50 protein-coding genes (2 of these 50 running past the window's edge) are annotated in these 56,559 nt (G+C 72.6%); 20 read left to right on the top strand and 30 right to left on the bottom strand.

Translation table 11 applies throughout. From position 1 onward, the window contains the following. On the bottom strand, positions 1–871 hold the 5' portion of the coding sequence (locus tag BA175_RS18460) for a helix-turn-helix domain-containing protein (protein ID WP_069172536.1). 11 nt of this gene lie to the left of the window's left edge; only the first 871 of its 882 coding nucleotides appear in the window; its start codon is at positions 869–871; its stop codon lies off the left edge, out of view. 164 nt (positions 872–1,035) lie between these two features. Between BA175_RS18460 and BA175_RS18455 the strand changes: the two genes are divergently transcribed. From BA175_RS18455 to BA175_RS18445, 3 genes are all read left to right on the top strand, one after another. Further along, positions 1,036–1,470, top strand: coding sequence for an ATP-binding protein (locus BA175_RS18455; RefSeq protein WP_069172535.1), 435 nt, complete (start codon positions 1,036–1,038; stop codon positions 1,468–1,470). A 425-nt stretch (positions 1,471–1,895) separates the two neighbouring features. Then, positions 1,896–2,855 (top strand): hypothetical protein, encoded by a 960-nt coding sequence (locus BA175_RS18450; protein WP_069172534.1) that lies wholly within the window; start codon positions 1,896–1,898, stop codon positions 2,853–2,855. 75 nt (positions 2,856–2,930) lie between these two features. Further along, positions 2,931–3,224, top strand: a complete 294-nt coding sequence (locus tag BA175_RS18445; protein ID WP_069173101.1) for a hypothetical protein — start codon at positions 2,931–2,933, stop codon at positions 3,222–3,224. A 3-nt stretch (positions 3,225–3,227) separates the two neighbouring features. On the opposite strand, the gene BA175_RS18440 is transcribed toward BA175_RS18445, so the two are convergent. Further along, positions 3,228–4,001 (bottom strand): alpha/beta fold hydrolase, encoded by a 774-nt coding sequence (locus BA175_RS18440; RefSeq protein WP_069173100.1) that lies wholly within the window; start codon positions 3,999–4,001, stop codon positions 3,228–3,230. A 174-nt stretch (positions 4,002–4,175) separates the two neighbouring features. Here BA175_RS18440 and BA175_RS18435 point away from each other — a divergent pair, with 174 nt between their 5' ends. The 4 genes from BA175_RS18435 (at position 4,176) to BA175_RS18420 (ending at position 13,166) form a co-directional block, all read left to right on the top strand. Then, on the top strand, positions 4,176–4,949 hold the full coding sequence (locus BA175_RS18435; RefSeq protein ID WP_069172533.1) for a hypothetical protein: 774 nt from the start codon (positions 4,176–4,178) through the stop codon (positions 4,947–4,949). A gap of 572 nt (positions 4,950–5,521) precedes the next feature. Next, entirely contained in the window at positions 5,522–7,243 is a 1,722-nt protein-coding gene (locus BA175_RS18430; protein ID WP_069172532.1) for a carbohydrate-binding module family 20 domain-containing protein, read from the top strand. A gap of 97 nt (positions 7,244–7,340) precedes the next feature. After that, positions 7,341–12,653, top strand: a complete 5,313-nt coding sequence (pulA, locus tag BA175_RS18425) for a pullulanase-type alpha-1,6-glucosidase (RefSeq protein ID WP_069172531.1) — start codon at positions 7,341–7,343, stop codon at positions 12,651–12,653. 162 nt (positions 12,654–12,815) lie between these two features. After that, positions 12,816–13,166: a 5-carboxymethyl-2-hydroxymuconate Delta-isomerase gene (locus BA175_RS18420; RefSeq protein WP_069172530.1), complete on the top strand. Its 351-nt coding sequence runs from the start codon at positions 12,816–12,818 to the stop codon at positions 13,164–13,166. 137 nt (positions 13,167–13,303) lie between these two features. Here BA175_RS18420 and BA175_RS18415 read toward each other — a convergent pair whose 3' ends face one another. The 6 genes from BA175_RS18415 to glnII form a co-directional block, all read right to left on the bottom strand. Then, positions 13,304–14,038: a TetR/AcrR family transcriptional regulator gene (locus BA175_RS18415; protein ID WP_069172529.1), complete on the bottom strand. Its 735-nt coding sequence runs from the start codon at positions 14,036–14,038 to the stop codon at positions 13,304–13,306. A 41-nt stretch (positions 14,039–14,079) separates the two neighbouring features. Beyond that, positions 14,080–16,152 (bottom strand): hypothetical protein, encoded by a 2,073-nt coding sequence (locus BA175_RS18410; protein WP_438947340.1) that lies wholly within the window; start codon positions 16,150–16,152, stop codon positions 14,080–14,082. Between the two features lie 128 nt (positions 16,153–16,280). Then, a complete protein-coding gene (locus BA175_RS18405; RefSeq protein ID WP_069172528.1) occupies positions 16,281–16,928 on the bottom strand; it encodes a LuxR C-terminal-related transcriptional regulator in 648 nt (215 codons plus the stop codon). Beyond that, entirely contained in the window at positions 16,913–18,190 is a 1,278-nt protein-coding gene (locus tag BA175_RS18400; RefSeq protein ID WP_069172527.1) for a sensor histidine kinase, read from the bottom strand. The genes BA175_RS18405 and BA175_RS18400 overlap by 16 nt, the downstream gene beginning before the upstream one ends. Before the next feature lie 229 nt (positions 18,191–18,419). Beyond that, entirely contained in the window at positions 18,420–19,016 is a 597-nt protein-coding gene (locus tag BA175_RS18395) for a winged helix-turn-helix domain-containing protein (protein WP_069172526.1), read from the bottom strand. Between the two features lie 342 nt (positions 19,017–19,358). After that, positions 19,359–20,393 carry a glutamine synthetase gene (glnII, locus tag BA175_RS18385; protein ID WP_069172524.1) on the bottom strand — a complete coding sequence of 345 codons (1,035 nt, stop codon included), beginning with the start codon at positions 20,391–20,393 and terminating at the stop codon, positions 19,359–19,361. Between the two features lie 245 nt (positions 20,394–20,638). Here glnII and BA175_RS18380 point away from each other — a divergent pair, with 245 nt between their 5' ends. Further along, complete coding sequence (locus tag BA175_RS18380) at positions 20,639–21,589, top strand: Gfo/Idh/MocA family protein (protein ID WP_438947339.1); 951 nt, start codon at positions 20,639–20,641, stop codon at positions 21,587–21,589. Between the two features lie 109 nt (positions 21,590–21,698). Here BA175_RS18380 and BA175_RS18375 read toward each other — a convergent pair whose 3' ends face one another. Then, a complete protein-coding gene (locus BA175_RS18375) occupies positions 21,699–22,175 on the bottom strand; it encodes a MarR family winged helix-turn-helix transcriptional regulator (protein ID WP_069172522.1) in 477 nt (158 codons plus the stop codon). A 50-nt stretch (positions 22,176–22,225) separates the two neighbouring features. Between BA175_RS18375 and BA175_RS18370 the strand changes: the two genes are divergently transcribed. Next, entirely contained in the window at positions 22,226–23,149 is a 924-nt protein-coding gene (locus BA175_RS18370; RefSeq protein ID WP_069172521.1) for an alpha/beta fold hydrolase, read from the top strand. Here BA175_RS18370 and BA175_RS18365 read toward each other — a convergent pair. Continuing rightward, complete coding sequence (locus BA175_RS18365) at positions 23,079–23,438, bottom strand: arsenate reductase family protein (RefSeq protein ID WP_069172520.1); 360 nt, start codon at positions 23,436–23,438, stop codon at positions 23,079–23,081. The genes BA175_RS18370 and BA175_RS18365 overlap by 71 nt on opposite strands. Before the next feature lie 119 nt (positions 23,439–23,557). Between BA175_RS18365 and BA175_RS18360 the strand changes: the two genes are divergently transcribed. Then, a complete protein-coding gene (locus BA175_RS18360) occupies positions 23,558–23,827 on the top strand; it encodes a hypothetical protein (RefSeq protein ID WP_069172519.1) in 270 nt (89 codons plus the stop codon). A gap of 317 nt (positions 23,828–24,144) precedes the next feature. After that, positions 24,145–24,579, top strand: coding sequence for a VOC family protein (locus BA175_RS18355; protein ID WP_069172518.1), 435 nt, complete (start codon positions 24,145–24,147; stop codon positions 24,577–24,579). 306 nt (positions 24,580–24,885) lie between these two features. On the opposite strand, the gene glnA is transcribed toward BA175_RS18355, so the two are convergent. Continuing rightward, on the bottom strand, positions 24,886–26,295 hold the full coding sequence (glnA, locus tag BA175_RS18350) for a type I glutamate--ammonia ligase (RefSeq protein WP_069172517.1): 1,410 nt from the start codon (positions 26,293–26,295) through the stop codon (positions 24,886–24,888). A gap of 219 nt (positions 26,296–26,514) precedes the next feature. On the opposite strand from glnA, the gene BA175_RS18345 reads away from it, so the two are divergent. Continuing rightward, on the top strand, positions 26,515–26,982 hold the full coding sequence (locus tag BA175_RS18345) for an RDD family protein (RefSeq protein ID WP_079159667.1): 468 nt from the start codon (positions 26,515–26,517) through the stop codon (positions 26,980–26,982). Between the two features lie 242 nt (positions 26,983–27,224). Here BA175_RS18345 and BA175_RS18340 read toward each other — a convergent pair whose 3' ends face one another. From BA175_RS18340 to lipB, 4 genes are all read right to left on the bottom strand, one after another. Next, on the bottom strand, positions 27,225–27,932 hold the full coding sequence (locus BA175_RS18340) for a DUF4191 domain-containing protein (RefSeq protein ID WP_069172515.1): 708 nt from the start codon (positions 27,930–27,932) through the stop codon (positions 27,225–27,227). 30 nt (positions 27,933–27,962) lie between these two features. Then, the gene (locus BA175_RS18335) at positions 27,963–28,163 is read right to left on the bottom strand and encodes an SCO2195 family GlnR-regulated protein (RefSeq protein ID WP_069172514.1); all 201 of its coding nucleotides are present in this window, start codon (positions 28,161–28,163) and stop codon (positions 27,963–27,965) included. Positions 28,164–28,432: 269 nt separating this feature from the next. Next, positions 28,433–29,422, bottom strand: coding sequence for a lipoyl synthase (lipA, locus tag BA175_RS18330; RefSeq protein WP_069172513.1), 990 nt, complete (start codon positions 29,420–29,422; stop codon positions 28,433–28,435). A 274-nt stretch (positions 29,423–29,696) separates the two neighbouring features. After that, entirely contained in the window at positions 29,697–30,518 is an 822-nt protein-coding gene (gene lipB, locus BA175_RS18325) for a lipoyl(octanoyl) transferase LipB (protein ID WP_069172512.1), read from the bottom strand. A gap of 379 nt (positions 30,519–30,897) precedes the next feature. Here lipB and BA175_RS18320 point away from each other — a divergent pair, with 379 nt between their 5' ends. Next, the gene (locus BA175_RS18320; RefSeq protein ID WP_069172511.1) at positions 30,898–32,550 is read left to right on the top strand and encodes a regulator; all 1,653 of its coding nucleotides are present in this window, start codon (positions 30,898–30,900) and stop codon (positions 32,548–32,550) included. Between the two features lie 16 nt (positions 32,551–32,566). Here BA175_RS18320 and BA175_RS18315 read toward each other — a convergent pair whose 3' ends face one another. Both BA175_RS18315 and BA175_RS18310 read right to left on the bottom strand, forming a co-directional pair. Further along, positions 32,567–33,880 carry an NAD(P)/FAD-dependent oxidoreductase gene (locus tag BA175_RS18315; protein ID WP_069172510.1) on the bottom strand — a complete coding sequence of 438 codons (1,314 nt, stop codon included), beginning with the start codon at positions 33,878–33,880 and terminating at the stop codon, positions 32,567–32,569. A 255-nt stretch (positions 33,881–34,135) separates the two neighbouring features. After that, positions 34,136–35,035 carry a TIGR01777 family oxidoreductase gene (locus tag BA175_RS18310; RefSeq protein ID WP_069172509.1) on the bottom strand — a complete coding sequence of 300 codons (900 nt, stop codon included), beginning with the start codon at positions 35,033–35,035 and terminating at the stop codon, positions 34,136–34,138. Positions 35,036–35,097: 62 nt separating this feature from the next. On the opposite strand from BA175_RS18310, the gene BA175_RS18305 reads away from it, so the two are divergent. Beyond that, the gene (locus BA175_RS18305) at positions 35,098–35,625 is read left to right on the top strand and encodes a GNAT family N-acetyltransferase (RefSeq protein ID WP_069173099.1); all 528 of its coding nucleotides are present in this window, start codon (positions 35,098–35,100) and stop codon (positions 35,623–35,625) included. Here the strand turns inward: BA175_RS18305 and BA175_RS18300 are convergent. The 7 genes from BA175_RS18300 to BA175_RS18270 form a co-directional block, all read right to left on the bottom strand. Beyond that, positions 35,611–36,159: a DUF4240 domain-containing protein gene (locus tag BA175_RS18300; RefSeq protein WP_069172508.1), complete on the bottom strand. Its 549-nt coding sequence runs from the start codon at positions 36,157–36,159 to the stop codon at positions 35,611–35,613. The two genes, BA175_RS18305 and BA175_RS18300, sit on opposite strands and share 15 nt — an antisense overlap. A gap of 61 nt (positions 36,160–36,220) precedes the next feature. Next, positions 36,221–37,189 (bottom strand): helix-turn-helix transcriptional regulator, encoded by a 969-nt coding sequence (locus BA175_RS18295; RefSeq protein WP_069172507.1) that lies wholly within the window; start codon positions 37,187–37,189, stop codon positions 36,221–36,223. Positions 37,190–37,264: 75 nt separating this feature from the next. Next, entirely contained in the window at positions 37,265–39,946 is a 2,682-nt protein-coding gene (gene aceE, locus BA175_RS18290) for a pyruvate dehydrogenase (acetyl-transferring), homodimeric type (RefSeq protein WP_069172506.1), read from the bottom strand. Between the two features lie 268 nt (positions 39,947–40,214). Next, positions 40,215–40,838 carry a GntR family transcriptional regulator gene (locus tag BA175_RS18285; protein WP_069172505.1) on the bottom strand — a complete coding sequence of 208 codons (624 nt, stop codon included), beginning with the start codon at positions 40,836–40,838 and terminating at the stop codon, positions 40,215–40,217. Positions 40,839–40,986: 148 nt separating this feature from the next. Next, positions 40,987–42,840, bottom strand: a complete 1,854-nt coding sequence (sucB, locus tag BA175_RS18280) for a 2-oxoglutarate dehydrogenase, E2 component, dihydrolipoamide succinyltransferase (RefSeq protein ID WP_069172504.1) — start codon at positions 42,838–42,840, stop codon at positions 40,987–40,989. Between the two features lie 58 nt (positions 42,841–42,898). Further along, entirely contained in the window at positions 42,899–44,287 is a 1,389-nt protein-coding gene (gene lpdA / locus BA175_RS18275) for a dihydrolipoyl dehydrogenase (RefSeq protein ID WP_069172503.1), read from the bottom strand. Between the two features lie 324 nt (positions 44,288–44,611). Further along, the gene (locus BA175_RS18270; protein WP_069172502.1) at positions 44,612–46,168 is read right to left on the bottom strand and encodes a leucyl aminopeptidase; all 1,557 of its coding nucleotides are present in this window, start codon (positions 46,166–46,168) and stop codon (positions 44,612–44,614) included. A gap of 235 nt (positions 46,169–46,403) precedes the next feature. Between BA175_RS18270 and BA175_RS18265 the strand changes: the two genes are divergently transcribed. Next, positions 46,404–47,243 (top strand): endo alpha-1,4 polygalactosaminidase, encoded by an 840-nt coding sequence (locus tag BA175_RS18265; RefSeq protein WP_069172501.1) that lies wholly within the window; start codon positions 46,404–46,406, stop codon positions 47,241–47,243. A 22-nt stretch (positions 47,244–47,265) separates the two neighbouring features. Here BA175_RS18265 and BA175_RS18260 read toward each other — a convergent pair whose 3' ends face one another. Further along, positions 47,266–48,045 carry an adenosylcobinamide-GDP ribazoletransferase gene (locus BA175_RS18260; protein ID WP_069172500.1) on the bottom strand — a complete coding sequence of 260 codons (780 nt, stop codon included), beginning with the start codon at positions 48,043–48,045 and terminating at the stop codon, positions 47,266–47,268. An 85-nt stretch (positions 48,046–48,130) separates the two neighbouring features. Between BA175_RS18260 and BA175_RS18255 the strand changes: the two genes are divergently transcribed. Beyond that, a complete protein-coding gene (locus BA175_RS18255) occupies positions 48,131–48,898 on the top strand; it encodes a hypothetical protein (RefSeq protein ID WP_069172499.1) in 768 nt (255 codons plus the stop codon). Positions 48,899–48,919: 21 nt separating this feature from the next. On the opposite strand, the gene cobT is transcribed toward BA175_RS18255, so the two are convergent. Further along, the gene (cobT, locus tag BA175_RS18250) at positions 48,920–50,071 is read right to left on the bottom strand and encodes a nicotinate-nucleotide--dimethylbenzimidazole phosphoribosyltransferase (protein WP_069172498.1); all 1,152 of its coding nucleotides are present in this window, start codon (positions 50,069–50,071) and stop codon (positions 48,920–48,922) included. 104 nt (positions 50,072–50,175) lie between these two features. Beyond that, on the bottom strand, positions 50,176–51,378 hold the full coding sequence (locus BA175_RS18245) for a bifunctional adenosylcobinamide kinase/adenosylcobinamide-phosphate guanylyltransferase (RefSeq protein ID WP_069172497.1): 1,203 nt from the start codon (positions 51,376–51,378) through the stop codon (positions 50,176–50,178). A gap of 85 nt (positions 51,379–51,463) precedes the next feature. Here BA175_RS18245 and BA175_RS18240 point away from each other — a divergent pair, with 85 nt between their 5' ends. Next, the gene (locus BA175_RS18240; RefSeq protein WP_069173098.1) at positions 51,464–51,667 is read left to right on the top strand and encodes a hypothetical protein; all 204 of its coding nucleotides are present in this window, start codon (positions 51,464–51,466) and stop codon (positions 51,665–51,667) included. Between the two features lie 76 nt (positions 51,668–51,743). Here the strand turns inward: BA175_RS18240 and BA175_RS18235 are convergent, their stop codons facing one another. From BA175_RS18235 to BA175_RS18225, 3 genes are all read right to left on the bottom strand, one after another. Beyond that, entirely contained in the window at positions 51,744–52,817 is a 1,074-nt protein-coding gene (locus BA175_RS18235) for a S1C family serine protease (RefSeq protein WP_069172496.1), read from the bottom strand. A gap of 67 nt (positions 52,818–52,884) precedes the next feature. Beyond that, positions 52,885–53,592 (bottom strand): class I SAM-dependent methyltransferase, encoded by a 708-nt coding sequence (locus BA175_RS18230; protein ID WP_069172495.1) that lies wholly within the window; start codon positions 53,590–53,592, stop codon positions 52,885–52,887. 86 nt (positions 53,593–53,678) lie between these two features. Further along, on the bottom strand, positions 53,679–54,278 hold the full coding sequence (locus BA175_RS18225) for a DUF3043 domain-containing protein (protein WP_069172494.1): 600 nt from the start codon (positions 54,276–54,278) through the stop codon (positions 53,679–53,681). Positions 54,279–54,574: 296 nt separating this feature from the next. On the opposite strand from BA175_RS18225, the gene BA175_RS18220 reads away from it, so the two are divergent. The 3 genes from BA175_RS18220 to BA175_RS18210 all read left to right on the top strand — a co-directional run. Then, entirely contained in the window at positions 54,575–55,357 is a 783-nt protein-coding gene (locus BA175_RS18220) for a PspA/IM30 family protein (RefSeq protein ID WP_069172493.1), read from the top strand. A 10-nt stretch (positions 55,358–55,367) separates the two neighbouring features. Continuing rightward, positions 55,368–55,646 (top strand): PspA-associated protein PspAA, encoded by a 279-nt coding sequence (pspAA, locus tag BA175_RS18215; RefSeq protein ID WP_069172492.1) that lies wholly within the window; start codon positions 55,368–55,370, stop codon positions 55,644–55,646. Positions 55,647–55,792: 146 nt separating this feature from the next. After that, positions 55,793–56,559: the 5' portion of a sensor histidine kinase gene (locus tag BA175_RS18210; RefSeq protein ID WP_069172491.1), read on the top strand. The gene runs 502 nt beyond the window's last position; 767 of the gene's 1,269 nt are visible here — the first part of the coding sequence; its start codon is at positions 55,793–55,795; its stop codon lies beyond the right edge, outside the window.

Below are 56,559 nucleotides of genomic sequence, written 5' to 3'. Positions count from 1 at the left end.
CCAGAAGGTGCTCGATGAAGGCCAGCGACTCCCGAGGGGGGAGCGCCTGCGCCCGGATCATGCCATACCGCAGCTCAAGGATTCGAAGCTGTTTCGGGTCGGATACCGCCCGGCCGGTGAACGCCCCTTCCGAGCGTCCGAGAGCCGTTCCGTCCTTGAACTTCAGCACCTGCGTCTCTCCCTGCATTCCAGCGTGTTCCTCGCGGGCGATCGGCATGACCTGGATGGAGACTTGCCGCAACTGTCCGATGGACAAGAGGCGTTCGAGCTGGCGGCGTAGAACCATTGTGCCCCCGAGCGGGCGCCTCAGGGTTGCTTCCTCCTGTACGAAACTGAGAGCGGGAGCCGGAGTGCGCTCGAAGATCGCCTGCCTGGCCATCCGCGCGGCGACTGCGTGCTCGATCGCATCGGGCTCGTATGCCGGCAGTCGCATCTCGAAGAGCGCTCGCGCGTACTCGGCGGTCTGCAACAGGCCGTGCAGGTTGTGGTCCCCGTAGGCCATGAGCTCGACGGCCCGAGCCTCCACCCTCGCCAGGTCCCGTACCTTCTTCGGGTACCGGACCTCCGCCAACTCCCGCTTCAGCAGAGCCAGCTTGCCGTCGGCCCCCAGCACCTCGTCCGCCCTGTCCAGGAACTCCGGGCGGGGGATGCGGCGCCCGCCCTCCACCTTGTAGACCAGGTCCTCCCCGTATCCGATCGCGGCCCCGAACTCCCCGGCACGCAGACCTGCCGCCTCCCGCCAGGCCTTGATCTGGCGACCCACCGTCGCGGCCATGGCGACGCCCGACTCGTCATCGGGATCGACCTCCCAGCCGGGCTCGTCGGCTCCGCCGTCGTCACCGCGTGCCGCGACGACCTCATCCACGCTCATCCGTACCCCACTTCCCACGCGCCTGCCGTTCCCGTACCAACCGCTGTCCTTGCCGGCCAGTCACCCCGGACAGCCGGGACAGCATCGGACAGGGGCGGGACAATCACCGTACGTAACCGCCCGATTGCTTCTCACGGTACGCAGGAGGGGTCACGCTGAGGGACGTGACCCAAGAAATCACCCGAACCGAACATTCCGCTCCCACCCGGCAGTTCACCGTTCTGCTCTCGCCCACCCGTCGGGGCGCCAGGCTCGCCCGCCTGCTCACCACGGCGCACCTGGGGGACTGGGGACTGCCCACGGAGCCCGCCGCGCACATCGTGGCCGAGCTTGCCGCGAACGCCGTCCTGCACGGCCGGGTGCCGGGGCGGGACTTCCGGCTGCGCCTCTCGGTCCACCGCGATGCCGTCCTCCGGATCGAGGTGACCGACGCCCGGGGCGAACGGTTGCCTCCGTCGCCCGGAACCGTCGTGGCGGCCGGTGACGGCGAGTCGGGACACGGTCTGCTGATCGTGGAGGCGCTCGCGGACCGCTGGGGGATCGACGTCGGGCCGGCCTCACGCAAGGCGGTCTGGGCCGAACTCGCCCTCGCACGGTGAGGGCCGCCACCTGGCCGCTGGGGCATCAGTCCTCCGCGCTCCACTCGCCGTCAGGCATATTTCGTCACTCATTCAGGTGACTTAGAGCAACTAAGCCGGATATCACATGGGTTGTCGGGCATATGATTGCCCCGACTTCCACGGAGACGAGACGCGCCGCCGGGGCGGACCTTCCGGCCGAGGGTCCCTGAGGGCGAGACACGCAGAGCCGCCGCCCTGAACGAGTGGGACGTGGCAGCTCGGCTGTGTCCCCGTTTCCCGCCCGGCACCCGGGATCACGCATCACCCGCCGCCCGTCCCGTCCGGTCGTCATTCCGCCCTCGACTGCGACCGCCGTCGCTACACCTTCCGCCCGCGGCATTGCGGCCACTGCCGTGACCGCCGCACCGACCTGTCCACAGCAGCCTGATTCCGATGGGAAACCCATGGTCAGCGCACCGCACGAAGCGATGCACCGCATCTTCCAGAAAGACCCGGGCCTGTTCTCCCGGCTTCCCGAAGTCCTCGGGCTCGAGATTCCGCCCCCGGTGTCGGCAGAGCCTCTGACGGTCGACCTCACCGAGAACGAGCCGCTCGAACGGCGTGTCGACACCCTCCTGCGGATCGAGACGCGGAACGACGGGCCCTACCTCCTCGTCGTCGAGGCCCAGGGCAAGAAGGACCCCGGAAAGACAGCCAGCTGGCCGTACTACGTCACGTATCTCAACAACAAGTACCGGCTGCCCGTCCTGCTCCTCGTGATCTGCCAGGACCACGCCACCGCCGCGTGGGCCGCCCGCCCCCTCACCATCGGCCTGCCGCAATGGCCGACCGTCACGACCCGCCCTCTGGTGGCGGGCCCCCACAACATGCCCGTCATCACCGACGTGGCCGAAGCGCGCAAGGACCTCGCGCTCGCCGCACTCTCGGCGATCACACACGCTGACAATCCGGACGTCGATGCGATACTGAAGACGATGTCGGCCGCTCTGCGCGACACACCGGAATCGATCGCCGAACCCTTCGTCGAACTCATCGCACAAGGCCTGGGCAACCGCCCGGCCGCACAACAGTGGAGGAACCTGGTGGCCGTGGATCTCTCCTTCTACACCTCGCCGCTCTCCGAAGAAATCCGGGACGAAGGCCGCGCGCAGGGCCGTGAACAGGGCCTGGCGCAGGGCCTCGTGCAGGGCCTGGCGCAGGGCCGCGTGCAGGGCACCGCGCAGGGCCGCGCCGAGGATCTCCTGCTCACCCTCGAGGTGCGTGGCATCGGCATCACCGATGCCATCCGGGAGAAGGTCACCACCTGCGGCGACCCCGAACTCCTCCGCCGGTGGCTGGCTCGCGCACTCGTAGCCACCACGGCCGAGGAGGTCTTCGGCGAGGAGACCTCCGCCGATCGGTGACGAGTCGTGCCGGTGCCGGTCGCCCTGCGTGGCGTACCGGTGCCGGCCCCGCCCGCACAACAGCAGAGGAACCTGGTGGCCGATCTCTCCTTCTACATCTCGCCCCTCTCCGAGGAAATCCGGGAAGAAGGCCGCGCGCAGGGCCGCATGGAGGGCCGCGCGCAGGCCTGCTTGGAGGGCCGCGCGCAGGCCCGCGCCGAGAGCATTCTGTTCATCCTCGGTGCGCGCGGTGTCGACGTCCCGGACGCCACCCGCGAGAAGGTCACCACCTGCGGCGACCCGGAACTCATGCGCCAGTGGCTCAGGCGCGCGGTCCTCGCCACCACTGCCGAGGAGATCTTCGGCGATGACGAGCCCGTCGGCCGCTGATCCTCAGCCGTCCGCCGAGAGCGCGGCGGCAGTCTCCCGGGCGAACGCGTCCGGGTTGTCCAGCATGATGTTGTGCCCGCAGTCCGGGACCGGGACCACGCGCACACCGGCTTCGGTGAGCGCCTCGGTCCCGGCGGGCGCACCGTCGGCCTGCGGGTACAGGAACGTCCGCGGGATGCTCAGCTCCAGCAGCAGCTCACGCATCGTGGGCGTGGTCCCGCGGGTCAGGTGCACGGCGCTGCGGTGGAGGGCCTCCAGGCCGGCCAGGCGCATCGTGGACCACCAGTGGGGACCCGCCAGGTCGCGGATCCGCTGCCAGCCGCCCGCCAGGAACTCGGGCTCGGAGAGCGCGGCGATCCCGCTGCTGCCCGGAGCTCCCGGCACCGGTGTCAGAGGATCGAGGTTCGCGTCCACCAGGACCAGGCGCGACACCAGTCGGGGGTGACGGGCCGCCAGGACGACGGCGACGGAACCACCCATACTGTGCGCCACCAGCTCCGCGCCGGTGACGCCCGCGTCCGTCAGGGCCGAGACCAGCGCGTCGGCGTGAGATGCGAGGCGGTAGTCGAAATCGGTCGGCCGGTCACTGATGCCGTGGCCCAGAAGGTCGACGAGCAAGGACCTGCGGCCGGTGAGCAGCGGGTGCGCGGCGGCTTGCGCGAAGTAGGCGGGGGAGGTGGCACCGAGGCCGTGCACGTAGACACGGGCAGGCTCCTGCCCGGGCACCTCCACCCAGCGGATCCGGTCTCCCCCCGGGGTGACGGTGGCGTCGCGCACTCTGTACTCCTCGGTCTCCTCGCTGTACGGCACGAGCGTAACCGGCCACCTCGGAGGGCCCGGTCGCACCCGCCTGCACGGTGACTCCGCCCCCGGCGACGCGGTGCGCCGGCTACCGGTAACGTTGCGCTCTTCGGTCGGCGCGACCTTCCGGAGTCACGAAGGCGGCAGCGCATGCCCATTCCCGTACCGCGCCCGGACCGGACTCCGGCACGACCGCGCCTCGACGCCGCGCTGCACGACCTCGCCGTCACCTTCGGCGGGATGACGGCCGTCCCGGACGAGGCCAACTGCGAGTGCCACTGGGGCAGCGCCGAGGACCTCGAGCAGCTCAAGACACCCGATGTCGAACTCGACCCCGACCTCCTGCGGCGTGCCTGGCAGGCGGTCGACTGGCGCGACCACGGTGCCGTGCTGCGCCGCATTCTTCCTCAGTTCGCGACAGCTCTCGTCGGGAGCCGGGTGGATCCGCTCTTCGACATGGGGGACGTCGGCCAGTCCTTCGGGCGGGGCCGGTGGCAGCGGTGGCCCGAGGATCAGGCCGCCGCCGTGTGGGAGTTCCTGCACGCCTGGTGGGCCGACAGTCTCACCGCGCCCGACGCCGCCGTGCCGGCGTACGAGGTCTTCGCGGCGTGCGCCGAGGCCTCGGGCACGGTGGCCCCCTGGCTCGCCGTATGGGGTGCGACGGATCACCCGACGGCCGACCGGCGGCTGGTGGAGGCTGTGGACCACTGGGAGTACGACCTGCTGGGTGACGAACTCCCGTGGTACGCCTGGGAACACGACAAGGAGAGGGTCGGCGGGCTGAGCACCTGGCTGGCCCGCCACGCCCCCGCGCGCCTGACGTCCGCAGGCGCCTCCGAAGAACTGCACCACGCCGTCCGGCTCCTCGGCCTCACCGGCCCGGCCCGCTGGGAAGACCCCCACTGGCCGGGCCACACCTACTGAGCTGCCGCCGGCCGACCGTCCGCGGACGCCGGACGCTGACCGGCCGTACCGGTGAGGACGGGGACGTCAGCCGCGTGACATGAGGCCGGATCCCGCCCGTCTTCTCACGGCGTCGAGTGGCCGAACAGCGGGTGGCCGAGCGGTATGTGCCCGGCGACCGGGCGAGGGTGGCCCGCCCAGGAGAGGTCCGGAGGTCGGCCCAGGGTGGGCCGGCGGGGAAGCGACGTCCGGACCTCTCCGTGGCGTGACCGGCCCGGCCGGCCGGGCGCGTGGGGCCCGGCGTGCCGGACCCCCGGCCGGCCGGACCGGAGTCGGGATGAACGTAACAGCACCGCAATATCTTGCGTAAGTCCTTGCAGGGAGAAATCTGCGAGATTTCGCGGATGTGATCGGGATGTTATCGCGTCATGTCCAGGGGGTTGACCGGGGCAGGTCAGGCTCGTACCGTCGCTGCGCATCGAGGTTTTGCATTCTTGCTGCAAGAACCTTCATGAGCCTTGACGGCACGGCGCGTTGCCAGGTGAGGCTGCTCCGCCACCCCCCGCACTTTCCCCCACGCAGGAGGAACAGACATGGCACGCAGATCCCTGTCCGCCACGCTCGCCATGGCCACGGGCGCCGCCGTCCTGGCCGTCCCCACCGGGCTCGGCGCCGCGGGAACCGCCCAGGCCGCGCCGCCCGGCGAGAAGGACGTCACGGCCGTGATGTTCGAGTGGAAGTTCGCCTCCGTCGCCAAGGCCTGTACGGACAGCCTCGGCCCGGCCGGTTACGGCTTCGTCCAGGTCTCGCCGCCCCAGGAGCACATCCAGGGCGGCCAGTGGTGGACCTCGTACCAGCCCGTCAGCTACAAGATCGCCGGCCGCCTCGGTGACCGTGCTGCTTTCGCGAACATGGTCAGCACGTGCCACGGCGCCGGCGTGAAGGTCATCGCCGACTCGGTCATCAACCACATGTCGGCCGGATCCGGCACCGGCACCGGGGGCTCCTCCTACACGAAGTACGACTACCCGGGCACCTACTCGGTCAGCGACATGAACGACTGCCAGGCGCAGATCAGCAACTACGGTGACCGCGCCAACGTCCAGAACTGCGAACTCGTCGGCCTCGCCGACCTGGACACCGGCGAGGAGTACGTGCGCGGCCGGATAGCCGGCTACCTCAACGACCTGCTCTCCCTCGGCGTCGACGGCTTCCGCATCGACGCCGCCAAGCACATGCCGGCAGCCGACCTCGCGAACATCAAGTCCCGGCTGAGCAACCCGGGTGTGTACTGGAAGCACGAGGCGATCTACGGGGCGGGCGAAGCCGTCTCGCCCTCCGAGTACCTCGGGAGCGGTGACGTCCAGGAGTTCCGCTACGGACGCGGTCTCAAGCAGGTCTTCAACGGCGGGAACCTCGCGAGCCTCAAGAACTTCGGCGAGGGCTGGGGCTTCATGGAGTCGGGGAAGTCGGCGGTCTTCGTCGACAACCACGACACCGAGCGCGGCGGCGACACCCTGAACTACAAGGACGGCTCCAACTACACCCTGGCGAGCGTCTTCATGCTGGCCTACCCCTACGGCTCCCCGGACGTCCACTCCGGCTACGAGTGGTCCGACAAGGACGCCGGCCCGCCCAACGGCGGCCAGGTGAACGCCTGTTACACCGACGGCTGGAAGTGCCAGCACGCCTGGCGCGAGATCTCCTCCATGGTCGGCTTCCGCAACGCCGCCCGGGGCCAGGCCGTCTCGAACTGGTGGGACAACGGCGGCAGCCAGATCGCCTTCGGCCGGGGCTCCAAGGCGTACGTCGCCATCAACCGCGCCGGCTCCTCGCTGACCCGTACGTTCCAGACGGCACTGCCCGCCGGTGACTACTGCGACGTCCAGTCCGGCAAGGGCGTCACCGTCAACGGCTCGGGACAGTTCACCGCCACCGTCGGCGCCGGCACCGCCGTCGCCCTGCACGCCGGCGCCCGGACCTGCACGGGCGGCGGTACGACCCCCGACCCCGGCACCTCCTCCGGCGCCTCCTTCGGCGTCAACGCCACCACGCAGCCCGGCCAGAACATCTACGTCACCGGGAACCAGGCCGCGCTCGGCAACTGGGCGCCGGGCAACGCGCTGAAGCTCGACCCCGCCGCCTACCCCGTCTGGAAGCTCGACGTGGCCCTGCCCGCGGGGACCTCCTTCGAGTACAAGTACCTCCGCAAGGACGCGGGCGGCAACGTCACCTGGGAGAGCGGCGCCAACCGCACCGGGACCGTGCCGTCCTCCGGAAAGATCGCGCTGACCAGCGACGTCTGGCGCAGCTGACGACACACCACCGTGTGGGCCGGGGACGCGAGGGACGCGTCCCCGGCCCACACCGCTCCACACCGCCAGATCCCCGAAAGCCGAGGAGAACCAGCCCGTGCCCCGAACCACCCTCCGGCGGGGAGCCGTCGCCGCCCTGTGCGCGGCGCTGCTGCCCGTCGTCCCGGCGGCCACAGCGGCCGCCGCGCCCAGACCTCCGGCCCCGCCCTCGGACGCGAAGCTCGCCAGGGAGCCGGCCAGGCACGACCTGACCCGTGAGCAGTTCTACTTCGTGCTGCCCGACCGGTTCGCCGACGGCGACACCTCCAACAACCGGGGCGGCCTGACCGGTTCGCGGTCGCAGACCGGCTACGACCCCACGGACAAGGGCTTCTACCAGGGTGGCGACCTCAAGGGCCTCACTCAGCGGCTCGACTACATCAAGGGCCTCGGCACCACCGCGATCTGGCTCGCGCCGATCTTCAAGAACCGCCCCGTCCAGGGAACCGGGGAGAACGCGTCGGCCGGCTACCACGGGTACTGGATCACCGACTTCACTCAGGTCGACCCGCACTTCGGCACCAACGCCGACCTGTCGAAGCTGATCGACAAGGCCCACGGCAAGGGCATGAAGGTCTTCTTCGACGTCATCACCAACCACACCGCCGACACCGTCGACTACGCCGAGAAGAAGTACGGCTACAAGCCCAAGGGCGCCTTCCCGTACCTCGACGAGAACGGCCGGCCGTTCGACGACAGCGTGGGCATGGCGGAGGTGGACAGCGGCTCGTTCCCGTACACCCCCGTCAGTACGGGGAAGAAGGTTCCCGCCTGGCTCAACGACCCCACGATGTACCACAACCGCGGCGACTCGACCTACGCCGGCGAGTCCACCGAGTACGGCGACTTCTCCGGCCTCGACGACCTGTGGACCGAACGCCCCGAGGTCGTCTCCGGCATGGAGAAGATCTACGAGAAGTGGGTCCGCGACTTCGGCATCGACGGCTTCCGCATCGACACCGTCAAACACGTCGACCTCGACTTCTGGACGCAGTGGGCCACCACCCTGGACGCCTACGCCGCCAGGCACGGCCGCGACGACTTCTTCATGTTCGGCGAGGTCTACTCCGCCGACACCGCGATCACCTCGCCCTACGTGACCCGGGGCCGGCTCGACGCCACACTCGACTTCCCCTTCCAGGAAGCCGCCCGCCAGTACGCCTCCCAGGGGGCGCCCGCCTCGAAGCTCGCGGCCGTCTACGGTGACGACTACCGCTACACCACCGACAAGGCCAACGCCTACGAGCAGGTGACCTTCCTCGGCAACCACGACATGGGCCGGATCGGCACCTTCCTGAAGCAGGACAACCCGAAGGCCGGCGACGCCGAACTCCTCGCCCGCGCCCGCCTCGCCAACGAGCTGATGTTCCTCGGCCGCGGCAACCCGGTGATCTACTACGGCGACGAGCAGGGCTACACCGGGGCCGGCGGCGACAAGGACGCCCGCCAGCCGCTCTTCGCCTCGAAGACCGCCGACTACCTCGACGACGACCAGCTCGGCACCGACCGCACGCACGCCGTCGACGCGTACGACACGGAGCACCCGCTCTACCGCTCCATCGCGGCCCTCTCCGCACTCACCGCGGACCACCCGGCCCTGCGTGACGGCGTGCAGACCGAGCGCTACGCCAAGGACTCCGTCTACGCCTTCTCGCGTACGGACCCGAAGCGCCCGCACGAGTACCTCGTCGCCGCCAACAACTCCGCGCAGGAGCGGACCGTCGAGCTGGCCACCGAGTCCGCCGGCACGAACTTCCGCACCCTGTACGGCGGTTCCGGCAGCGTCCGCAGCGGCGCCGACCGCACGGTCAGGGTCACCGTGCCCGCGCTCTCCAGCATCGTGCTCCGCGCCGCCACGCCGCTCGGCACCCCGGCCACCGAGCCGTCGCTCACCCTGAAGGCCCCGGCGGCCGGAGCCACCGGCACCGTCGAACTCACCGCCGACGTGGACGGCGGCGGACTCGACCGCGTCGTCTTCGCCGCCCAGACCGGCAACGGGAAGTGGCGCACCCTCGGCTCCGCCGACCACGCCCCGTACAAGGTCACCCAGCACCTGGACGACTCCGTGGCGGCCGGCACCGCGCTGCGCTACAAGGCCGTCGTCGTCGACCGGGCCGGACGCACCGCGAGCGCCCTCGCCTCCACGACCGCGGGCCAGGCCCCGCCGGCCCCCAGGCCCGTCGCCGTCGAACGCGACCACGCCCTCGTCCACTACCGGCGCGCGGACGGCGACTACGCGGGCTGGCAGCTGAAGTCCGGCGGGAGGAGCGCCGACTTCATCGGCAGGGACGCCTACGGCGCCTTCGCCTGGATCGACCTCGACGAGGGTGCCTCCGGCGTCCCGTACACGGTCGAGAAGGCCGGCACCGCCGACGGCCCCCAGCGCACCATCGACCTCGCGAGGACCGGTCAGGTCTGGATCGAGCAGGGCAAGGACGGCCAGGCCACCGAGGCCCCGGAAGGCGCCGAGCCGCCGCAGGACACGTCGAAGGCCGTCCTGCACTACCACCGGGCCGACGGGAACTACGACGGCTGGGGCCTGCACACCTGGACCGGCGCCGCGTCGCCCACGGACTGGGCGAAGCCGCTGCAGCCGGTGAGGACCGACGCCTACGGCGCCACCTTCGAGGTCCCGCTCACCGACGGCGCCACCTCGCTCAGCTACATCCTCCACAAGGGGGACGAGAAGGATCTGCCCAGCGACCAGTCCCTGGACCTCGCCACCTATGGGCACGAGGTCTGGATGCTCGGCGGGAAGCCCGGCTACCTGCTGCCGCAGGCGGGCGGTGTACCCACCCCCGACCTGACCAAGGCCGAGGCCCAGTGGATCGACGCGGACACCGTCGTCTGGAAGGTGAAGGCCACCGACGCCACCAGCCAGCAGCTCGTCTACGCGAAGGACGGCGGCATCTCCGTCGTGGACGGCGCCCTGTCCGACGAGGGGCAGTGGCTCCGGCTCGGCACCACGCAGCTCACCGCCGCCCAGAAGGCGAAGTACCCGCATCTCCGTGACTACCCGGCGTTCACCGTCGACCCCCGGGACCGGGACCGGGTCCGCGCCTCCCTGCGCGGCCAGCTGATCGCCACCCAGCGCGCCGCCAACGGCGCCCTGCTCGCCGCCACCGGCGTGCAGATCGCCGGTGTGCTGGACGACCTGTACGGGTCGAAGGCCGCCGGCGCGGCCCTCGGACCGGTCTTCCGCCACGGCAGGCCCACCCTCTCCGTCTGGGCGCCCACCGCGCGTACCGTCTCGCTCGAACTCGGCGGGAAGACCCTCCCGATGCGCCGCGACGACCGCACGGGCGTCTGGTCGGCCACCGGCGACCGGAGCTGGAACGGCAAGCCCTACCGGTTCCAGGTCGACGTCTGGGCGCCCACCGTCGGGAAGATGGTCACCAACAAGGTCACCGACCCCTACTCCACCGCCCTGACCGCCGACTCGGCCCGCAGTCTCGTCGTCGATCTCGACGACCCGAAGCTGGAGCCGCGCGGCTGGTCCCGACTGAAGAAGCCGGCCGCCGTGCCGCTGCGCGACGCGCAGATCCAGGAACTGCACATCCGCGACTTCTCGATCGCGGACAGCACCTCCGGACACCCGGGGGAGTACCTCGCCTTCACCGACACCCGTTCCGACGGCATGAAGCACCTCAGGAAGCTGGCGGACTCCGGCACGGGCTACGTCCACCTGCTGCCCGCCTTCGACATCGGGACGATCCCGGAGAAGAAGTCCGACCAGCAGAAGCCGGCCTGCGACCTGTCCGTGTACGCCCCCGACTCCGATGAGCAGCAGGCCTGCGTGGCGAAGGCGGCCGGCAAGGACGCCTTCAACTGGGGCTACGACCCGCTGCACTACACGGTTCCCGAGGGCTCCTACGCCTCCGACCCCGAGGGCACGAAGCGCACCGTCGAGTTCCGGCAGATGGTCCAGGGGCTCAACGGGGCGGGCCTGCGGACCGTCATGGACGTCGTCTACAACCACACCGTCGCCTCCGGCCAGGACGGCAGGTCCGTCCTCGACCGGATCGTCCCCGGCTACTACCAGCGGCTGCTGGAGGACGGCACCGTCGCCACCTCCACCTGCTGCGCCAACACGGCGCCCGAGAACACCATGATGGGCAAGCTCGTCGTGGACTCGGTCGTCACCTGGGCCAAGGAGTACAAGGTCGACGGCTTCCGCTTCGACCTGATGGGACACCACCCCAAGGCCAACATCCTCGCGGTCCGCACGGCACTGGACGAGCTGACCCTCGCCGAGGACGGCGTCGACGGCAAGAAGATCATCCTGTACGGCGAGGGCTGGAACTTCGGTGAGATCGCCGACGACGCCCGTTTCGTCCAGGCCACCCAGAAGAACATGGCCGGCACCGGCATCGCCACCTTCTCCGACCGGGCCCGCGACGCCGTGCGCGGCGGCGGCCCCTTCGACGAGGACCCCCGCGTCCAGGGCTTCGCCTCCGGCCTCTACACCGACCCCAACACCTCGCCCGCCAACGGCACCGAGGCCGAGCAGAAGGCCCGGCTGCTCCACTACCAGGACCTGATCAAGGTCGGTCTCACCGGCAATCTCGCCGACTACACCTTCACCGACAGCCTGGGCCGTACGGTCAAAGGATCGGCCGTCGACTACAACGGCGCCCCCGCCGGATACGCGGCCGCACCCGGCGACGCACTGGCGTACGCGGACGCCCACGACAACGAGTCCCTGTACGACGCCCTCGCCTTCAAGCTGCCCGCCGGCACCCCGGCGGCGGACCGGGCCCGTATGCAGGTACTCGCGATGGCCACAGCGGCCCTCTCGCAGGGACCCTCGCTCTCCCAGGCAGGCTCCGACCTGCTGCGCTCCAAGTCCCTCGACCGCAACTCCTACGACAGCGGTGACTGGTTCAACGCGCTGCACTGGGACTGCCGCGACGGCAACGGCTTCGGCCGCGGGCTGCCGCCCGCCGCCGACAACCAGGCCAAGTGGTCCTACGGCAAGCCGCTGCTCACCGCACCGGCCCTCACCCCCGGGTGCGCCGACATCACCGGCGCGTCCGCCGCGTACCAGGACCTGCTCACCATCCGGACCGGCGAGAAGGACTTCTCGCTCGGCACGGCGGAACAGGTCCAGCAAGCCCTGTCCTTCCCGCTCTCGGGCACGAAGGAGACACCGGGGGTCATCACGATGCGCCTGGGCAAGCTGGTGGTGGTCATGAACGCCACCCCGCGGGCCGAGAGCCAGCGCGTCCCGGAGCTGGCGGGTACGGCGTACGCGCTGCACCCCGTGCAGGCCGCGGGATCCGACCCGGTCGTGCGGAAGGCGTCCTACGACACGGCCACGGGCGGCTTCACCGTCCCGGGCCGCACGGTCGCCGTCTTCAGCCGGCGCTGAGGCACCGCCCGCCGGCCGGCCCCGGCTCCACGCCCCCACCCGGGGCCGGAGCCGGGGCCGGCCGGTCCGTACCGCGGGACTCCCTTGTGCGGCCGGTGCCGATCACGTAAAGCTGGGCCGCGACACCCGACCGACGCCCCACCCCGCACCCAGGAGCGCGTGATGCCGCAGATCACCGTCGACTACTCCGCCGAGCTCGACGACGCCTTCGACCGCCGCGGCTTCGCCCTCGCCCTGCACCCGCTGGTCGCCGAGACCGTGACCACCGAGGTCCCCAGCTGCAAGACCCGCTTCCGCCGGGTCGAGGAGTCCGTCGTCGGGGACGCCCCGGCCGGGGACGCGATCGTGCACGTCTCCATCGGCCTCCTGGCGGGCCGCACCCCCGAGGTCAAGGAGCGGCTCACCGAGTCCGTGCTGGAGCTGCTGGCCGCCCACCTGAAGCCCACCGGTGACCTCGCCGTCCACGCCTCGGCCGAGACCCGCGACCTGGACCCGTCCTACCGCAAGAGCTGAGCCGCGATTTGGGAGTCGTGACCGCCCGCGACCGGCACGCACACGCGCCGCGTCGTCCGGACCCACCCGGTCCCTCCGGTGCCGGGTCGGCCCTCCGCCGTGCGGTCGCACGCACCGGAAGCGCTCCGGGCCCGCCCTTAGAGCAGGCCGTGCTCCGTCCGCGGACGGAACTGCTGCGGGACGGCGGGCGCCAGCACGGAGAGCCGCGCCAGCAGATCGCCGAACGGCCCGTCCGCCGGCTCCTGCGCGAGGACCCGCACCACGATCTCCGCCGTCTCCGGGTCGTACGCGGCACCCACGGCGGCCAGCGCCGCGAAGTCGTGGACCAGCTGCAACTCCAGCTCGGCGCGCGGGACGCGCTTCCCGTCCAGCCACAGCAGGGCCGTCGACTCCGCCAGCGACATCCAGGACCGCACGACCAGCTCCAGCCGGGCGGGCGGCGACTCCACCCCGAGGTGCGCGACGATCTGCGCGTACGCGGCCTGCCGCACCCCGTCGATCAGGGCGTCGGCCGTCGAGGAGCCGCCGGCCGGACCGCCCCGCAGCAGCGCCGCGAAGCCCGGACCGTGCTCCTCGACGAAGCCGAAGAACCGGCCCATCACCCGCAACAGCCGTCCTCCCAGAGGCCCTTCGTGCGGCTCGAGGAAGCTGCCGGCCAGCTCGTCGGCGGCCCGCGCCAGTGCCGCCTCGTACAGACTCTGCTTCCCCGGGAAGTAGTGGTAGACGAGCGGGCGCGAGATGCCGGCGGCGGCCGCTATCTCGTCGATCGACACGTCGTCGGGCGAGCGGCGGCTGAACAACTCCAGCGCGACGGCGAGCAACTGCTGCCTGCGCTCGTCGACGCCCATCCTGCGCCGCACACCGGTCGTCATACCGACAGCCTAACGGGACGGGCCCGGCATCCGGGCCCAGGTCAGCGCAGGGCCCGCACCCGTCTGCCGTCCGCCAGGAGCCCCTCAAGCCGGGCCCGGTCGCCGGCCCGGGCAGGCACCGCGAGCAGCCGCCCGTCCGCTCGGCCCCGGACCCCGCCCGTCGCCGAGAGGGACACGAACTGCCGTGATCCCGCGGCGAGTACGTACCACCGCCCACCGTCCGACCTCCACAGCACGCCCGCCAGGACCCGCGGCCGGCGTATCCCGCAGTCGGGGGAGTTCTCCGCACGGGCCGCCACCGCCGCCGGGGCCCGCACGCCGCCCGACACCTCGGGCGGCGCCTGGAACTGCGCCAGCACCCTGCTCCCCGTACCCCGCCACGTCTCGGCCCGGGTGCAGAGCCACAGCGCGGCCCCCTCGCCCTCGGGGAGCCGCTGCCTCGCGTACGCCCAGGAGTTCACCGACCGGACCCCGTGCGCGCGCACCGCCGGCAGGAGACAGGCGGTGCGCGCCCAGCTCGCCCGGTCGGCCGGCTCCGAGACGTCGTGCGGGGCCGACGGCGCTCCGGAGGTGAGGCGGACGGGCGTGAGCTCGCCGAGGTCCGTCAGCAGCCGGGACCCCGACGCGTCACGCACCTCCAGGGCCTGCCAGGAACGGCAGGCGCCGGAACTCCCCGGCCCGGTCGACGCCTCGGTCACCCCGTGCGCGTCCCGGCGCAGCGGCCGCGCCGGGGCGTGCGGTGCCAGCAGGTCGCGTACGGCGGCCCCGCGCACCCACGGGGCGGTGAGGAAGCGGATCCCGCCGCCCCGCTGCACGACCAGGGCGCTCGCGGTCGCCCTGTCCGCGCCGTCCACCCGGGCGAAGTCGAGGGCGACGCTCCCGGCCGGGTCCGCGTTGCGCGGCTCCGTGTAGCGCACGACGCGCAGCCCGTCGTGGAACAGGACCACCGCCGCCCCGCCGGCCTCACCCGCGTACAGCAGCTGCGGCGGTCCCATCGGCGGTCCGACGGGCGTCCCGGGGGCCGCCGAGGAGGCCACCGCCGGACCGGGGCGGGCCCACGCCGCGAGGGCGCGCCCCAGTAGCCGGGTGTCCCCGGCCCGGTCGCCCCGCGTGGGCCAGACGGTGAAGTCGGTACGGGCCGAGCTGCGCCAGACACCGGCCGGCACCCGGTGCAACGCCGCCGGATCCAGAGCCTGTTCGGCGGCGGGATGACGGGAGTAGAGGGGGGCGGAGCCGGCCTGCGGGCCGCCGAGGCCGTCGCCCGGCATCAACAGCAGGGTCCCGCAGACCAGCAGCGCGGCACACCCGGCGGCGAGGGTGCGCCCGACCCGCCGGCGGTGCGCCGGATCGGTCGGCCTGACCTGCAGCGAACACGCGTCGAACTCCGGTGAGGACAGGAGCCCGGGCGGGACGGGGAGCGCGTCGGCCTCCCGCAGCGCCGCCTCCGGGCCGGCCACCCCCGCCGCGCCCAGGATCCGGCACACCTCCGGGTCCCCGAGCCCTTCGAGCCCCCGCAGCACCTGAGCGGCGCGGCAGGGGCCCGAGACCTCGGCAAGGGCCTGTTCCAGGGCCAGTTCCTCCGCCCCGCAGGAGTGCGGGAACAGCCGCAGCCCCCACACCTGGGGCAGCCAAGGGGGGAGCTGCGCCCGGCGGGGCAGGGCGAACCGGCGCAACGGAAGCCCCGCATCCAGGGCGGCACGCACCACCCGGAGCCGCGCACACGCGTAGGCCCGCCCGAGGTCGGCCGAGACGGGGGGGACGCCGGGGGATTCGAGGGATCCCAGCGCTTCGGGGGGCTCCAGGGCTTCCGGGGCTTCCGGGGCTTCCGCACGGGCGGCGGAGGCGCCCGGGACGTCCCCGGCCTCCGGGGTCACCGAGCCCGGTGCGAGGGCCGTCTCCGGCTCCGTGCGGTGCGCCCCGCGCAGGGACCGCTGGACGAGCCAGTGCGCGGTCAGGACCCGGCGGTTGCGGCTGAGGGAGGGAGGCAGCACGAGATACCCGATCCTGACGAGCCGTGCGTAGTGCTCCATGAGCGCGGCCTCGGCCCGCTCCCCACCGGCCCCGCCCTCGGTGGGGCGTCCGGCTGACGACGGTACTGCTCGCAGTGAGGGCACATTCAGCTGAACGAGCGAATGATGCGATGGTCACCCCGGCGCTCGGGCGCACCGCGCACGCCTCGCCCCTCTCCCACGCCCGGGAAGGTTCCGCCCCGGCTTCGGAAGGTTCCTCCGGTCGGCCCCGGTCAGCCCCGGTCGAGGTAGGCGAGCACCGCGAGCACCCGGCGGTTGTCGTCGTCCGAGGGCGGCAGGCCGAGCTTCCCGAAGATGTTCGAGGTGTGTTTCGCCACCGCCCGCTCCGTGACGACCATCTGCGACGCGATCGCCCCGTTCGAACGGCCCTGGGCCATCAGCTCCATGACCTCGCGCTCCCGGGGGGTCAGCCCGGCCATCGGGCTGTCCTGCGACCGCCGGGACAGCAACTGCGAGATGACCTGCGGGTCCATCGCCGTGCCGCCCGCCGCCACCCGGCGCACCGCGTCGATGAACTGGTCCGCGTCGAACACCCGGTCCTTCAGCAGGTAGCCGATGCCGCCGTTGCCGTCGGCCAGCAGCTCGCGCGCGTACAGCTGCTCCACGTGCTGGGAGAGCACGAGCACGGGGAGGCCGGGCCGGGCGCGCCGGGCGGCCAGCGCGCACTGCAGGCCCTCGTCCGTGTGGGAGGGCGGGAGCCGGACGTCGACGACGGCGACGTCCGGCTCCAGCTCGGCCAGGGCCCTGGTCAGTTCGGGCCCGGTCTCCACCGCTGCCGCTATCTCGAAGTCGTAGGCCTCGAGCATGCGCACCAGGCCGTCGCGGAGCAGGAAGAGATCTTCGGCTAGGACAACGCGCACGGAATCTCCATGGTCACCATGGTGGGACCGCCTGCGGGGCTGCTGACGGCCAGGACGCCGTCGAATGTACCCAGTCGGCGTTCGATTCCGCTCAGTCCCGAACCTGCTCCGACGACCGCACCACCCTTGCCGTTGTCCGTGACCGAGACCCGCAGCATGCCGTCGGCGTGGTGCATGTCCACCCAGACGCGGTCGGCGCCCGCGTGCTTCACGGCGTTCGTCAGGGCCTCGCTGACGGCGAAGTACGCGGCCGACTCGACGGGCGCCTCGGCCCGCCCCGGAAGTTCCACCGACACCTCCGTGGCGAGGGGCAGCCGCAGCGCCAGGGCCTTCACCGCGTCCCCGAGCCCGCGCTCGGCCAGGACCGGCGGGTGGATGCCCCGCACGAGGTCGCGCAGCTCGGTGAGCGCCTCGGCGGAGGACTCCCGGGCCATGGCCAGCAGCTTCTTCGCCTGCGCCGGGTCCTTCTCCACCAGGGCCTCGATGGTGCCCAGGTTCATGCCCATGGCGACCAGCCGGGCCTGTGCCCCGTCGTGCAGGTCCCGTTCGATACGCCGGAGTTCGGAGGCCGCCGTGTCCACGGCCTCGTACCGGGTCTCGGTGAGCCGGTCGATGCGCCGGGCGAGCTCCTCTTCGTGGGTGGGGGCGAGTACCGCCCGGGCGAGTACGAAGTGCAGTCTCAGAAGCGGCCGGGTCGTCCGCGGGGCGAGGAGGAGGAGCACGGCCCCGAGGGCACCGGCGGCCAGCGCGCTCGCCTGACCGGTCACCGGGACGAACCCGTACCAGTACGGGTCGTCGCCGAAGGCCCGCCAGAGCCCCGCCGCCACGGCGAGCCCCTCCACCGGGAACACCACCAGCGCGAAGGTCAGGGCCAGCAGTGCGTACCCGGCCGTCATGTCGACCAGCAGCCACCGCAGGTCCCGCCACGTCGCCGGGTCCTTCAGCAGCAGCGTCGTGCGCTCCACCTGCCCGGTGAACCCGGTGCGCAGGTCCGGCGGGAACGGCCGGTAGGCGGCCGGGATGCGGACGTCCGACCAGGCCGCCGCCAGCCTCCGGCGCAGTTCCGCGTGCTCGCGGACCGCCGCCAGGACCGTCGGCGTGGTGACCAGCCCCACACCCAGCAGGATCAGGGTGATCGAGAGCAGCGACAGGACGAAGAGGGTGACCGACCCCGCGAGGCTCACGAAGGAGAGGCCGAACGCCCGCCAGGCATCCAGCAGCGAGGCGCGTAGGCGGCCCCGTATCGCGCGTGTCGCGGTCATGGTGTCTTCTTCCCTCGCCAGGACCCGGCTGGTCCCGTCCGGCCCACAGTCTGACCCGCGGGACCGTCCGCCCGTCAGCCGGTTCACCACCCGGCCGGGGTGTACCTGGCACCACCCCCGCGGCCTCGCCCCGCCTCCCGGGCGGGCGGGGACGCGGGGCCGTTCCCCCCTCGTGGGCGCACCGGGCAGGGAGGCGCCGGGGTCCGGAGCTCCCTGCCCCGTCCGCAGGTCAGGGCGTGTACGTGTAGCCCACGCGCCGTACGGTCCGGATCGACCGGCGGTGCTCGGCGCCCAGCTTGCGGCGCAGCCGGGCGACATGGACGTCCACGGTGCGTCCGTCGCCCACGTGCCCGTACCCCCACACGGTCGTGACCAGCTGGTCCCGGGTGTGCACCCGGTGCGGATGCGCCACCAGGTGTGCCAGCAGCTCGAATTCGAGGTACGTGAGGTCGAGCGCGACGCCGTCGACGACGGCGGTGCGCCGGGTGGAGTCGATGCGTACGGGGCCCTCCGCCGGAGCGTCCGCGGTCTGCTCCGGTACCGGCTGCCGGTACGCGGAGGAGGCGAGGGCCGGCTGCTGGTCGGCCGGGACGAGGACCAGGTAGCCCACCATCGGCGGCCGGCCCGGCAGCGCCGGCACTGTGTGCTGCGGTGCGGGCAGCCAGGTCGCCCCCGGCGGCAGGAAGCCGAGGACCGCCTGCCCGCCCACGGGCTCCGGGGCGTCGTCACGGTCGACGGCCCGCAGCCGGTGACGGCCGGCGGAGAGGGAGGTACGGGAGGTAGTGGCCGCGCCGGACGCGGCGGGGAGGGTACGGCTGTTCGCCATGGGAGTCAGCTCTTTCGCGCGAGGAGTCGTCGAGGACGTACGTCGTGCGCGCGGGCCGAAGACCGGGGTGAGCGGCTTTAGAGGGCCTGCGCGTTCCACGCGCGGCAACACACCCGGTCGAAGTCGTGGTGCTGACGAGAGGGCCAGAACGGCTCGAGGTCGCTGTGACCCGATGCGGTGTACTGGAAGCCGGCCATGTGCCCATTGAAGCAGACGACGCGGCCCGGCAGCAGCCCTTCTTCCAACTGCCCACACGTGGGCCGGAGCCGGAGCTCCCCGGGAACGCCGACGGGGTGCCCGCCGGACCGTCGTCCGGTGGGCACCCCGTCGGCTCGTGCGGGATCAGACCTGGCCGGCCTTCTCCAGCGCGGTGCAGCAGGTGTCGACGATCAGCCGCGTGACGACGTACGGGTCGACGTTGGCGTTCGGACGGCGGTCCTCGATGTATCCCTTGCCGTCCTGCTCGACCTGCCACGGGATGCGGACGGAGGCGCCGCGGTCGGAGACGCCGTAGCTGTACTCGTTCCACGGGGCGGTCTCGTGCAGACCGGTCAGACGGTCGTCGATACCGGCGCCGTAGTGCTTGACGTGGTCCATCGGCTTCGAGCCCTCGCCGAGCGACTCGCACGCCGTGATGATCGCGTCGTAGCCCTCGCGCATCGCCTTCGTGGAGAAGTTGGTGTGCGCGCCCGCGCCGTTCCAGTCGCCCTTGACGGGCTTCGGGTCCAGCGTCGCGGAGACGTCGAAGTCCTCGGCGGTGCGGTACAGCAGCCAGCGGGCGATCCACAGCTGGTCGGAGACCTCCAGCGGGGACAGCGGGCCCACCTGGAACTCCCACTGTCCGGGCATGACCTCGGCGTTGATGCCGGAGATGCCCAGGCCCGCCTTCAGGCAGTTGTCCAGGTGCTTCTCGACGATCTGACGGCCGAAGATCTCGTCCGAGCCCACCCCGCAGTAGTAACCGCCCTGTGCGGCCGGGAAGCCGCCCTCGGGGAAGCCGAGCGGGCGGTGGCCGTCGAAGAAGGTGTACTCCTGCTCGATGCCGAATATCGCTTCCTGGCTCTCGAACCGCTCGGCGACCGGGCGCAGTCCGGCACGGGTGTTGGACTCGTGCGGCGTCATGTCGATGTCGAAGACCTCGCACAGGACGAGGATGTCGTCGCCGCCGCGGATCGGGTCCGGACAGGAGAAGACCGGCTTCAGGACCCGGTCGGAGGCGTGGCCCTCGGCCTGGTTGGTGCTCGAACCGTCGAAGCCCCAGACGGGCAGCTCCGCCACGGCCTGCGAGGGGCTCCCGGCCATGATCTTCGTCTTGGAACGGAGCTTGGCGGTCGGCTCGGTGCCGTCGATCCAGATGTACTCAGCCTTGAACGTCACGGAAGCCATCCTTCTGGGGTGCTGCGGTCCATGGTGCGCAGTGTGGCAAGACGCGATTTCCCGTCCGTTGCCCTGATGTGAACCCCGCGTTACCGAGAGTTTCCCCGGGATGTCCCGGTCGCACCTGCCCGCCGCCCGTCGGCCTCCCACCACCGCCGCACCGGATACGGTCCGCCCCCCTGCTGGACCGCGGGCACGGTCCGGCGGGAGTCATGCGGTGGCGGGGGGGCGGGCACACTGGCGGCATGACCCCACCTGCCGCACCCACGCCCGGACCGGACCCCCGTACCCCGATGCGGATCGGACTCGTCGGCGCCGGCCCCTGGGCACGCATGACCCAGGCCCCCGCGCTCGCCGCCCACCCGGGCGTCGTACTGAGCGGGGTCTGGGGCCGCCGGCCCGAAGCGGCGGACGCGCTGGCCGCCGCCCACGGCTCCCGGGCCTACACGGGCGACGCGGGCATCGGCGCGCTGCTGGAGGCGAGCGACGCGGTGGCCTTCGCGGTGCCGCCGGACGTCCAGGCACCCCTCGCCGCGCGTGCCGCGGCCGCCGGATGCCACCTCCTGATGGACAAGCCGGTCGCCACGACCGTGGCGGCGGCCCGCGAGGTCGCCGAGGCCGCCGAGCGTGCGTCGGTCGCCTCCGTGGTCTTCTGCACGTTGCGGTTCGCCGGGGGCACGGCCGGATGGATCGCCGAACAGGCGGCCGCAGGCGGCTGGTTCACCGCCCGCGCCCTGTGGCTCGGAGCGCTGTACGCCCCCGGTGCCAGCAGTGAGTTCGCCGCGTCGCCGTGGCGCCGCGAGAAGGGCGGCCTGTGGGACGTGGGCCCGCACGCGCTCTCCGTCCTGATCCCGGTCCTGGGGGAGGTGACGGAGGTGGTGGCCGCCCGGGGACCGGCCGATGCGACGCATCTCGTGCTCCGGCACACTTCCGGAGCCTCCAGCACGGTGACGCTCGCCCTGGACGCGCCGGTGGGCGCGGTGGGTACGGAGGTCGAATTCCGGGGGGAGCGGGGGGCGGCGGCGCTTCCCACGGGCGGCGGGGACGCGCCGGGGGCGTTCGGGGCGGCCGTGGACGCGCTGATCGACGCGGCGCGCACGGGGGTGGCGCACCCCTGCGACGTACGCTTCGGGCTGCGGATCACCGAGGTGCTCGCCCAGGCCGAGGCGCAACTGGGGCCGGTGACGGCGGCCTGACCGCGCTGCCCACCGCTGCACCGCCGCCGGGGCAGGACGCCCGGTCGCCCGCCGGGGCAGCCGTTGGCCGGAGTTCCGGCAGGCCCGCGGCCCGGACTCCACAGCAGTCTCATTCCAGGGACGCCCCGGCGAGCGCCGCGTACGCCCCTCGCAGGAACCGCCGTACGGCCGCCGCCTCGCGGTCGTCGAAGGTCCGCAACAGCTCCACCATCCCGGCCAGGGTGGGACCGAAGAACTCCTGCCCCAGCTCCACGGCCCGCGCGTCCACCGTGAGCAGCACCTGGCGGCGGTCGCGCTCGTCGCGGCTGCGGGTGACATGACCCAGGCGCTCCAGCCGGTCGATGAGGGCTGTCGTCCCCGCACTGTTGAGACCGAGCTGCGCCCCTAGCCGGCCGGCGGTCGCCGGGGTGCCCGCCCGGGCGGCGTCGAGCAGACAGATCAAGGCCCGTACGTCCGTGGGGTGCATGCCGTGGAGGGCTGCGAACTCCGCCTGCCGAAGACCGAATTCGATCGTCACCCGGCGCAGGAGATGAACGGTCTCCAGCTCCGCGCCCCCGTCCGCCGGAGAACCGCCCGCTGTGCTCACGCCCTCATATTACCTCGCTCAGCGAGATAATATGAGGGCGGGAGGTACACATGCGCACACCGGATCCCGAGGACCTACGCCGTTTCCACGCCGCCTACGACGACGTCCTGGCCCACCACTGGCCCGCCACGACCACCCCGACCGTCATTTCCACCCCGTACGGCACCACCCACCTCAACAGCTGCGGCCCCGAGGACGCCCCGCCCCTGTTCCTGCTGCCCGGCGGCGGCGCCACCTCCACGGTGTGGTTCGCCCAGGCCGCCCGCCTCGCCCGTACCCACCGCGTCCACGCCGTCGACGTCGTCGGCGAACCGGGCCGCAGCACGGTGGGGGAGCGTCCGGTCCGCACGGCGGCCGACCTCACGCACTGGCTCGACGCGGTACTGGACGCGCTGGGCGTCGGCAGCGCCGCCCTCTGCGGCCACTCGTACGGCGCCTGGATCGCCCTCCGACACGCCCTGCACGCCCCCCGGCGCGTCGGACGGCTCGTCCTGGTGGACCCGACCGGGTGCTTCGCCGGCTTCCGCCCCGGCTACCTGCTGCACGCCCTGCCGATGCTGCTGCGCCCGACGGAGCGGCGTACCCGCGCCTTCCTGGCCTGGGAGACGGGTGGCGCGGAGTTCGACCCGGCCTGGGCCCGGCTGCGGGACGCCGCTGTGCGCTTCCCCGCCGCCCGCCCGGTCACCGGCCCGCGTCCCTCGGCCGAGGCCCTGCGAGGACTCGAGGTACCCACGCTCGTCCTGACGGCGCGGCGCGGCCGGGCGCACGACGCCGCACGCGTCGCCGCCACGGCGGAACGGCTGCTCGCGCACGCCGGGACCGCGACCCTGGACGCCACGCACCACTCACTGCCGCTGCACTCCCCGGAGGCGGCGGAACTCGCCCGTCACATGGAGGACTTCCTCACCGAGCCAGTGCGTCCCGGACCGCCTCGTCCGTCCGTGCCACCACGGCGCTCCCGTCCTGAGCGGTGATGATCGGCCGCTGGATCAGCTTCGGGTGCGCGCAGAGGGCCGTGATCCACCGCTCACGCGAACCGGCTTCCCTGGGCCACTCCCCGACCCCCAGTTCCTTCGCCTCCGCCTCCTGGGTCCGGGTGATGTCCCACGGCTCGAGGCCCAGCCGGTCCAGGACGTCGCGGATCTCGTCGGCCGACGGCACGTCCTCCAGGTAGCGGCGGACGGTGTACTCGGCGCCCTCGGCGTCCAGCAGGTCCATCGCGCCGCGGCACTTCGAGCAGGCGGGATTGATCCAGATCTCCATGGGGCCCAGGGTACGGGAGGGACTCCCGAAATGGCCCCTGGCCAGGGGCGATTGTCAGTGGGGGGCAGTAAAATGGAGGGAGTTCGTGAGGGTTCCACCACCGTGCCAGGAGGTTGCCGATGGCCGTTGCCGCAGTCACGACCGAGCCGCTCAACACGCCCCTGAAGAAGAAGCCGCTCCCCGCGGGCCGGCCCCGCGAGTGGTACGTCTCCCACAACCGCCGTCTCAAGGCCATGCGCCTGGCGATCGCCCTGCTCGACACGGGCGTCTACCAGCCCTCGACCGCCGACAACGCCAGGATCCGCGCGACCGCAGACCGCCTTGCCATCCACCCGCCGTCCGACATTACCTGCCGCATGGTCCGTGCCCTGATCCGCTACGGCCGCTGACCCGCGCCGCCTGTGCCCCGCGACCGCGCCGGGGGCACAGGCGGTCCCGGTTCCGCGCGGCCCGGTCCCGAGCGTCAGCGGTCCGAGGACGGCCACCTCCGCCCGGCCCGCCGCGTACGACGTGAGGGGGAGTTCACCGATGGCAGCGCGCGCCGCCGTCACCGCTGCGGGAACCGGGGACGGGAGTGGGGCTCACCCGCCGTCGGGCCGAGGCCGCCAGCGAGGCAGTCGGGCCGGGACGCGTGGCGGCGCCGCGCGCGTCCCACCGGAACCCGGGTGGCGGCATCGATGTCAGAGGTGCGCAGTACGGTCGCTCGATGACAACGGTGATCGATCTGACACTCGACAGCGCGGACACGCAGGTTCTCGCCGCCTTCTGGAAGACGGCTCTGGGCTACGTCGACGAGCCCCCGCCCGCCCCCTTCGCCACACGCGCGGAGTGGTTCGCGCAGTTCGACCTGCCGGAGGGCGACTCCGTGGACGACGGCGCGTGGCTCTGTGATCCCGACGGCGTCGGCCCGCGCCTCTGCATCCTCAAGGTCCCCGAGCCCAAGACGGCGAAGAACCGGCTTCACATCGACGTCCGGGTGGCCGGACACGGCAGTCCCGAGGAGCGATGGGCACGGATCAGGGCGGAGTCCGAACGCCTGGCGCGGGCGGGCGGGACCGTCCTGGAGAGTTTCGACGGACACCACGTCCTGATGGCCGACCCGGAGGGCAACGAGTTCTGCGTCGGCGCGGGCCACGCGTGAGGGGCGGACGGGCGCGAGGCGGGCGGCACACCGACGCCTGAGGGCCGGCCGGATCCCGGGCCCGGGGCCCGCAGACGCCGTCCCTACCGACGAGGGCCGCCACCCCGGCCCGGGGTGGCGGCCCTCATGCGGACGTCCTAGGTGTACTGACCCGTGAGGTTGGGGACGCCTGGCACGCGCCCTCGCGGCGTTGTCGGGATCGCCCCGATACACCGGTATCGAGGCGACCCTCCGCCGTGCGATCGCACGTACCGGACGCCGCCGGGCCTGCCCTTCGGGCAGACGACGCTACTTTCGAAACACGTCCTAGAGGTCGAAGTACAGCTCGAACTCGTGCGGGTGCGGGCGCAGCTGGATCGGGGCGATCTCGTTCGTTCGCTTGTAGTCGATCCACGTCTCGATCAGGTCGGGCGTGAACACGCCGCCTGCCTGGAGGTACTCGTGGTCCTGCTCCAGGGCGTCGAGAACGGCCGGGAGCGAGGTCGGGACCTGCTGGACACCGGCGTGCTCCTCGGGGGCCAGCTCGTACAGGTCCTTGTCGATCGGCTCCGGCGGCTCGATCTTGTTCTTCACGCCGTCCAGGCCGGCCATCAGGAGGGCCGAGAACGCCAGGTACGGGTTGGAGGACGGGTCCGGGGCGCGGAACTCGACGCGCTTCGCCTTCGGGTTGGATCCCGTGATCGGGATGCGCATCGCGGCGGAGCGGTTGCGCTGCGAGTACACCATGTTGACCGGCGCCTCGAACCCCGGGACCAGGCGGTGGTAGGAGTTCACCGTCGGGTTGGTGAAGGCCAGCAGCGACGGGGCGTGCTTCAGGATGCCGCCGATGTAGTAGCGCGCCATGTCCGAGAGGCCCGCGTAGCCCTGCTCGTCGTAGAACAGCGGGGAGCCGCCGGACCACAGGGACTGGTGGACGTGCATGCCCGAGCCGTTGTCGCCGAAGATCGGCTTCGGCATGAAGGTCGCGGTCTTGCCGTTGCGCCAGGCGACGTTCTTCACGATGTACTTGAAGAGCATCAGGTCGTCGGCCGCGGCGAGCAGCGTGTTGAACTTGTAGTTGATCTCCGCCTGGCCGGCGGTGCCGACCTCGTGGTGCTGGCGCTCGACCTGCAGGCCGTTCTTGTCCAGCTCCAGGGAGATCTCCGCGCGCAGGTCGGCGAAGTGGTCGACCGGCGGGGTCGGGAAGTAACCGCCCTTGTAGCGGACCTTGTAACCCCGGTTGTTCTCGACCGCACCGGTGTTCCAGGCACCCGCCTCGGAGTCGATGTGGTAGAAGCTCTCGTTCGCCGACGTCTGGAAGCGGACGTTGTCGAAGACGTAGAACTCGGCCTCGGGGCCGAAGTACGCGGTGTCCGCGATGCCGGTCGAGGCGAGGTACGCCTCGGCCTTCTTGGCCACGTTCCGCGGGTCACGGCTGTACTGCTCGCCGGTGATCGGGTCGTGGATGAAGAAGTTGACGTTGACCGTCTTGTCGCGGCGGAAGGGGTCGACACGGGCCGTCGACAGGTCGGCGCGGAGCGCCATGTCGGACTCGTGGATGGCCTGGAAGCCGCGGATCGACGAGCCGTCGAAAGCCAGTTCCTCGGCCGGGTCGAAGGTCGCCGCCGGGATCGTGAAGTGCTGCATCACACCCGGCAGGTCGCAGAAACGGACGTCGATGAACTTGACGTCGTTGTCGGCGATGTACTTCTGCACTTCGTCGGCGTTCTGGAACATCCAACTCCTCCTACTCCCGACCCGGGAAAGGGCGGGGTTGCAGCTCGTCGTGCGGCCAGTGCGGTGGCCCACCGGGCCCGACCATAGGCAGCCGGGATTTCTCCGGCGTGACCCATTTGTTTCGCCCAAGTTAACCGGGCCGGGGGTCGGTGGCACCTCAGCGACGTGTCCGGTGCCCCGCGCGTTCAGGCGCAAACATGGGCGCAGTACCGTGGACGGGTGGACAACAGGCAAGCAATCGGATCGTGGCTCTCCGGCCCGCGCGCGGCGGCCGAAGAGATGGGCGCCGACTTCGGATACCGGGGTGAGCGCCTCGGTCTGCCCCGGGAGGGTCCGGGGTCGGTGGCTCCGCTCGGCCGCCGCTTCGGGGCCGTCTTCATCGACTGGGCCGCCTGCATGCTGATCGCATACGGGCTGATCGCTCGGGGTGACCAGCAGTCGGCCGGGAACTGGGCGCTCGGCGTCTTCCTCGTACTGAGCCTGCTCACGGTCGGAACCGTCGGCTCCACCCCGGGCAAGCGGATCATGGGCCTGCGGGTCGTCGCCGAGGACGGCGGACGGCTCGGCACCGTGCGGGTCGTCCTGCGGACCGTCCTGCTGCTCCTGGTGATCCCGGCCCTTGTCTGGGACCGCGACAGCCGCGGCCTGCACGACCGGCTGGCCCACGCCGTCCAGGTGCGCATCTGACGTACACCGCCGCACCTGCTTGGAGCGGCGGGCTCCCCGGGCACGCGGGCAAGGCACCGGACGGCTGCACGTGCCGCGGCGTACACAGGGGCCGGACCGGGTCACGCGGCGGCCCGTCGGCCTCCGCACGCGGCCACGACAGCACGCGGGACGGCGTGCATACGGTGGACGGCGCGCATACGTGAGGGCGGCCCCGGACAGATCGTCCGGGGCCGCCCTCACGTATGCGCGGGGTACCCGCCTCAGCGCATCTTTCCGCCGCGCGGCATCCGCATGCCCTTCGGCATCGGCCCCTTCGGCAGCGGCATGTTGCTCATCAGGTCGCCCATCGCCCGCAGCCGGTCGTTGGCCGCCGTGACCTGGGGGCCGGTCAGGACCCGGGGGAGCTTCAGCATCGTGGTGCGCACCTTCTTCAGCGGCACCTGGCCCTCACCGTCACCGACGATGATGTCGTGCACCGGCACGTCCACCACGATGCGGGCCATCCGCTTCTTCTCGGCGGCCAGCAGGCTCTTCACCCGGTTGGGGTTGCCCTCCGCGACCAGCACGATGCCCGCCTTGCCGACGGCCCGGTGGACGACGTCCTGGCTGCGGTTCATCGCCACCGCCGGCGTCGTGGTCCAGCCACGGCCCACCCGGTCCAGCACGGCCGCGGCGGCGCCCGGCTGCCCTTCCATCTGCCCGAAGGCCGCGCGCTCGGCACGCCGCCCGAAGATGATCGCCATTGCGAGGAAAGCCAGGACGAAGCCCAGGATGCCCGCGTAGACCGGGTGCCCGATCAGGAAGCCGATCGCGAGGAGGACGCCGAAGGTGACGATTCCCACACCCGCGACGACAAGACCGATCTTGGGGTCGGTCCGCCTGGTCATCTTGTAGGTCAGGGCGATCTGCTTGAGCCGCCCCGCGTTCTCGGCGCTGTCCGCGCCTTCAGTGTGTGCCTTCCTCGCCATGCAGCGAAGTTTACGTGGCCCCGGAGTGACCTAGGAACGGTGGGCGGCCACGGCGTCCAGGACGTGCTCGGCCTCCACGCGGTCCTTGGCCCGGCGGCGGTCCTCCAGGACAGCCGTCCAGGCGTTCCGGCGGGCGGTGCGCTGGCCGCTGCTCAGCAGCAGCGACTCGACGGCGCGGAGTGCGGTGGTGACGGACGGGATCGCCTGGGCGCGAACCGGTGCGGCCTGCATGTGGATGTTCCCCCTCGGAGCGGATGCGCGCACCGGGTGCGCACGGGTAGCGGGAAGCGGACCCGCAGCGGCCGGAGGGCCGCTGCCGTCCGTGCACCTAGGGTCACTGCTCGGTGTTACCAGTGCATGACCGGTCGGTCAAACACCAATGAAACCCTGATATCGGCGCCGCGCACGCCGACGCGGCCCATACGGGGCTCCGACCTGGCGGGGAGCGTACGGGCCGTGCCGGAGCGCGGGTTACTCGCGGTAGCCTCTTGTGCGCGGATTCACACGGCGGGAGTGCCCGCGGGGGCTCCGGCGAGCGTGCCGGAGGTCTCTCCCCGGCGCTCCATCGCCTGCTGGAAGAGGCGCCCGGCGCGGTAGGAGGACCGCACCAGCGGACCGGACATCACGCCGGAGTAGCCGATGGCCTCGGCCTCCTCCTTCATCTCCACGAACTCGTGGGGCTTGACCCAGCGTTCGACCGGGTGGTGCCGCGGGGAGGGGCGCAGGTACTGGGTGATCGTGATGAGCTCGCAGCCCGCGTCGTACAGGTCCTGGAGCGCCTCGCTGACCTCCTCGCGCGTCTCGCCCATGCCGAGGATCAGGTTGGACTTCGTGATCAGGCCGGCCTCCCGGGCCCGCGTGATGACGTCCAGGGACCGCTCGTAACGGAAGCCGGGGCGGATCCGCTTGAAGATCCGCGGGACCGTCTCGACGTTGTGCGCGAGCACCTGGGGGCGCGAGGAGAAGACCTCCGCGAGCTGCGCCGGGTCCGCGTTGAAGTCGGGGATCAGCAGCTCCACCTTCGTGGCGCCGCCCTCCCGCTCCGCGGTCTGCGCGTGGATCTGGCGCACGGTCTCCGCGTACAGCCAGGCGCCGCCGTCCTCCAGGTCGTCGCGTGCGACGCCGGTGATGGTGGCGTAGTTCAGGTCCATCGTCACGACGGACTCGCCCACACGGCGCGGCTCGTCACGGTCCAGCGCCTGCGGCTTGCCCGTGTCGATCTGGCAGAAGTCGCAGCGCCGGGTGCACTGGTCGCCGCCGATGAGGAAGGTGGCCTCGCGGTCCTCCCAGCATTCGTAGATGTTCGGACAACCGGCCTCCTGGCACACGGTGTGCAGACCCTCGCCCTTCACGAGCTTCTGCATCTTCGTGTACTCGGGGCCCATCTTCGCCCGGGTTTTGATCCACTCGGGCTTGCGCTCGATGGGGGTCTGGCTGTTTCGGACCTCCAGGCGCAGCATCTTGCGCCCGTCGGGTGCGACACCGGACACTCCGGCACCCCTTTGCTTTCGCTGCATTGGATTCTTCGGCGAACACCAGGGTACGCCCGTGGTTAGAACGGCCTTGCGTCTGGCCAACCTGTGGCCGACGGGGCCTATTCCCTACGCCGAGGGTGTGTCCCGAAGTCCCGCCTGCCCGGCGGCGTCCGGCACGCGCCCTCGCGGCGTTGTCGGGGTCGTCCCGATACACCGGTATCGGGACGACCCTCCGCCGTGCGATCGCACGCACCGGACGCCGCCGGGCCTGCCCTCCGGGCAGACGACGCTACGTTCGGAACACGCCCTCGGCGGCCGGTTCCTTCGGCGCGACGACACGGGGGGCGAGGTCGGCGTTCTCCAGGACGTCCCGCAGGTGCTTCTCGGCGACCGGGAGCACCTGCTCGATCGTGATCTCACGGCCCAGCTCGTAGGAGAGCGAGGTGACCCCCGCATCCCTGATGCCGCACGGCACGATCCTGTCGAACCACGTGTTGTCCGGGTTCACGTTGAGCGCGAAACCGTGCATGGTCACGCCCTTGGCGACCCGGATGCCGATCGCGGCGAGCTTGCGGTCCTCGCGGCGCTGACCGGCGTTGGACGGCGCGTACTCCGGGCCGTTCAGGCGGGGGTCGAACTCCTCGTCGTGCAGCCGGGGGTCGAAGTCCAGGGAGAGCCCGCCCGGAGAGGGGCGCTCGTCGACCGGGTCGCCGAGCACCCAGACACCGCTGCGGCCCTCGACCCGGGAGGTCTCCAGGCCGAAGTCGGCGGCCGTACGGATCAGGGCGTCCTCCAGCCGCCGCACGTGCGCGACGACGTCGACCGGGCGCGGCAGCTTCTGGATCGGGTAGCCGACGAGCTGGCCGGGACCGTGCCAGGTGATCTTCCCGCCCCGGTCGACGTCGATGACCGGGGTGCCGTCCAGCGGCCGCTCGCTGTCGGTCGTGCGCCGCCCCGCGGTGTAGACGGGCGGGTGCTCGAGGAGCAGGCAGGTGTCGGGGACGGTGTCCTCGAACCGGGCGGCGTGCACCTCGCGCTGCTTCTGCCAGGCCTCCTCGTAGTCGACCGCGTCCGCGCCGAACCCCAGACGGACAAACCGCAGCTCACTCACTTCGGGTGCCTCCCTACTCGCGGTGCCGGGAGGCCGGGGGGTGTCCCCGGAGCCACGTCACCCTGCACTGATGTGCGCCCCCGGCAACTGTACGACCGGTCCGCCGTGAGGCGTCCGGCAGGGCGCGGGCCAGGGGCCGGGCACGGCGTGCCGGGCCGACCGTCAGCGATGCGCACAATCCTCACACGATCGGATGAAGGTGGAGCGGACCTCGTCGGCGCCGGCACCCGGGCCGCTAAATTCGCGCCGTGCCGTGTTTACGGGCCGGGCTGGTCCGTCGCGACGCCGACCAGGCGTAGCGAGAAGCCCCCTCGCCCACGAGGGGGAGGAGTCACAAGGGCTGCCCGCCGGGCCCCGAAGGCAGGAGACCGTACAGCTGATGTCGGAACGACCTCCGCAGCGCGCCCCCAACCGGCGGCTCGCTGCGCTCATCGCGGAAGCCGGTTTCTCCCACGCGGGTCTGGCCCGCCGCGTGGATCAGCTCGGCCTCGAACACGGCCTGGACCTGCGGTACGACAAGACCTCGGTCACCCGCTGGCTGCGCGGACAGCAGCCCCGGGGCACCACACCGGCGCTGATCGCCGAGGTCTTCACCCGGCGCCTCGGACGCCGGCTCTCCACGCAGGACCTCGGCCTGGACGCCTGCGCGCCCGTCTACGCCGGCCTGGAGTTCGCGGCCACGCCCGCCGAGGCCGTCGACATCGTCAGCGGCCTGTGGCGCAAGGACTCGGGCAGCCACGCGGAGCTGCGCAAGATCGCCTTCACCCCGGCCGGTCTCGTGGTGCCCAGCCGGGACTGGCTCATCGGGCGGGCCGACGACCGGGTCGGGCGCGTGGACCCGGCGTCGCAGGCGGAGGCGGCCGCCGTACTGCCCGCCCCGCGCGCCCCCGTCGAGGCGGGCGGCCCGCGGGCACCTCACGGCTTCCGGCCGGACGGCCCGCAGCGCAGCACCGGCCCCCACGCCGCCGCAGGGACCGGCACGCTGCACGCTCCCGGGACGACGGCGCACGGAGTCGGCGTCCCCGGTGGCCGGGCCGCAGCCCGCGGACCCGGCCACCCCCGCCCACCTGCACCCGGCGCGCCGCCCCCCGGCGTCCCGCGCCAGCGGCAGACCGGCCGCGGTCCGGGCCAGCGCGTCGGCAGCGGCGACGTCGCCGCCCTGCGCTCGGTGGGCCAGCTCTTCCGCACGCTGGACGACACCTACGGCGGCGGCCACGCCCGCCAGGCCCTCGTCAGGTATCTCGAGCACGAGGCCGAACCCATGCTGCGCGGGAGCTACGGCGAGGCGCTGGGCCGCCGGCTGTTCTCGGCGGTGGCCGACCTCACCAGGCTGGCGGGCTGGACCTCGTACGACATCGCCGCACACGGGCTCGCCCAGCGCTACTTCGTCCAGGCCCTGCGGCTCGCACAGGCCGCGGGCGACCGGGCCTACGGCGCCTACGTCCTGGTCACCATGAGCAGGCAGGCCGTCTACCTCGGGCACGGCCGGGAGGCCGTCCAGCTCACCCGCGTCGCCCAGCAGGGCATCGGCTCCTCGGCCCCGCCCGTGGTCATGGCCCTCCTGCACGCCGTCGAGGCGCGCGGCCACGGGGTTCTGGGCGAGACGCGTGCCTGCGGGGCCGCGCTCGTACGGGCGGAACGCGCGCTGGAGGCCGTCCGGCCCGGTGACGACGTGCCCCACTGGGCGCGCTCCTTCGACGAGGCCCAGCTCGCCGACGAGTCCGCCCACTGCCACCGCGACCTCCAGCAGTACCGCGCCGCCGCGCAGCACGCCGAGCGGTCGCTCCAGCTGCGCGCTCCGGCGTACGCCCGCAGCAGGCTGTTCTGCCGGGTGGTGCTCGCCTGCGCACGGCTCGGCCTCGGCGAGCTGGAACAGGCCTGCCTGCTGGGCGCCGAGGCGGCCCAGCAGGCGTCGGAGATGAGGTCGGCGCGCGCGACGGAGTACGTACGGGACTTCGAGCGCCGCCTGGAGCCGTACCGCGACGCCGTCGCCGTACGCGGCTACCGCGACCGCGTCGCCGCGCTCGGCTGACCGGGCCGGCCGGACGTCACGCGGCGGCGGGCAGCGCCGTCCCGTCCTCCGGGCCCTGTCGCACCCCCAGGTCCGCGAGGATCGCCGAGGCCGCGCGCCGGCCGGAGTGCAGGGCGCCCTGGACCGTGCTCGTGTCGCGGTGGTCGCCGCAGACGTAGAGCCCGTCGAGCACCCGCACCGGGCGCCGCAGATCGTGCGGGGGCGGCATCGCGGGAGACCCTTCGGGCTCGTGGCGGGCCGTCAGCAGCTCCCAGTCGTGCGTGGGCACGGCGTACAGCCGGGCGAGGTGGGCCCGGACCGTGCGGTCGAGATCGGCCGGCGGGGGGCCCAGCACCGTGGAGGTGATCAGTGTCCGGCCCCGCGGGGCGCGCGAGGGGTCGACCGCGCTCATCACGGCGGTGTGCGCGACCGGGCCGGAGCGGTCCGCGTCCAGCACCAATCGGGAACCGGTCGGCGGGGCGGCGGGCGCCGTGTGGTGCAGGACGGTCACCGGATGGAACTCCGGCGTCCGCAGGCCGGGCAGCAGTTCCGCGGCGGCACCCGCTCCGGTGGCCAGCAGCAGGGCCCGGCAGCCCAGCTCGCCGTGTTCCTTGGTGCGTACGGACGTGATGTCGGCCGCCGTGACGTGGACCCCGGTACGGACGGTCCCCGGCGGCAGAGCGGCTGCCAGCAGCCGCGGCAGCGTCACCGAGCCGCCCGCCGGCACGCAGAGCCCGCCGCGGGCGTAGCTGCGCAGGGTGAGGTCGGCGCAGCGGCTCGACGTGGCCAGCGTGGGATCGCCGAGCATCGCCGAGAGCAGCGGGCGCAGAAAGCCGCCGACCGTACGCGGCGGGAGGCCGCGGGCGGCCAGGGCGGGGAGCGCGAGGCGGTCCGGGCGGGCCAGTATCCGCTCGGTGGGAGTGGCGGCGAGTCTGGCGAGCCAGGCGCCGAGCCTGGCCTGCTCGACGGTCCCGCCCAGCGGGGCCGTGGGGGCGCCCGGCCGGGAGCGCACCGCCTTGAGTGCGCCCTTCGCGCTCCGTACGTCCCCGGCGCGGTACAGGCGACCCCCGCTGTGGACCAGCACCCCCGGCGCGAAGTCGCGCAGGACCGGCCCGTCCGGTCCCGGTGCGCCGCTCAGCTCCGGGTAGGCGGAGCTGAGCAGGGGTCCCAGGTCGTCGAGCAGGAAACCGTCCACCTCCCGGGTGGCCATGCGGCCACCGACGTCCGGGGCGGCCTCCAGGACGCTGACCTCCAGTCCCGCGTCGGTCAGCCGCCGGGCCGCTGACAGGCCGGCGATCCCGGCCCCGATGATGACCACGTCCGCATGGTGTGCCGTGTGTGCCGTGAGCACGAGCCCCTCCCCGATTCGGCGCGACTGCTGGGGGGCTACTGCCCTCAACAGGCCCCCGGAACGCACCGGTTCGGATCGAAGCTAGGCGGATGGCCGATGCCGGAACAGTCGCACGCACCCCGGGCACCGGTGCACGGGGTCGCACGCGGCCCGGCGGGGAGCGCCGGGCCGGCGGCCGGCGCCACGGCGGGCGGCAGCTGACCTGCGCCGCTCCGCGGCCGGGGCGGACCGGCAGTGCCGCCGGCGCGGCCGCTCTCAGCGCAGGGCGGCGCGGATGGCGGCGTCGATGCCGGGGAAGGCGAACGTGAAGCCCGAGTCGAGAAGTTGGCCGGGCAGCACCCGCTGACTGCCCAGGACGTCCTCGGCGAAGCCGCCGAGTGCGATCCGCAGCGCGGGTGCCGGGACGGTGAACAGCGTCGGGCGGCGCAGGACCCGTCCCATCGCGGCCGTCACCTCGCCGTTGGTGACGGGGGAGGGGCCGGTCAGGTTCACCGGACCCGCGAGGCTCTCCGTGTCCAGGAGGTGCCGCATCGCCGCGATGTGGTCGTGCAGGGCGATGAAGCTCCAGTACTGCCGCCCGTTCCCCAGCCGCCCGCCGAGACCCGCCCGGAACAACGGGAAGAGGCGCCCCCACGCCCCGCCCTCCTGGGCCACGACCAGTCCGGTCCGGGCGAACACCGTGCGGACGCCCGCCTCCTCGGCAGGAGCGGCGGCCTCCTCCCACTCCACGCACACGGACGGCAGGAACCCCTCGCCGGGCGGCGCGCTCTCGTCGACCGCGCGGTCTCCGGTGTCGCCGTAGTAACCGATCGCGGACCCGGAGACCAGCACCTTCGGCGGGGTGTCGAGGGAGGCCACGGCCTCGGCGATCGCCGCGGTGCCGAGCACCCGGCTGTCCCGGATCTCCCGCTTGTACGCCTCGGTCCAGCGGCGGTCGCCGACCCCGGCGCCGGCGAGGTGGACGACGGCGTCGCAGCCGACCAGGCCCGCCGTGTCGACGTAACTCCGCCGCGGGTCCCACTCCACCTCGTCACCGGTCGCGGCGGGGCGCCGCACGAGCCGCACCACCTCGTGTCCGTCGGCCCGCAGCGAGCGCACGAGCGCCGCCCCGATGAGGCCGGTCGATCCGGTGACGGCGATACGGGAGTGAGGCATGGCGTCCATCCTGCCCCATGGAGCGTGCCGTACGCGGAACCCGGCATGGCACAGTGGCCGGCATGTCCGAGCCGACGTTCCGCGCCCTCCTCCCCGTCCGTCCCGCCGCAGCCGCCGACGGGAGGGCCCTCGGCGAACTCGACCGGGCCACCTGGTCGACCCTGCACGCCGTCCAGCCGAGGCCGCAGCCTCCCTACGAGCCGTTCTTCGATGACCGGCACCGGCCGCAGGACTACCTCGTCGCCGAGGCCGCCACCGGGGCGGGCGAGGAGCGCATCGCCGGGTACCTGCGACTGGCCGCCCCCACACCCCTCGCCTGCAACGCGCACGTCCGGCAGATACAGGGGCTCGCCGTGGCCGACTGGGCGCGGGGGCACGGCGTGGCCCGCGCGCTGCTGCGCGCCTCCTACGCCGAGGCGCGGCGGCAGGGGGCCGGCCGGATCACGCTGCGCGTGCTCGGTCACAACACGCCCGCACGCGCCCTCTACGCCTCCGAGGGGTTCACCGTCGAGGGGGTCCTTCCCGGCGAGTTCTTCCTGGGCGGCAGCTACGTCGACGACGTCCTGATGGGGCGTTCACTCACGGCCTGACCGGTGCCCGTCCTCGTCCGCGCCGAAGCGCTCCCAGAGCGCGGGGAGGCGTTCCGCCAGCGCGTCCTCGTCCTCGACGGCGAAGGGCGTCCCCGCGGGTTGCGCGGGCGCGGGCGGCAGGCCCAGGTCCGGGGAGACCGCCCCGGTGAGCTGCTCGTACGCCTCGTCGGCGGCGTAGCCGAGTTCCTCGCCGTCCCCGTCGATCTCCTCGTCGAAGTCGTCCAGCAGTTCGGCCAGGCTGTCGGGATCCTGGACGGCGCCCTCGAAGACCTCCCTGCCCTGACCGATCAGCCAGCAGCGGAAGTAGTCGAACGCGTCGTCGCCCGCCCCGCCGAGCAGCACGGCGGCCGCACCCCACAGGTCCCAGTGGTACGCACGGTTGTAGCGCGCCTCGAAGTGCCGGGAGAAGTCCAGCACGGAGTCGGGGTCGAGCCGGGCCAGTCGTTCCACCAGCAGGTCGGCGTGGTCCTCGGGGTCGCCGTCGGCGGCCTCGCGGGTGCTGTCGATGATCTCCCAGAACTCCGTTTCGTCCATCACGGGTCCAGCATCTGCCCTGGCGGCGGGCGACGCACGCGGAGACACCGAATTGAAGCCTTCAGCGATAGAGGTCGCGCAGGCGTTCGGCGGCATCGGCGAAGAGTTCGCGCAGGGCGGCCGGTGCCAGGACCTCCAACTCGGGTCCGAGGGCGAGCAGCCGGCCGTACGCGACCTCCAGGGACTCGACCGCCAGAGTCACCGTCAGCCACCCCTCCGCGTCGGGCGCCCCGGCCGCCGCGAGCGCCTCCTCGGCAGCCGCCCGGTCCACGGCGTGCGGCAGCTGCCGCACGCCCGCACCGGTCAGCCGCACCGTCACCTCGGTCCGCAGGATCGAGCGGGCGAACTGCGCCGCCCGCTCCTCCCAGAAGCGGGGCAGGTCGAAGGTCTCGTCCCGGGTGAAGCGGGTCCCGGACACGGCGACCGCCGTGAACCGGTCGATGCGGTACACCCGGACGTCCTCGCCGGCCCGGGCGCAGAGGTACCACACCCCTGCCTTCAGTACGAGCCCGTACGGGCACAGCTCCCGCTCCACCTCTCCCCTGGGGCCGCGGTGGTAGCGGGCCGTGACGATCCGGTCGTCCCACACCGCCTCGGCGACGGCGGGCAGCAGGTCGGGTGTCTCCGGCTCCTGGAACCAGCCGGGGGCGTCCAGGTGGAAGCGCTGGGCGGCGGTCCGCGAGGCGTCGCTGAGGGAGGGGAGCAGGGCGGCCGAGACCTTCAGCCGGGCGGCGGATGCGGCGTCGTCGAGCCCCATCTCGCGCAGGGCGGAGGGCAGCCCGGAAAGGAACAGGGCTTCGGCCTCGTGCCGGGCCAGCCCGGTGAGCCGGGTCCGGTACCCGCCGACGAGCCGGTATCCGCCGACCCGGCCGCGGTCCGCGTAGACGGGCACGCCCGCCTCGGAGAGCGCCTGGGCGTCCCGGGTCACGGTGCGCTCCGACACCTCCAGCTCCGTCGCCAGTTCGGCGGCGGTCATGGCGGGGCGGGACTGGAGGAGCAGCACCATCTTGATGAGCCGGGCAGCGCGCATGGAGCCATTGTGCGGCCCGGGAACGGCGGAGCGGCGGTGACCCGGCGTACCCGGTCACCGCCACTCCCCGCCTGGTCAGAGACCGTAGCGCTCGCGCGCCTCCTTGACCGTGGAGGCCGGGACCTCGCCGCGGCGGGCCAGCTGCGCCAGAGCCGCGACGGCGATCGACTGCGCGTCCACGCCGAAGTGGCGGCGGGCCGCGTCGCGGGTGTCGGAGAGGCCGAAGCCGTCCGTGCCCAGCGAGAACCAGTCCTGCTCGACCCACTGGCTGATCTGGTCGGGGACCGCGCGCATCCAGTCGCTGACCGCGAGGACCGGGCCCGGCGCACCCGAGAGCGCCTGGGTCACGTACGGCTCGCGCTCCTCTCCGCGGAGCATCGCCTCCTCGGCGGCCAGCGCGTCACGGCGCAGCTCACCCCACGAGGTGGCGGACCAGACGTCGGCCGTGACGTTCCAGTCGGCGGCCAGCAGCTCCTGGGCCTCCAGTGCCCAGTGGATCGCCGTGCCGGAGGCGAGCAGTTGGAGACGCGGCGCGTCCGCCGCGGCGGGCACGCCCTCCTTGAAGCGGTACAGGCCCTTGAGGATGCCTTCCTCGACGCCCTCGGGCATCGCCGGCTGCGGCTTCGGCTCGTTGTAGACCGTCAGGTAGTAGAAGACGTTCGAGTCCTCGCCGGGGGCGGCCTGGCCGTACATCCGCCGCAGACCGTCCTTGACGATCACCGCGATCTCGTACGCGAACGCCGGGTCGTAGTTGAGCGACGCCGGGTTGGTGGACGCGATCAGGTGCGAGTGGCCGTCCGCGTGCTGGAGGCCCTCACCCGTCAGCGTCGTGCGGCCCGCCGTGGCGCCGACGATGAAGCCCTTGCCGAGCTGGTCGGCGAGCTGCCACATCTGGTCGCCGGTCCGCTGCCAGCCGAACATCGAGTAGAAGATGTAGAACGGGATCATCGTCTCGCCGTGCGTCGCGTACGACGACGCGGCGGCGATGAAGTCGGCCATGGCGCCGGCCTCGGTGATCCCCTCGTTGAGGATCTGGCCGTCCTTGGCCTCCTTGTAGTACATGAGCTGGTCGCGGTCGACCGGCTCGTACGTCTGGCCGAGCGGCGAGTAGATGCCGGCGGAGGGGAAGAGGGACTCCATGCCGAAGGTCCGGGCCTCGTCGGGGACGATCGGCACCCAGCGCCTGCCGGTCTCCTTGTCCCGCATCAGGTCCTTCACCAGGCGGACGAAGGCCATGGTGGTGGCCATCTCCTGCTTGCCCGACCCCTTGTACAGGGCCTTGAAGGCACGCTCCTCCGGCTGGGGCAGCGCGACGGCGTGCACCCGGCGGGCTGGGGCCGGGCCGCCGAGGGCCGCGCGGCGCTCCTGGAGGTAGCGGACCTCGGGGGAGTCGGCGCCCGGGTGGCCGTAGGGGACCAGCCCGCCCTCGAAGGCGCTGTCCGGGATCGGGAGGCCGAGCAGCTCGCGCATGCCCTTGAACTCGTCGATCGACAGCTTCTTCATCTGGTGGTTGGCGTTCTTTGACTCGAAGCCCTTGCCGAGTGTGTAGCCCTTGACCGTCTGGGCCAGGATCACGGTCGGCGCGCCCTCGTGCTCCAGGGCGGCACGGTAGGCCGCGTACACCTTGCGGGCCTCGTGGCCGCCGCGGGAGCTGTAGAAGCACTCGGCGATCTTCGCGTCGCTCAGCAGCTTCGCCAGCTCTGCGAGGGCCGGCTCGGCGCCGAAGAAGTGCTCGCGGATGTAGGCGACGTCGCGGGTCGCGTACGTCTGGAACTGAGCGTCCGGCACCTCACGCAGGCGGCGGATGAGCGCGCCCGTGGTGTCCAGCTGGAACAGCTCGTCCCAGGCGTTGCCCCAGAGCGTCTTGACGACGTTCCAGCCGGCCCCGCGGAACGCGCCCTCGAGCTCCTGGACCACGCGGAAGTTGGCGCGGACCGGGCCGTCGAGGCGCTGCAGGTTGCAGTTGATGACGAAGGTCAGGTTGTCGAGCCGCTCACGGGCCGCGAGGGCGAGGGCGGCGGTCGACTCGGGCTCGTCCATCTCGCCGTCGCCCAGGAAGGCCCAGACGTGCGAGTTCGACGTGTCCTTGATGCCGCGGTTGGTCAGGTACCGGTTGAAGCGTGCCTGGTAGATCGCCGAGAGCGGACCGAGGCCCATCGACACGGTGGGGAACTCCCACAGCCAGGGCAGCCGCCGCGGGTGGGGGTAGGACGGCAGGCCGTCGCCCCCGGACTCCTGGCGGAAGTTGTCGAGCTGCTGCTCGCTGAGACGCCCGTCGAGGAAGGCGCGGGCGTAGATGCCGGGCGAGGCGTGGCCCTGGATGTAGAGCTGGTCGCCGGAGCCGTCACCCTCCTTGCCGCGGAAGAAGTGGTTGAAGCCGGTCTCATAGAGCCAGGCGGCCGAGGCGAACGTGGCGATGTGACCGCCGACCCCGTACCGGGCACCCCGGGTGACCATCGCGGCCGCGTTCCAGCGGTTCCACGCGGTGATCCGGGACTCCATCTCCAGGTCGCCGTCGAAGGCGGGCTCCGCGGACGTGGGGATGGTGTTGACGTAATCGGTCTCCAGCAGCTTGGGCAGCGCGATACCGGCGCCCTCCGCGTGCTGGAGCGAGCGCCGCATCAGGTACGCGGCACGGTGCGGGCCCGCGGCCTTGGTGACGGCGTCCAGGGAGGCCGCCCATTCGGCGGTCTCCTCGGGGTCGCGGTCCGGGAGCTGGTCGAGCTCGCTCGGAAGCTTTGCTACGGGGTCGGTCATGATCGCCGCCTTCCGGTATGGAGGGGGGTGGAGAAGGCCCTGACTGGCAGGACAGGGCGATCGGGCCGGTGGGCCCGCGAGTGAACTGTAAGGCGCCGATCGATGATCGATCAAAGGATGAAAGGCAAAACTTCTCGATATGAAGAAAAGTGGCATGGGGTGCCTCGAAACGGGGCACGGAGTGACGGGATCAAGCGGGTGAAAAGGGGCGCTGACCTGCACGGCGGAGCATCCGGCGGCGCACATGGGCGGCTCGGTCCGAGGAGGCTCAGGCGCGGGGCGCGCAGCCGAGGACGTGCTCCTTGACCAGCACCGCGATCCGCGGGTCACGCCGGAGGAACGCCTCGATGAGCGCCTCGTGCTCCTCCGCGTACGACTTCTGCACCGTGCCCAGCCAGCGGATCGACAGGGCCGTGAACACCTCGATGCCGAGGCCCTCCCAGGTGTGCAGCAGCACGGCGTTCCCGGCCGCCCGCACCATCTCGCGGTGGAAGGCCACCGTGTGCCGTACCTGCGCCTCGCCGTCGGCCAGCCGGTCCGCCTCGTACAGGGCCGTCACGTGCGGGGTGAGTGCCGAGCAGTCCTCGGCGAGGGCGGGGGCCGCGAGTTCCGCGGCGATCTGCTCCAGCCCGGCGCGTACGGGGTAGCTCTCCTCCAGGTCGGCCGCGGTGAGATTGCGGACCCGGACCCCCTTGTTGGGCGCCGACTCGATCAGCCGCAGGGTCTCCAGTTCGCGCAGCGCCTCCCGCACCGGCGTCTGGCTGACCTCCAGCTCCGTCGCGATACGGCGCTCCACGATCCGCTCGCCCGGCTTCCAGCGCCCGCTGACGATCCCGTCCACGATGTGCTCGCGGATCTGTTCGCGCAGCGAGTGGACGACGGGCGGGGTCATGACGGGCTCCTTCGTGGCGAACCGGTGCTGCTCTCCACCGACTCGGCCGACGGAACGGCCGGTGGTCCCTAGACCATACGGCGGCGCCCCCGCCCGGAAGCGTTCCGGACGGGGGCGCCGCTGGTGAGGCTGGTTACAGCCACCGAACTCAGAGGCCGAGCTCGACCTCGAACTCGCCGGCCTCCAGGATCGCCTTGACCGTCGTCAGGTAGCGGGCGGCGTCCGCGCCGTCCACCAGACGGTGGTCGTAGGAGAGCGAGAGGTACGTCATGTCGCGGACACCGATGACGGTGCCCTCGGCGGTCTCGATGACCGCCGGACGCTTGACGGTGGCACCGATGCCCAGGATGGCCGCCTGGTTCGGCGGCACGATGACGGTGTCGAACAGCGCACCGCGCGAACCGGTGTTGCTGACGGTGAACGTCGCACCGGACATGTCGTCCGGCGTGAGGCCGCCACCCCGCGCCTTGCCGGCCAGCTCGGCCGTCTTCTTCGCGATGCCGGCGATGTTCAGGTCGCCCGCACCCTTGATGACCGGGGTCATCAGACCCTTCTCGGCGTCCACGGCGATGCCGATGTTCTCCGAGTCGAAGTACGTGATGGTGCCCTCGTCCTCGTTGATCCGGGCGTTGACGACCGGGTGGGCCTTCAGCGCCTGGGCCGCCGCCTTCACGAAGAACGGCATCGGGGACAGCTTGACGCCCTCACGGGCGGCGAAGGACTCCTTCGCCTGGTTGCGCAGCTTCATCAGCTTCGTGATGTCGACCTCGAGGACCGTGGTCAGCTGGGCCTGCGAGTGCAGCGCCTTCATCATGTTGTCGCCGATGAGCTTGCGCATGCGGGTCATCTTGACCGTCTGACCGCGCAGCGGGGACGCCTCGAGCTTCGGCGCCTTCGCCGCGGCCGGGGCGGCGGCGGCCGGAGCCGGGGCGGCAGCGGCGGCCTTGGCGGCCTCCGCGGCGGCGGCCACTACGTCCTGCTTGCGGATGCGGCCACCGACGCCGGTGCCCTTGACCGCGCCCAGGTCGACACCGTTCTCGGCGGCGAGCTTGCGGACCAGCGGCGTGACGTACGCACCCTCGTCACCGGCGGACGCGGCCGGAGCGGCGGGCGCCGGAGCAGCGGGTGCGGGCGCCGGGGCGGCCGGGGCCTGAGCCGCCGGAGCCGCAGCGGGGGCGGGAGCCGGTGCCGCGGGAGCCGGGGCGGCGGGAGCGGCGGCCGGGGCCGCCTCTGCCGGAGCGGCCGCCGGGGCCGGAGCGGCCTCTGCCGGCGCTGCCGCGGGGGCCGGAGCGGCCTCTGCCGGCGCTGCCGCGGGGGCCGGAGCGGCCTCCGCCGGAGCAGCGGCCGGGGCGGCGCCCGGAGCACCGATGACGGCGAGCTTGGCGCCGACCTCGGCGGTCTCGTCCTCACCGACGACGATCTCCAGCAGCACGCCGGCGACCGGGGCGGGGATCTCGGTGTCGACCTTGTCCGTGGAGACCTCGAGCAGCGGCTCGTCCTCCGCGACCTCCTCGCCGACCTCCTTCAGCCAGCGGGTGACGGTGCCCTCGGTGACGCTCTCGCCGAGCGCCGGAAGGGTGACGTCGGTGCCGGAGGCGGAGGAGGCGCCGGTGGTGGCCTCGGCGGTCGGAGCCGCGGCCGGTGCCTCGGTCTCGGTCGACGGCGCGGCGGGTGCCTCGGCGGCTGCCGGGGCCGCTGCGGGCTCGGCAGCCGGCTCGGCCGCCGGCTCGGTGGCCGGAGCGGCCTCGGCCGCGGGCGCGCCCGAGCCGTCGTCGATGACGGCCAGCTCGGCGCCGACCTCGACGGTCTCGTCCTCGGCGACCTTGATGGACGAGAGGACACCGGACGCCGGGGCGGGGATCTCGGTGTCGACCTTGTCGGTCGAGACCTCGAGCAACGGCTCGTCTGCCTCGACGCGTTCGCCCTCGGCCTTCAGCCAGCGGGTGACGGTGCCCTCGGTGACGCTCTCACCGAGCGCCGGAAGGGTTACGGAAACCGACATGGTTTCGGTTGCTCCTTACGAAAGTGCGGAAGTGGTCGGTCGTCGCGCCCGGACTGGATCAGTCGTGGGAGTGGAGAGGCTTGCCGGCCAGGGCCAGGTGGGCCTCGCCCATGGCTTCGTTCTGGGTCGGGTGGGCGTGGATGAGCTGCGCGACCTCGGCCGGCAGCGCCTCCCAGTTGTAGATCAGCTGAGCTTCGCCGACCTGCTCGCCCATACGGTCACCGACCATGTGGACGCCGACCACGGCACCGTCCTTGACCTGGACGAGCTTGATCTCGCCCGCGGTCTTCAGGATCTTGCTCTTGCCGTTGCCCGCGAGGTTGTACTTGAGGGCGACGACCTTGTCCGCACCGTAGATCTCCTTGGCCTTGGCCTCGGTGATGCCGACGGAGGCGACCTCGGGGTGGCAGTACGTCACCTTCGGCACGCCGTCGTAGTCGATCGGCACGGTCTTGAGGCCGGCCAGCCGCTCCGCCACCAGGATGCCCTCGGCGAAACCGACGTGGGCCAGCTGGAGGGTGGGGACCAGGTCGCCCACGGCCGAGATCGTCGGCACGTTGGTCTGCATGTACTCGTCGACGAGGACGTAGCCGCGGTCCATGGCGACCCCGGCCTCCTCGTAGCCCAGACCCTGGGAGACCGGGCCGCGGCCGATCGCGACCAGCAGGATCTCCGCCTCGAAGGTCTTGCCGTCCGCGAGCGTGACGCGGACACCGTCCTGCGTGTACTCGGCCTTGTCGAAGAAGGTGCCGAGGTTGAACTTGATGCCGCGCTTGCGGAACGCGCGCTCCAGGAGCTTCGAGCTGTTCTCGTCCTCGACCGGGACCAGGTGCTTGAGGCCCTCGACGATGGTGATGTCGGTGCCGAAGGACTTCCACGCCGAGGCGAACTCGACGCCGATGACGCCGCCGCCCAGGACGATGGCGGACTTCGGCACGCGGTCCAGCTTCAGCGCGTGGTCCGAGGAGATGATCCGGTTGCCGTCGATCTCCAGGCCGGGCAGCGACTTCGGTACGGAACCGGTCGCGAGCAGCACGTGGCGGCCCTGGACGCGCTGGCCGGCGACGTCCACCGAGGTGGGCGACGAGAGCCGGCCCTCACCCTCGATGTAGTGCACCTTGCGCGAGGCGACGAGTCCCTGCAGGCCCTTGTACAGGCCCGAGATCACGTCGTCCTTGTACTTGTGGACGGCCTCCATGTCGATGCCCTCGAAGGTGGCCTTCACGCCGAACTGACCGGCCTCGCGGGCCTGGTCGGCGATCTCGCCGGCGTGCAGCAGCGCCTTCGTGGGGATACAGCCGTTGTGCAGGCAGGTGCCGCCGACCTTGCCCTTCTCGATCAGTGCGACGTCCAGGCCCAGCTGCGCTCCGCGCAGGGCCGCGGCGTAACCGCCGCTACCACCGCCGAGGATCACTAGGTCGAAAACGGTGCTGGCGTCGTTCGCCACGTCACGTCCTCCATGCATGTGCGCCGTACGCCGGGCCCCGTCGCTGGGGTGTGACCGGCCGGTCGGCTGGTGTTCGGCCGCTTGCGTTTTTCGGCCCTGTGGTGGGGGCCCTGTCCTGCCGAGAACCCATCTTCGCACTTGTTGAGGGTGGGCGGGACGCGGGCCCCTGGTCCGTGCCGGACGGACATCCGCCCCGGACGGTCGATCATGCGTACAAAAGTTCGGGAAAATCGGCCGGTCAGGGCCGCTCCGGTGAACGCGCACGGCCCCGGACCTATGCCCGGGGCCGTATCCGCTGCGCGCGAACACCGCCGCGCCCGGGGATCAGCCGAGGTCACCCGCGGCCGTGCGCTCGGCCAGCCTGACCAGCGTGCGGACCGCGGACCCGGTGCCGCCCTTGGGCGTGTAGCCGTAGGGTGCCCCCTCGTGGAAGGCCGGCCCCGCGATGTCCAGGTGCGCCCAGGCGATGCCCTCGCCCACGAACTCCTTCAGGAACAGGCCGGCCACCAGGCCGCCGCCCATCCGCTCGCCCATGTTGGCGATGTCGGCGGTCGGGGAGTCCATGCCCTTGCGCAGGTCCGCCGGGAGCGGCATCGGCCAGGAGGCCTCGCCGACCTCCTCGGCGATCTCGTGGATCGACGTACGGAAGGCGTCGTCGTTGGCCATGATGCCGAAGGTGCGGTTGCCCAGCGCCAGCACCATGGCACCGGTCAGGGTCGCCACGTCGACGATCGCGTCCGGCTTCTCCTCCGAGGCGCGGGTCAGCGCGTCGCCCAGGACCAGCCGGCCCTCGGCGTCGGTGTTGAGGACCTCGACGGTCTTGCCGCTGTACATGCGCAGGACGTCACCCGGGCGGGTGGCGTTGCCGGACGGCATGTTCTCGGCGAGCGCCAGCCAGCCGGTGACGTTGACGCGCAGGCCCAGACGGGAGGCCGCGACGACGGCGGCGAACACGGCGGCGGCACCGCTCATGTCGCACTTCATCGTCTCGTTGTGCCCGGCCGGCTTGAGCGAGATGCCGCCCGAGTCGTAGGTGATGCCCTTGCCCACGAGGGCCAGGGTCTTCTCCGCCTTCGGGTGCGTGTAGGCGAGCCGGACCAGGCGCGGGCCGTGGGTGGAGCCCTGGCCGACGCCCAGCAGGCCGCCGAAGCCGCCCTTGACGAGGGCCTTCTCGTCGAGGACCTGCACCTTGATGCCGTGCTCCTTGCCGGCGGCGGTGGCCACGGCGGCGAAGGACTCGGGGTAGAGGTCGTTCGGCGGGGTGTTGATCAGGTCGCGCGCCCGGTTGATCTCCTCGGTGACCGCGACGGCGCGCTCGGCGGCGGCCTTCAGTGCCTTGTCGCGCGGCTTGGCGCCCAGCAGGACGACCTCGGCGAGCGGCTGCTTCGCGCCGTTCCCGGACTTGGCGTCCTTGGGGGCCAGCTTGTTCTCGCCGCCCTGGTAGGCGGTGAAGGCGTACGCGCCGAGCAGGGCGCCCTCCGCGACGGCCCCGGCGTCCTCGGCGGACTCCGTCGGCAGCGCGAAACCGGCCTTCTTGGAACCGGACAGGGCGCGCGCCGCGCTCCCGGCGGCCCGGCGCAGTGCCTCGGCGTCGTAGGAACCGTCCTTCGCCGGGACCGGACCGAGCCCGACCGCCAGGACGACCGGGGCCTTGAACCCGGACGGCGCGGGGAGCTTGGTCACCTCGCCCTCGGCACCGGAGGCACCCAGGGTCTCCAGGACGGTGGCGAGCTTCCCGTCGAACGCCTTGTCGACGGCCTCGGCGCCCGGTGCGAGGACCAGGCCCCCGGCCTTGGACCCGGCGCTCTTGGCGACGCCGACGACGAGTGCGTCGGCGCGCAGCGTCGCCGCACCGGAGGTGCTGAGAGTGAGAGCAGTCACGGTGGTGAAATCTCGCTTCCGTTGAGTTGTGTGGGCGGTCGAGGGGTGGGCCGACCGTGCCCGGCGCATCGTGACGGCGCCGCAATGTGCCGGGAATGAGCCTACGCGCGCCGTTGCGTCCGGCTCACAGGGGCGGGCCGTCCGCGTCCCGCACGGGGGGAGGCGCCCTCCGTGCCGGGGGTCCGAGCCGCGGCGATAGGGTCGTCCGGCAGGGCGGAACGAGCGGGGGAGCACGATGCGGGGCAGTACGGCCGGTACGAGGACACGGGGACCGGGAGCGCTCGCCGTGCTGGTCCTGCTGGCGGTAGTGGCGGGCTGCGCGCCCGGTGCGCGGGCCGAGGACCCGCCGGCCGCCTCCGGCGCACCGCGGAGCGCGCCGCGCTGGCAGCCGGAGCCCGGCGTGGACTGGCAGTGGCAGCTCTCGGGCCGGGTGGACACGACGGTCGACGCCCCGGTCTACGACATCGACGGGTTCGAGCAGGACGCCGCGACGGTGTCCGCGCTGCACCGCGAGGGCCGCAAGGTCATCTGCTACCTCTCCACCGGCGCCTGGGAGGACTTCCGGCCGGACGCGGAGGAGTTCCCCGCCTCCGTACGCGGCAAGAGCAACGGCTGGGAGGGAGAGTGGTGGCTCGACATCCGCCGCGTCGACGTCCTGGAGCCGCTGATGGAGAAGCGGATCGCGATGTGCGCGAAGAAGGGCTTCGACGCGGTGGAGCCGGACAACATGGACGGCTACCTCAACTCCACCGGTTTCCCGCTCACCGCGCGCGACCAGCTCCGCTACAACCGGCTGATCGCCGCTCTCGCCCACCGGCACGGCATGGCAGTCGGCCTGAAGAACGACCTGCCCCAGATCCCGGAGCTGGTGGACGACTTCGACTTCGCGGTCAACGAACAGTGCGCGCAGTACAACGAGTGCGACACCCTCACCCCGTTCATCGAGGCGGGCAAGGCCGTCTTCCACGCGGAGTACGAGGTGCCCGTCGAGGACTTCTGCGCCGAGTCCCGGCGGCTTCGGCTGAGTTCGCTGCTCAAGAAGTACGAACTCGGCGTGTGGCGCCAGGGCTGCTGAGGCCCGGCCCCCTCGCGGGAACCTAACCGACGGTCAGGACCACCAGGACCGCCGTCGCCGCGGTCTCCTCCAGGGCCCCGAACACATCGCCGGTCACCCCGGTGAAGCGCCGCACGCAGTGGCGCAGCAGCACCCCCGCGGCCCCCAGACCCGCCAGGGCGGCGAGCCCGTGGCTCAGCGCCCCGTACCCGCCCAGCAGCGCACCGGCCCCCGCGCAGCCGGCGGCCACCACCAGCGCGACGGCCGCCGCCGCTCCGGGCGGCACGGTCCCCGCCACCGCCGCGCCCAGCCCCTCCGGTCTGGCGGGCGGCACGCCGCGGCGGGAGGCCAGGGTGAGCGCCGCCCGGGCGACGGCCGCGGCGGTCACCGCGCCCAGCGCCCCGTGCGCCCAGCCCCGGCCGTACAGCTCGAAGAGGGCCGCGACCTGCGCCAGCAGCACGAACACCAGCGTGATCACCCCGAACGGACCGATGTCCGACTGCTTCATGACGCGCAGCGCGTCCTCGGCCGGCCTGGCGCTGCCGAGCCCGTCCGCGGTGTCCGCCAGACCGTCCAGGTGCAGGCCGCGGGTGAGGGCGGCCGGAAGGGCGGCCGAGGCGACCGCCGCGAGCAGGGGCCCCGATCCGGCGAGCAGGAGCGCCGTCCCCGCCGCGGCCGCGAGCAGCCCCACGACGAGCCCGGCGAGCGGGGCGCAGAGCATGCCGGCGCGGGCCGCCTCACGGTCCCAGCGGGAGACCCGTACGGGAAGCACGGTCAGGGTGCCGAAGGCGAAACGAAGGCCGTGGCTGTTCAGGGAGATCACCGCGGGCAGGCTAGCCGGTGCCGCCCGGCGCTAGATTGTGCGCATCACGACAAAAGCCTTGAAGTGGACATCGGGATGGGGTGGCATGGGTCACTGGTTCCACCAGAACATCGTCGAGCCGGGCAAACTGCCGCTGCTGCTCGCCCTGAGCGCCTTCGTGCTGACCTTCGCGATCACCCGGTTCATCACCCGGATGATCAGGGCAGGTAAAGGGCCCTTCCGCAACATCACACCGGGCGGTGTGCACGTCCACCACGTGGTGCCGGGCGTCGTGCTCTCGGTGACCGGCGGCTTCGGGGCGGTGGCTGCCGAACAGCACAGCGTCTCCGCGGGAGTCTTCGCGGTCGTCTTCGGCACGGGCGCCGGCCTGGTCCTCGACGAGTTCGCGCTGATCCTGCACCTCGACGACGTGTACTGGACCGAACAGGGCCGCCAGAGCGTGGAGGTCGTCGTCCTCACCGCCTCGCTGGTCGTCCTCGTACTCGCCGGGTTCTCGCCGCTGGGCGTGAACCAGCTGAGCGACACGGACAAGCAGAACAGGTTCGGCGTCGTCCTGACCTACTTCGTCAACTTCGGCTTCGTCCTGGTCTGCCTGTTCAAGGGCAAGGCCCGGATGGCCGTCATCGGCACCCTCGTCCCGTTCCTCGCGCTCCTCGGCGCGCTCCGGCTGGCCCGGCCGGTCTCGCCGTGGGCGAAGCGCTTCTACCGGCACCGCCCCCGGGCCCGCTCCCGAGCGGTACTGCGCGCCTACCACCACGATGTCCGGTGGGTGGGGCCGCGCCGCAGGATGCAGGACCTGATCGGCGGGGCCCCGGACCGGACCACGCTGCCCGGCCCCGGCCCCGAGACCTGAACCGGCCGGCGGCCGACGGGATCAGACGGCGCGGCTGGCGGGCCCGGTCCCGCCGGCCTCCTCCTCCTCCTCCTCGGAGGACTTCCCACCCGAGGGTCCCTCGCCGGCCGCCTCCTCGGAGGCCTTGTCCTCGTCTGCCGCCCGCTCGGGAAGCTCCGCGGCCAGCGCCGCCGCGGCCTGGACGAGCGGCAGCGCCAGGAGGGCCCCGCTCCCCTCACCGACCGTCACCCCGTGGTCGAGCAGCGGGGTCAGCGCCATCCGGTCCAGGGCCTTCGTCTGAGCCGGCTCACCGCTCACCTGCCCCGCCAGCCACCAGTCCGGCGCCCGGAACGCCGCCCGCTGGGCCACCAGCGCGCAGGCCGCCGACACCACACCGTCCAGCACCACGGGCAGCCGGCGCACCGCGCTCTGCAGCAGGAAACCGGTCATCGCCGCCAGATCCGCCCCGCCCACCGCGGCCAGCAGCTCCAGCTGGTCGCCGAGCACCGGCCGGGCCCGGCGCAGCGCGTCCCGGATCGCCGCGCACTTGCGCATCCACGCCAGGTCGTCGATGCCGGCGCCGCCGCGCCCCGTCACGACCGAGGCGTCCGTGCCGCACAGGGCCGCGATCAGGGTGGAGGCCGCCGTCGTACCGCCGACGCTCAGGTCGCCCAGCACCACGAGGTCGGTGCCGGAGTCGGCCTCCTCGTCGGCGATCCGCATGCCCAGCCGCACCGCCTGCTCGGCCTCCTCGGCCGTCAGGGCGTCCTCGACGTCGATGCGGCCGCTGCCGCGCCGCACCCGGTGCCGGACGACCGCCTCGGGCAGCAGCTCCGGGTCGCAGTCCAGTCCGGCGTCGACGACGCGCACCGGGACGGAGAAGCGGCGGGCCAGCACGGCGACGGGGCTGGCGCCGTCCAGAGCGGCGCGCACGAGCTCGTGGGCGGTGCCGGCCGCCCGGCCCGACACTCCCAGCTCCGCCACGCCGTGGTCGCCGGCGAAGAGCACCACACGCGGCCGGTCGACGGGCTTGACCGGCACCGACTGCTGGGCCGCGGACAGCCACTCGCCCAGCTCGTCGAGCCGGCCGAGGGCGCCGGGAGGAACGGCCAGCCGCTCCCGGCGTTCCTCGGCATCACGTCGTACGCCCCCGTCGGGGCGCTCGATCAGGTCGGAGAAGTCGTCCAGATTCACGGGGATCTGCCTCGCGGGTCGTCACAGGGTGGGCGGGGAACCCGGCGCGGGGCTCCTGTGCGGAACAGTACCCGCCGCTCCCGCGCGCCCCCGGGCCCGCGCACTCAGTCCCGCAGCACCAGTGCCTGCCCCGCCACCACGAGCAGGACGTGCTCGCACTCGGCGGCGAACGCGGCGTTCAGGCGCCCCAGTTCGTCCCGGAAGCGCCGCCCGGAAGGCGTCGCGGGGACCACGCCGGAACCGGCCTCGTTGGTCACGGCGACGACCGTACGGCGCGTGCCGCGCACCGCGCGCACCAGTTCGGCGACCCGGGCGCGCAGGGCCTCCTCCCCACCGGCCGCCCACAGGGCGCCGTCCCACGCGTCGGTACGGTCCATCGCGTCCGCCAGCCACAGCGACAGGCAGTCGATCAGCAGCGGAGGACCGTCCGACTCGAGCAGGCCGGTCAGCTCACAGGTCTCCTCGGTGCGCCACGCGGCCGGTCTGCGCTCCCGGTGCAGCCCGATGCGCTCCGCCCATTCCGTGTCGCCCTCCCGACGGCCGCCCGTGGCCACGTACACCACTTCGGGGAAGGTCTCCAGGCGGCGCTCGGCCTCCAGGGACTTCCCCGACCGGGCGCCGCCCGTCACGAGCGTGCGCCGGGGTACGGCCGGTACGGCGTGGTAGCCGCCCACCGGCAGCGTCGTGCCGTCCGGTACGGCGCGCGCCCCTCCCGCGGCGAGGCGGCGGTCCAGCTCGTCCCCGCGCGGGGCGTCGTGGCCCAGATGGACGGCGATCACCTCGGTGGCGGGGCCGACCGCCTCCACGGCCCGCAGCCGGGCGACGGCGTCGGGCCGCGCGATCACATCGCAGAGCACCGTGTCGTACGGCACCGTGACCCGGTCGGCCAGACCCGAGGGGGCGGCACCGGGCGGCAGGTAGAGCAGCCGCTCGCCCTCCGGCGACGTGACCTCGTACCCGGTGCCCGGAGCGTCCATCGCCACGGCGCGGACCCGGTGCCCGCTGATCAGCGTCAGCTCCTGGCCGTCGGGGACCCGCCCCGCGGGCGGCAGCGAGGCCGGCAGCTCCACGGCGGGCCCGTCGTGGGGGTGGGTCAGCAGCACCTGCCGCACGGCCGTGAGCGAACGACCGGCCCGGGCGGCGGCGAACACGGCACCGGGGGTGAGGTCGAGCAGCAGCGCGTCGTCGACGAGGAGCGCGGTCGCGGCGCGCGCCCGCGCACCACGGGCCGACGCGCAGGCGGCGCAGGGGCAGTCGGGCCGGGGCAGTCCGTCGGGGGCTCCGGTGCCCAGCAGAGTCAGTTCCACGGTCCGATCCTCCCGTGTCCGTGCTGCCCCTGCGCGCCCGGGCACCCACTAGGCTTCGGGAAGCAACGTGACCCAGGAGGCGGACATGGCGTGGACGTGGCGGTTCGAGAAGTCCGACGGTACGGAGACGGAGCCGGCGCTGCAGCCGGAGGAGTTCACGACCCAGGGCGACGCGGAGTCCTGGATCGGTGAGTTCTGGAAGGAGCTCCTCGAAGGCGGCGCCGACCAGGTGACGCTCTTCGAGGACTCGACGAAGATCTACGGCCCGATGAGTCTCCAGGCCGGATAGGGCCCGCGGCCCGCCCCCGCGCCGCGCTTCCTGCCGGGCCGGGGGCGGGCCCGCAGCCGGTGCCGCGTACGGCCCGTCAGATCTCGCCGAGGGTCGCCTCGGCCGTCCTCCGCTCGCCACCGCGCGTGTACGTCACCATGACCTTCTGGCCCGGCTCGTGGCCCGCCAGCGCCTCCGAGAGCGAGGTGATCGTCGTGACGGGGGTGTCGTCCAGCCGTGTGATGACGTCGCCCGCCCGCAGGCCCGCGTCCGCGGCGGCCCCGCCCTCGGGGGCGCTGACGACCGCGACACCGGCGGGCCGGTACTGCGCGTCGACGACCGTGCGGCCCGTGATGTCCAGCGCGGCCCGCCCCGAGTCGGTGACCTTGCCGGATCTGATGATCTGGTCGGCGACCGTCCGCACCATCGAGGCCGGGATGGCGAACCCGATCCCCGGTGCGGCGCTGCCGCCCAGCTGCGGGTCGGTCGCCGCGAGGGTGGGGATGCCGATCACCTCGCTGTCCAGGTCGACGAGCGCGCCGCCGCTGTTGCCCGGATTGATCGCCGCCGAGGTCTGCACCATGTCGACGAGCGTCGCCCCCGTGCCGCCGCCCGCGTCGCTCTCGCTGACGGTACGGCCCACGGCCGAGACGATGCCCTGCGTGACGCTGCTGGCCAGGCCGAGCGGCGAGCCCATCGCCAGGACGATCCGACCGACCTCGACCCCGCCGCTGTCGCCGAACTTCGCGGCCTTCAGCCCCTCCGGCACCTCGTCCAGCTTGATGACCGCCAGGTCCTGCTCGGGGTAGGACGAGACCAGCGACGCCTTGACGACCCGCTCGCCGGTGGCCACGCTGACGTCGAAGGACTTCCCGTCGCCCACGACGTGGGCGTTGGTGACGATGTGGCCCTTGTCGTCGTAGACGACTCCGGAACCGAGGGTGTTCCCGGCGGCGATCTGCACGACGGAGGGCAGCACGTCGCCGATGACGGTCCGGTACTGCTGCTCCAGGTCGCCCGTGGCCGGGGACGCCGCGGGCGGTCTCAGCGGCGCGCCGGGGGACGAGGGGGCGGGTCCGGCGCAGCCGCCCAGCAGGGCGACCGTGCCCACACCGGCGGCCAGGGACAGCGAGGCGCGGCGGGCCGGGCCGCGGGAGCGGGATGCGTGCATGCCCGGAGTATCACCGGGGCCGCCACTCCGCGGCCCGCGCTGCTGGGCCGGTCGGGCGTACGGGGGCTCAGCCCCGTACGCCGCACAGGTGCAGCAGCGCGGCCACCGCGCGGTACGGGTCCGTGCGCCCCGCCCGGTCCTCCACCGCCAGCAGGCGGGCCAGCTCCTCCGGCTCCGGCAGCGCCGCCTCGTTGGGCACGTTGTCCGTGAAGACCCGCACGCCGTACCAGGCGTGCAGCGGCGCCGCGATGCCCGCGAGGGTGGCCGTGAGCGCGCCGAGGCGGTCCGCCCGCACGTCCAGGCCGAGCCTGTTCGTGTACGTGTCCGTGTCGAACGCGGCCAGGGCCGCGTCGAAGTCGCCGGCCGACCCGGGACGCATCGCCAGCGCGTCGCCGTTGCGTACGAGCAGCGAGAGGAGCCCGCCCGGGGCCAGCATCCGGGCCAGCCCGGCCAGCATGGGGTCCGGTTCCGGGACGTACATCAGCACCCCGTGGCAGAGCACCACGTCGAAGCTGCCGGGCAGGAAGTGCACACCGGTGTCCCGGCCGTCGCCCTCGATGAACCGCACGCGCTCCCGGATGCCCTCGGGCTCGCCCGCGAGCGCCTCCTGAGCGGTCCCCAGCATCTCGCCGTCCGACTCCAGACCCGTCACCGAGTGCCCGGCCCGCGCCAGACGCAGGGCCTGCGTGCCCTGGCCCATGCCGACGTCGAGCACCCGCAACCGTCTCCCCACCGGGAAGCGGGCGGCTATCTGCTCGTCCAGCTGGCGGGCCACGAGCTCCTGGCGGACCGTGTTACGCAGCCCGCCGAGCCCGGCCAGCCACTGGGAGGAACCGCCCGCGAAGCCGGAGGGCTCCGTGCTCAGGGCCGTTCTCCCCGCTTGACCTGCGGCTTGGGAAGCCGCAGCCGGCGCATCTGGAGCGTACGCATCAGGCCGTAGGCCACTGCGCCGCGCTTCGGGGTGTCGGGGAAGCGCTGGGCCAGCTGCCGCTTGAGCCGGAACGCGAGGCCGATGGAGTCGACCACGATCAGCACGATCACGCCGAGCCAGAGCAGCAGCGAGATGTTCTGGATGTTCTGGACCTGGATCACACTGAGGATCAGGATGATCACCGCGAGCGGCAGGAAGTACTCCGCGATGCAGAAGCGGGAATCCACGAAGTCACGGACGAAGCGCCGCACGGGCCCCTTGTCACGCGCCGGCAGATATCGCTCGTCACCCGACGCGAGCGCCTCCCGCTGGCGGGCCATGTCCGCGCGGCGCGCTTCGCGCTGACGCTTCATGGCCTCCTTGCGGTCGGCCGGCGCGCCGCTCGAGGCACGCCTGCGCTGCGTCTGGGCATCGCTGCGCTTGGGGGTGGGGCGACCCTTGGGAGCCTGAGGGTCGCGGGGCTGCTTGGAGAGGTCCGCCGTCACCTTGCCGGTGGGGGCCTTCTCTTCCTTGGAACGGCTACGGAACACAAAGCCCAAGGGTACGGGGTCGACGCCGGCGGCAGCGGACCGGGCGGGAACGATCCGGCAACGGCCCGCGTCCTGAAAGGTGCCCCGACAGGGGCAGAACGGACGATGCCGCCCCTTTCCCCGAGGTCCGTCTACTCCCTGCGCGGGAGCGGTCACGGCAGGCAGTCGTCCTTGGGTAGGAGCACATCCGTGCTCGAACAGTGCGGTAATAGAGACAGGGCCCGTACTGTGGGTTCTGTTGGAGTGCCGGAGCTCAGTCCGTCAGAAGGGGGCGCGCGAAGCCCATGAGCGGTGTCATGAAGCGTATGGGAATGATCTTCCGCGCGAAGGCAAACAAGGCCCTTGACCGGGCCGAGGACCCGCGCGAAACCCTCGATTACTCGTACCAGAAGCAGCTGGAACTGCTTCAGAAGGTGCGCCGCGGCGTCGCCGATGTGGCGACCTCGCGCAAGCGGCTCGAACTGCAGCTGAACCAGCTGCAGGGCCAGTCGACCAAACTGGAGGACCAGGGGCGCAAGGCCCTCGCGCTCGGCCGGGAGGATCTCGCCCGCGAGGCGCTGTCCCGGCGCGCCGCCCTCCAGCAGCAGGTCACCGACCTGGAGACGCAGCACCGGACGCTGCAGGGCGAGGAGGAGAAACTCACCCTCGCGGCGCAGCGGCTGCAGGCCAAGGTCGACGCCTTCCGCACGAAGAAGGAGACCATCAAGGCCACCTACACCGCCGCCCAGGCGCAGACCCGGATCGGCGAGGCCTTCTCCGGCATCTCCGAGGAGATGGGCGACGTCGGCCTGGCCATCCAGCGGGCCGAGGACAAGACCCAGCAGCTCCAGGCGCGGGCCGGCGCCATCGACGAGCTGCTCGCCTCCGGAGCCCTGGACGACGCGTCCGGGACGGCGAAGGACGACATCGCCGCCGAGCTGGACCGGATCTCCGGTGGTACGGATGTAGAACTGGAACTGCAGCGGATGAAGGCCGAGCTGGCGGGTGGTCCCTCCGCGCAGCAGCAGGCCATCGAGGGCGGTGCGCAGGACGCGGCACCGCAGTCGCAGCAGGCCCCGCACAAGTTCGACAAGCAGTGAGGGCGGCGTCATGATCGTACGGATCATGGGGGAGGGCCAGGTGGAACTGGCCGACAGTCATGTCGCCGAGCTGAACAAGCTCGACGACGTACTGCTCGCGGAGATGGAGAGCGGTGACGGACCCGGTTTCCGCGCCACGCTCCACGCGCTCCTGGACAAGGTGCGCGAGCTCGGCTCGCCCCTGCCGGACGACTCCCTGGAGCCGTCCGAGCTGATCCTGCCGGCTCCGGACGCCACCCTCGAAGAGGTGCGCGCCATGCTCAGCGACGGGGGGCTCATCCCCGGCTGACCAGGGCGGCCCCGCTCCACACTCCCCGCCGTGCCCCGCCCGGTCCCACCGGTGCGGGGCACGGTGCCGTCCGGGCCGGGTGGCGCGCGGCCGCATCCGTACGGCACCCGACGGGGGCCGGGTCGGCACGCCGTACCGTTCTGGGCGTGACCACCCTCGGAACCGGGCTCGTGCGCGTCCGCCACTGGCTGCGCGGACATCCCCTCGCCCTCGACGGGGCGCTCGCCGCCGCCGTGCTGACCTGCATGGTCCTCGCGTCGTTCGCCGAGCCGAACCCCGGGCACGGGCGGCCCGTCTTCGGCGAACGCACCCCCGGGGGGTGGAGCGTCCTGCTGATGGTGCTCGCCGCGGCGGTGCTCGTGGCGCGCAGACGCCGGCCCATGACGGTGCTGGCCGTGACGGGACTGCTGTCCACCGCCGAGTTCGTCCTGGCGGATCCGCCCGCCCCCGTGGTGATGAGCGCGGTCGTCGCGCTCTTCACCGTCGCGGCCGGCACCGACCGCCCCACCACCCTGCGGGCCGGCCTGCTCACCATGGTGGTGCTGACCGTCGCCGCCATGGTGGTCGGTTCCTCACCCTGGTACAGCCAGGAGAACGTCGGTGTCCTCGCGTGGACGGGGCTGGCCTGCGCCGCGGGGGACGCCGTGCGCAGCAGGCGCGCGTTCGTGGACGCCATCCGCGAACGGGCCGAACGGGCCGAGCGGACCCGCGAGGAGGAGGCACGCCGCCGGGTCGCCGAGGAGCGGCTGCGGATCGCCCGCGACCTGCACGACGTCGTCGCCCACCACATCGCCCTGGTCAACGTCCAGGCCGGGGTGGCCGCCCACGTCATGGACAAACGCCCGGACCAGGCCAAGGAGGCGCTGGCGCACGTACGGGAGGCCGGTCGCTCCGCCCTCGACGAGCTGCGGGC

The organism is Streptomyces griseus, assembly GCF_001715295.1.
Classification (GTDB): domain Bacteria; phylum Actinomycetota; class Actinomycetes; order Streptomycetales; family Streptomycetaceae; genus Streptomyces; species Streptomyces griseus_G.
This window is presented reverse-complemented; position numbering and strand designations above follow the sequence as displayed.

Excerpts from the sequence above, each read along its gene's own strand:
- BA175_RS18320 (WP_069172511.1), top strand. The coding sequence starts at position 30,898 with ATGTCGGAACGACCTCCGCAGCGCGCCCCCAACCGGCGGCTCGCTGCG.
- BA175_RS18300 (WP_069172508.1), bottom strand. The coding sequence starts at position 36,159 with ATGGACGAAACGGAGTTCTGGGAGATCATCGACAGCACCCGCGAGGCC.
- BA175_RS18370 (WP_069172521.1), top strand. The coding sequence starts at position 22,226 with ATGCGCACACCGGATCCCGAGGACCTACGCCGTTTCCACGCCGCCTAC.
- BA175_RS18305 (WP_069173099.1), top strand. The coding sequence starts at position 35,098 with ATGTCCGAGCCGACGTTCCGCGCCCTCCTCCCCGTCCGTCCCGCCGCA.
- BA175_RS18365 (WP_069172520.1), bottom strand. The coding sequence starts at position 23,438 with ATGGAGATCTGGATCAATCCCGCCTGCTCGAAGTGCCGCGGCGCGATG.
- BA175_RS18355 (WP_069172518.1), top strand. The coding sequence starts at position 24,145 with ATGACAACGGTGATCGATCTGACACTCGACAGCGCGGACACGCAGGTT.
- BA175_RS18435 (WP_069172533.1), top strand. The coding sequence starts at position 4,176 with ATGCCCATTCCCGTACCGCGCCCGGACCGGACTCCGGCACGACCGCGC.
- BA175_RS18395 (WP_069172526.1), bottom strand. The coding sequence starts at position 19,016 with ATGGCGAACAGCCGTACCCTCCCCGCCGCGTCCGGCGCGGCCACTACC.
- sucB (WP_069172504.1), bottom strand. The coding sequence starts at position 42,840 with ATGTCGGTTTCCGTAACCCTTCCGGCGCTCGGTGAGAGCGTCACCGAG.
- BA175_RS18380 (WP_438947339.1), top strand. The coding sequence starts at position 20,639 with ATGACCCCACCTGCCGCACCCACGCCCGGACCGGACCCCCGTACCCCG.
- pspAA (WP_069172492.1), top strand. The coding sequence starts at position 55,368 with ATGATCGTACGGATCATGGGGGAGGGCCAGGTGGAACTGGCCGACAGT.
- BA175_RS18335 (WP_069172514.1), bottom strand. The coding sequence starts at position 28,163 with ATGCAGGCCGCACCGGTTCGCGCCCAGGCGATCCCGTCCGTCACCACC.
- glnA (WP_069172517.1), bottom strand. The coding sequence starts at position 26,295 with ATGTTCCAGAACGCCGACGAAGTGCAGAAGTACATCGCCGACAACGAC.
- BA175_RS18400 (WP_069172527.1), bottom strand. The coding sequence starts at position 18,190 with ATGACCGCGACACGCGCGATACGGGGCCGCCTACGCGCCTCGCTGCTG.
- BA175_RS18285 (WP_069172505.1), bottom strand. The coding sequence starts at position 40,838 with ATGACCCCGCCCGTCGTCCACTCGCTGCGCGAACAGATCCGCGAGCAC.
- BA175_RS18220 (WP_069172493.1), top strand. The coding sequence starts at position 54,575 with ATGAAGCGTATGGGAATGATCTTCCGCGCGAAGGCAAACAAGGCCCTT.
- BA175_RS18340 (WP_069172515.1), bottom strand. The coding sequence starts at position 27,932 with ATGGCGAGGAAGGCACACACTGAAGGCGCGGACAGCGCCGAGAACGCG.
- BA175_RS18420 (WP_069172530.1), top strand. The coding sequence starts at position 12,816 with ATGCCGCAGATCACCGTCGACTACTCCGCCGAGCTCGACGACGCCTTC.
- BA175_RS18360 (WP_069172519.1), top strand. The coding sequence starts at position 23,558 with ATGGCCGTTGCCGCAGTCACGACCGAGCCGCTCAACACGCCCCTGAAG.
- BA175_RS18450 (WP_069172534.1), top strand. The coding sequence starts at position 1,896 with ATGGTCAGCGCACCGCACGAAGCGATGCACCGCATCTTCCAGAAAGAC.
- BA175_RS18240 (WP_069173098.1), top strand. The coding sequence starts at position 51,464 with ATGGCGTGGACGTGGCGGTTCGAGAAGTCCGACGGTACGGAGACGGAG.
- BA175_RS18310 (WP_069172509.1), bottom strand. The coding sequence starts at position 35,035 with ATGCCTCACTCCCGTATCGCCGTCACCGGATCGACCGGCCTCATCGGG.
- BA175_RS18265 (WP_069172501.1), top strand. The coding sequence starts at position 46,404 with ATGCGGGGCAGTACGGCCGGTACGAGGACACGGGGACCGGGAGCGCTC.
- aceE (WP_069172506.1), bottom strand. The coding sequence starts at position 39,946 with ATGACCGACCCCGTAGCAAAGCTTCCGAGCGAGCTCGACCAGCTCCCG.
- BA175_RS18430 (WP_069172532.1), top strand. The coding sequence starts at position 5,522 with ATGGCACGCAGATCCCTGTCCGCCACGCTCGCCATGGCCACGGGCGCC.
- BA175_RS18415 (WP_069172529.1), bottom strand. The coding sequence starts at position 14,038 with ATGACGACCGGTGTGCGGCGCAGGATGGGCGTCGACGAGCGCAGGCAG.
- BA175_RS18235 (WP_069172496.1), bottom strand. The coding sequence starts at position 52,817 with ATGCACGCATCCCGCTCCCGCGGCCCGGCCCGCCGCGCCTCGCTGTCC.
- BA175_RS18295 (WP_069172507.1), bottom strand. The coding sequence starts at position 37,189 with ATGCGCGCTGCCCGGCTCATCAAGATGGTGCTGCTCCTCCAGTCCCGC.
- BA175_RS18255 (WP_069172499.1), top strand. The coding sequence starts at position 48,131 with ATGGGTCACTGGTTCCACCAGAACATCGTCGAGCCGGGCAAACTGCCG.